59 protein-coding genes and 1 tRNA gene (1 of these 60 cut by a window edge) are annotated in these 57,671 nt (G+C 40.9%); 35 read left to right on the top strand and 25 right to left on the bottom strand.

The window, feature by feature from the left end:
- Positions 1–225, top strand: partial view of a head GIN domain-containing protein gene (locus CKV81_RS06020; protein WP_095071455.1) — the 3' portion only. Its footprint begins 585 nt before the window's first position; the window shows 225 of its 810 coding nt (coding positions 586–810); the start codon falls outside the window, past its left edge; its stop codon occupies positions 223–225.
- On the opposite strand, the gene CKV81_RS06015 is transcribed toward CKV81_RS06020, so the two are convergent.
- The 5 genes from CKV81_RS06015 to CKV81_RS05995 all read right to left on the bottom strand — a co-directional run bounded on the left by CKV81_RS06015 (position 222) and on the right by CKV81_RS05995 (position 4,590).
- Positions 222–2,093: a monovalent cation:proton antiporter-2 (CPA2) family protein gene (locus CKV81_RS06015; protein WP_095071453.1), complete on the bottom strand. Its 1,872-nt coding sequence runs from the start codon at positions 2,091–2,093 to the stop codon at positions 222–224. The two genes, CKV81_RS06020 and CKV81_RS06015, sit on opposite strands and share 4 nt — an antisense overlap.
- Position 2,094: 1 nt before the next feature.
- Positions 2,095–2,616 carry an NAD(P)H-dependent oxidoreductase gene (locus CKV81_RS06010; protein WP_095074303.1) on the bottom strand — a complete coding sequence of 174 codons (522 nt, stop codon included), beginning with the start codon at positions 2,614–2,616 and terminating at the stop codon, positions 2,095–2,097.
- Positions 2,617–2,760: 144 nt separating this feature from the next.
- Entirely contained in the window at positions 2,761–3,573 is an 813-nt protein-coding gene (locus CKV81_RS06005; RefSeq protein WP_095071451.1) for a TPM domain-containing protein, read from the bottom strand.
- Positions 3,554–3,982, bottom strand: a complete 429-nt coding sequence (locus tag CKV81_RS06000; protein ID WP_095071449.1) for a TPM domain-containing protein — start codon at positions 3,980–3,982, stop codon at positions 3,554–3,556. Before CKV81_RS06000 ends, CKV81_RS06005 begins: the two co-directional genes overlap by 20 nt.
- Positions 3,982–4,590 carry a LemA family protein gene (locus CKV81_RS05995; protein ID WP_095071447.1) on the bottom strand — a complete coding sequence of 203 codons (609 nt, stop codon included), beginning with the start codon at positions 4,588–4,590 and terminating at the stop codon, positions 3,982–3,984. Before CKV81_RS05995 ends, CKV81_RS06000 begins: the two co-directional genes overlap by 1 nt.
- 89 nt (positions 4,591–4,679) lie before the next feature.
- Between CKV81_RS05995 and CKV81_RS05990 the strand changes: the two genes are divergently transcribed.
- Together CKV81_RS05990 and CKV81_RS05985 are read left to right on the top strand one after the other, a co-directional pair.
- Positions 4,680–5,168 carry a dihydrofolate reductase gene (locus CKV81_RS05990; protein WP_095071444.1) on the top strand — a complete coding sequence of 163 codons (489 nt, stop codon included), beginning with the start codon at positions 4,680–4,682 and terminating at the stop codon, positions 5,166–5,168.
- 87 nt (positions 5,169–5,255) lie between these two features.
- Positions 5,256–5,825 carry a hypothetical protein gene (locus CKV81_RS05985; protein WP_095071442.1) on the top strand — a complete coding sequence of 190 codons (570 nt, stop codon included), beginning with the start codon at positions 5,256–5,258 and terminating at the stop codon, positions 5,823–5,825.
- A 29-nt stretch (positions 5,826–5,854) separates the two neighbouring features.
- Here CKV81_RS05985 and CKV81_RS13345 read toward each other — a convergent pair whose 3' ends face one another.
- The 4 genes from CKV81_RS13345 to CKV81_RS05965 form a co-directional block, all read right to left on the bottom strand.
- Positions 5,855–6,082, bottom strand: a complete 228-nt coding sequence (locus CKV81_RS13345; RefSeq protein ID WP_157727379.1) for an SdpI family protein — start codon at positions 6,080–6,082, stop codon at positions 5,855–5,857.
- Between the two features lie 131 nt (positions 6,083–6,213).
- Entirely contained in the window at positions 6,214–6,846 is a 633-nt protein-coding gene (locus CKV81_RS05975; protein ID WP_095074301.1) for a trimeric intracellular cation channel family protein, read from the bottom strand.
- Between the two features lie 24 nt (positions 6,847–6,870).
- On the bottom strand, positions 6,871–7,332 hold the full coding sequence (gene coaD / locus CKV81_RS05970) for a pantetheine-phosphate adenylyltransferase (RefSeq protein ID WP_095071438.1): 462 nt from the start codon (positions 7,330–7,332) through the stop codon (positions 6,871–6,873).
- Between the two features lies 1 nt (position 7,333).
- Complete coding sequence (locus tag CKV81_RS05965) at positions 7,334–8,323, bottom strand: D-alanine--D-alanine ligase (RefSeq protein WP_095071436.1); 990 nt, start codon at positions 8,321–8,323, stop codon at positions 7,334–7,336.
- A gap of 153 nt (positions 8,324–8,476) precedes the next feature.
- On the opposite strand from CKV81_RS05965, the gene CKV81_RS05960 reads away from it, so the two are divergent.
- The 5 genes from CKV81_RS05960 to murI are packed head-to-tail and all read left to right on the top strand — an operon-like array spanning position 8,477 to position 13,636.
- Positions 8,477–9,517, top strand: a complete 1,041-nt coding sequence (locus CKV81_RS05960) for a PASTA domain-containing protein (RefSeq protein ID WP_095071434.1) — start codon at positions 8,477–8,479, stop codon at positions 9,515–9,517.
- Between the two features lie 60 nt (positions 9,518–9,577).
- Positions 9,578–10,642 (top strand): RluA family pseudouridine synthase, encoded by a 1,065-nt coding sequence (locus tag CKV81_RS05955; RefSeq protein ID WP_095071431.1) that lies wholly within the window; start codon positions 9,578–9,580, stop codon positions 10,640–10,642.
- Between the two features lie 34 nt (positions 10,643–10,676).
- Positions 10,677–11,618, top strand: coding sequence for a PorP/SprF family type IX secretion system membrane protein (locus CKV81_RS05950; protein ID WP_095071428.1), 942 nt, complete (start codon positions 10,677–10,679; stop codon positions 11,616–11,618).
- 13 nt (positions 11,619–11,631) lie between these two features.
- Complete coding sequence (gene hemW / locus CKV81_RS05945) at positions 11,632–12,756, top strand: radical SAM family heme chaperone HemW (protein WP_095071426.1); 1,125 nt, start codon at positions 11,632–11,634, stop codon at positions 12,754–12,756.
- A 49-nt stretch (positions 12,757–12,805) separates the two neighbouring features.
- On the top strand, positions 12,806–13,636 hold the full coding sequence (murI, locus tag CKV81_RS05940; RefSeq protein WP_095071424.1) for a glutamate racemase: 831 nt from the start codon (positions 12,806–12,808) through the stop codon (positions 13,634–13,636).
- Between the two features lie 3 nt (positions 13,637–13,639).
- On the opposite strand, the gene CKV81_RS05935 is transcribed toward murI, so the two are convergent.
- Positions 13,640–14,209, bottom strand: coding sequence for an RsmD family RNA methyltransferase (locus CKV81_RS05935; protein ID WP_095071421.1), 570 nt, complete (start codon positions 14,207–14,209; stop codon positions 13,640–13,642).
- Positions 14,210–14,271: 62 nt separating this feature from the next.
- The gene (locus CKV81_RS05930) at positions 14,272–14,988 is read right to left on the bottom strand and encodes a DUF3822 family protein (RefSeq protein WP_095071416.1); all 717 of its coding nucleotides are present in this window, start codon (positions 14,986–14,988) and stop codon (positions 14,272–14,274) included.
- 115 nt (positions 14,989–15,103) lie between these two features.
- Here CKV81_RS05930 and CKV81_RS05925 point away from each other — a divergent pair, with 115 nt between their 5' ends.
- Positions 15,104–15,418: a DUF6370 family protein gene (locus tag CKV81_RS05925; RefSeq protein WP_239285790.1), complete on the top strand. Its 315-nt coding sequence runs from the start codon at positions 15,104–15,106 to the stop codon at positions 15,416–15,418.
- On the opposite strand, the gene CKV81_RS05920 is transcribed toward CKV81_RS05925, so the two are convergent.
- Positions 15,415–15,909: a Smr/MutS family protein gene (locus CKV81_RS05920; protein ID WP_095071414.1), complete on the bottom strand. Its 495-nt coding sequence runs from the start codon at positions 15,907–15,909 to the stop codon at positions 15,415–15,417. The genes CKV81_RS05925 and CKV81_RS05920 overlap by 4 nt on opposite strands.
- Positions 15,910–15,947: 38 nt before the next feature.
- A complete protein-coding gene (locus CKV81_RS05915; RefSeq protein WP_095071412.1) occupies positions 15,948–16,442 on the bottom strand; it encodes a metallophosphoesterase family protein in 495 nt (164 codons plus the stop codon).
- Between the two features lie 85 nt (positions 16,443–16,527).
- Here CKV81_RS05915 and truA point away from each other — a divergent pair, with 85 nt between their 5' ends.
- The 3 genes from truA to CKV81_RS05900 all read left to right on the top strand — a co-directional run bounded on the left by truA (position 16,528) and on the right by CKV81_RS05900 (position 19,350).
- Positions 16,528–17,262 carry a tRNA pseudouridine(38-40) synthase TruA gene (gene truA, locus CKV81_RS05910; protein WP_095071410.1) on the top strand — a complete coding sequence of 245 codons (735 nt, stop codon included), beginning with the start codon at positions 16,528–16,530 and terminating at the stop codon, positions 17,260–17,262.
- Positions 17,263–17,375: 113 nt separating this feature from the next.
- A complete protein-coding gene (locus tag CKV81_RS05905; protein ID WP_095071408.1) occupies positions 17,376–19,133 on the top strand; it encodes an ABC transporter ATP-binding protein in 1,758 nt (585 codons plus the stop codon).
- A gap of 1 nt (position 19,134) precedes the next feature.
- Complete coding sequence (locus CKV81_RS05900; RefSeq protein WP_095074297.1) at positions 19,135–19,350, top strand: hypothetical protein; 216 nt, start codon at positions 19,135–19,137, stop codon at positions 19,348–19,350.
- 53 nt (positions 19,351–19,403) lie between these two features.
- Here CKV81_RS05900 and CKV81_RS05895 read toward each other — a convergent pair whose 3' ends face one another.
- Positions 19,404–19,766, bottom strand: coding sequence for an FEKKY domain-containing protein (locus CKV81_RS05895; protein ID WP_157727378.1), 363 nt, complete (start codon positions 19,764–19,766; stop codon positions 19,404–19,406).
- Between the two features lie 267 nt (positions 19,767–20,033).
- On the opposite strand from CKV81_RS05895, the gene CKV81_RS05890 reads away from it, so the two are divergent.
- Entirely contained in the window at positions 20,034–21,185 is a 1,152-nt protein-coding gene (locus CKV81_RS05890) for a hypothetical protein (protein WP_095071403.1), read from the top strand.
- 172 nt (positions 21,186–21,357) lie between these two features.
- On the opposite strand, the gene groL is transcribed toward CKV81_RS05890, so the two are convergent.
- From groL to CKV81_RS05870, 4 genes are all read right to left on the bottom strand, one after another.
- Positions 21,358–22,983, bottom strand: a complete 1,626-nt coding sequence (gene groL, locus CKV81_RS05885) for a chaperonin GroEL (RefSeq protein ID WP_095071401.1) — start codon at positions 22,981–22,983, stop codon at positions 21,358–21,360.
- A 123-nt stretch (positions 22,984–23,106) separates the two neighbouring features.
- Positions 23,107–23,385 (bottom strand): co-chaperone GroES, encoded by a 279-nt coding sequence (locus CKV81_RS05880; RefSeq protein WP_095071399.1) that lies wholly within the window; start codon positions 23,383–23,385, stop codon positions 23,107–23,109.
- A gap of 170 nt (positions 23,386–23,555) precedes the next feature.
- Positions 23,556–25,928 carry a M1 family metallopeptidase gene (locus CKV81_RS05875; protein ID WP_095071397.1) on the bottom strand — a complete coding sequence of 791 codons (2,373 nt, stop codon included), beginning with the start codon at positions 25,926–25,928 and terminating at the stop codon, positions 23,556–23,558.
- Positions 25,929–26,125: 197 nt separating this feature from the next.
- On the bottom strand, positions 26,126–26,704 hold the full coding sequence (locus CKV81_RS05870) for a HupE/UreJ family protein (RefSeq protein ID WP_095074295.1): 579 nt from the start codon (positions 26,702–26,704) through the stop codon (positions 26,126–26,128).
- 93 nt (positions 26,705–26,797) lie between these two features.
- Here CKV81_RS05870 and CKV81_RS05865 point away from each other — a divergent pair, with 93 nt between their 5' ends.
- Positions 26,798–27,301: a DUF6702 family protein gene (locus CKV81_RS05865; protein WP_185116917.1), complete on the top strand. Its 504-nt coding sequence runs from the start codon at positions 26,798–26,800 to the stop codon at positions 27,299–27,301.
- On the opposite strand, the gene CKV81_RS05860 is transcribed toward CKV81_RS05865, so the two are convergent.
- The 3 genes from CKV81_RS05860 to radA are packed head-to-tail and all read right to left on the bottom strand — an operon-like array spanning position 27,284 to position 29,579.
- Positions 27,284–27,874 carry an acyl carrier protein phosphodiesterase gene (locus CKV81_RS05860; RefSeq protein ID WP_095071396.1) on the bottom strand — a complete coding sequence of 197 codons (591 nt, stop codon included), beginning with the start codon at positions 27,872–27,874 and terminating at the stop codon, positions 27,284–27,286. The genes CKV81_RS05865 and CKV81_RS05860 overlap by 18 nt on opposite strands.
- A 44-nt stretch (positions 27,875–27,918) precedes the next feature.
- A complete protein-coding gene (locus CKV81_RS13340; RefSeq protein WP_157727377.1) occupies positions 27,919–28,176 on the bottom strand; it encodes a hypothetical protein in 258 nt (85 codons plus the stop codon).
- 56 nt (positions 28,177–28,232) lie between these two features.
- Positions 28,233–29,579 (bottom strand): DNA repair protein RadA, encoded by a 1,347-nt coding sequence (gene radA / locus CKV81_RS05855; protein ID WP_095071394.1) that lies wholly within the window; start codon positions 29,577–29,579, stop codon positions 28,233–28,235.
- A 436-nt stretch (positions 29,580–30,015) separates the two neighbouring features.
- Here radA and CKV81_RS05845 point away from each other — a divergent pair, with 436 nt between their 5' ends.
- Both CKV81_RS05845 and yidC read left to right on the top strand, forming a co-directional pair.
- Positions 30,016–31,623 carry a CTP synthase gene (locus CKV81_RS05845; protein ID WP_095071390.1) on the top strand — a complete coding sequence of 536 codons (1,608 nt, stop codon included), beginning with the start codon at positions 30,016–30,018 and terminating at the stop codon, positions 31,621–31,623.
- Positions 31,624–31,820: 197 nt separating this feature from the next.
- A complete protein-coding gene (gene yidC, locus CKV81_RS05840; protein ID WP_095071388.1) occupies positions 31,821–33,632 on the top strand; it encodes a membrane protein insertase YidC in 1,812 nt (603 codons plus the stop codon).
- Between the two features lie 227 nt (positions 33,633–33,859).
- Here yidC and CKV81_RS05835 read toward each other — a convergent pair whose 3' ends face one another.
- Positions 33,860–34,468: a ribonuclease HII gene (locus tag CKV81_RS05835; protein WP_095071386.1), complete on the bottom strand. Its 609-nt coding sequence runs from the start codon at positions 34,466–34,468 to the stop codon at positions 33,860–33,862.
- Positions 34,469–34,602: 134 nt separating this feature from the next.
- Here CKV81_RS05835 and CKV81_RS05830 point away from each other — a divergent pair, with 134 nt between their 5' ends.
- From CKV81_RS05830 to CKV81_RS13335, 11 genes are all read left to right on the top strand, one after another.
- The gene (locus tag CKV81_RS05830) at positions 34,603–37,662 is read left to right on the top strand and encodes a SusC/RagA family TonB-linked outer membrane protein (protein ID WP_095071384.1); all 3,060 of its coding nucleotides are present in this window, start codon (positions 34,603–34,605) and stop codon (positions 37,660–37,662) included.
- A 144-nt stretch (positions 37,663–37,806) separates the two neighbouring features.
- On the top strand, positions 37,807–39,177 hold the full coding sequence (locus tag CKV81_RS05825; RefSeq protein WP_164466683.1) for a SusD/RagB family nutrient-binding outer membrane lipoprotein: 1,371 nt from the start codon (positions 37,807–37,809) through the stop codon (positions 39,175–39,177).
- 84 nt (positions 39,178–39,261) lie between these two features.
- Positions 39,262–41,025 carry an arginine--tRNA ligase gene (gene argS / locus CKV81_RS05820; protein WP_095071381.1) on the top strand — a complete coding sequence of 588 codons (1,764 nt, stop codon included), beginning with the start codon at positions 39,262–39,264 and terminating at the stop codon, positions 41,023–41,025.
- A gap of 305 nt (positions 41,026–41,330) precedes the next feature.
- Positions 41,331–42,677 (top strand): site-specific integrase, encoded by a 1,347-nt coding sequence (locus CKV81_RS05815; protein WP_095071380.1) that lies wholly within the window; start codon positions 41,331–41,333, stop codon positions 42,675–42,677.
- A 74-nt stretch (positions 42,678–42,751) separates the two neighbouring features.
- A complete protein-coding gene (locus tag CKV81_RS05810; protein WP_095071379.1) occupies positions 42,752–43,780 on the top strand; it encodes a hypothetical protein in 1,029 nt (342 codons plus the stop codon).
- Between the two features lie 97 nt (positions 43,781–43,877).
- A complete protein-coding gene (locus CKV81_RS05805) occupies positions 43,878–44,150 on the top strand; it encodes a helix-turn-helix domain-containing protein (RefSeq protein ID WP_095071377.1) in 273 nt (90 codons plus the stop codon).
- 11 nt (positions 44,151–44,161) lie between these two features.
- Positions 44,162–44,563 carry a hypothetical protein gene (locus CKV81_RS05800; protein WP_095071376.1) on the top strand — a complete coding sequence of 134 codons (402 nt, stop codon included), beginning with the start codon at positions 44,162–44,164 and terminating at the stop codon, positions 44,561–44,563.
- Positions 44,564–44,565: 2 nt separating this feature from the next.
- The gene (locus CKV81_RS05795; protein ID WP_095071374.1) at positions 44,566–44,766 is read left to right on the top strand and encodes a hypothetical protein; all 201 of its coding nucleotides are present in this window, start codon (positions 44,566–44,568) and stop codon (positions 44,764–44,766) included.
- Between the two features lie 102 nt (positions 44,767–44,868).
- The gene (locus CKV81_RS05790) at positions 44,869–46,011 is read left to right on the top strand and encodes an AAA family ATPase (protein WP_095071372.1); all 1,143 of its coding nucleotides are present in this window, start codon (positions 44,869–44,871) and stop codon (positions 46,009–46,011) included.
- Positions 46,012–46,159: 148 nt separating this feature from the next.
- Entirely contained in the window at positions 46,160–47,080 is a 921-nt protein-coding gene (locus tag CKV81_RS05785) for a bifunctional DNA primase/polymerase (protein ID WP_095071370.1), read from the top strand.
- A 216-nt stretch (positions 47,081–47,296) separates the two neighbouring features.
- A complete protein-coding gene (locus CKV81_RS13335; protein WP_157727376.1) occupies positions 47,297–47,911 on the top strand; it encodes a hypothetical protein in 615 nt (204 codons plus the stop codon).
- 80 nt (positions 47,912–47,991) lie between these two features.
- Here CKV81_RS13335 and CKV81_RS05775 read toward each other — a convergent pair.
- Positions 47,992–48,062 (bottom strand) — tRNA-Gln (locus CKV81_RS05775).
- A gap of 98 nt (positions 48,063–48,160) precedes the next feature.
- On the opposite strand from CKV81_RS05775, the gene CKV81_RS05770 reads away from it, so the two are divergent.
- The 7 genes from CKV81_RS05770 (at position 48,161) to CKV81_RS05740 (ending at position 52,689) form a co-directional block, all read left to right on the top strand.
- Complete coding sequence (locus tag CKV81_RS05770) at positions 48,161–49,192, top strand: AMP-binding protein (RefSeq protein ID WP_095071355.1); 1,032 nt, start codon at positions 48,161–48,163, stop codon at positions 49,190–49,192.
- 15 nt (positions 49,193–49,207) lie between these two features.
- On the top strand, positions 49,208–49,600 hold the full coding sequence (gene arfB / locus CKV81_RS05765; protein WP_095071353.1) for an alternative ribosome rescue aminoacyl-tRNA hydrolase ArfB: 393 nt from the start codon (positions 49,208–49,210) through the stop codon (positions 49,598–49,600).
- 298 nt (positions 49,601–49,898) lie between these two features.
- Positions 49,899–50,279, top strand: coding sequence for a GreA/GreB family elongation factor (locus CKV81_RS05760; RefSeq protein ID WP_095071349.1), 381 nt, complete (start codon positions 49,899–49,901; stop codon positions 50,277–50,279).
- Positions 50,280–50,410: 131 nt separating this feature from the next.
- Positions 50,411–51,052 (top strand): hypothetical protein, encoded by a 642-nt coding sequence (locus CKV81_RS05755; protein WP_095071345.1) that lies wholly within the window; start codon positions 50,411–50,413, stop codon positions 51,050–51,052.
- A gap of 60 nt (positions 51,053–51,112) precedes the next feature.
- Positions 51,113–52,087, top strand: coding sequence for a deoxyhypusine synthase family protein (locus CKV81_RS05750; protein WP_095071343.1), 975 nt, complete (start codon positions 51,113–51,115; stop codon positions 52,085–52,087).
- A 39-nt stretch (positions 52,088–52,126) separates the two neighbouring features.
- Positions 52,127–52,363 (top strand): hypothetical protein, encoded by a 237-nt coding sequence (locus CKV81_RS05745; RefSeq protein ID WP_157727375.1) that lies wholly within the window; start codon positions 52,127–52,129, stop codon positions 52,361–52,363.
- Positions 52,364–52,383: 20 nt separating this feature from the next.
- Positions 52,384–52,689: an MGMT family protein gene (locus tag CKV81_RS05740; RefSeq protein ID WP_095071339.1), complete on the top strand. Its 306-nt coding sequence runs from the start codon at positions 52,384–52,386 to the stop codon at positions 52,687–52,689.
- Between the two features lie 89 nt (positions 52,690–52,778).
- Here CKV81_RS05740 and htpG read toward each other — a convergent pair whose 3' ends face one another.
- Together htpG and recA are read right to left on the bottom strand one after the other, a co-directional pair.
- Positions 52,779–54,671, bottom strand: a complete 1,893-nt coding sequence (htpG, locus tag CKV81_RS05735) for a molecular chaperone HtpG (protein WP_095071337.1) — start codon at positions 54,669–54,671, stop codon at positions 52,779–52,781.
- 146 nt (positions 54,672–54,817) lie between these two features.
- A complete protein-coding gene (recA, locus tag CKV81_RS05730; RefSeq protein WP_095071335.1) occupies positions 54,818–55,816 on the bottom strand; it encodes a recombinase RecA in 999 nt (332 codons plus the stop codon).
- Between the two features lie 303 nt (positions 55,817–56,119).
- Here recA and CKV81_RS05720 point away from each other — a divergent pair, with 303 nt between their 5' ends.
- Positions 56,120–57,643 carry a P-loop ATPase, Sll1717 family gene (locus tag CKV81_RS05720; RefSeq protein WP_095071331.1) on the top strand — a complete coding sequence of 508 codons (1,524 nt, stop codon included), beginning with the start codon at positions 56,120–56,122 and terminating at the stop codon, positions 57,641–57,643.
- The last annotated feature ends 28 nt before the right edge of the window (positions 57,644–57,671 follow it).

Below are 57,671 nucleotides of genomic sequence, written 5' to 3'. Positions count from 1 at the left end.
AAACACGCGGTAATGCAGGTTTCATCTTCCGGTGAGATCAATGCGAGCGAATTGGTTGCTGAAACGGCAACTCTGCAGGCATCGAGTTCCGGCAGCGTTGATTTGGCGGTTTCACGGCAGTTGATGGCTTCAGCAAGTTCCAGCGGCGATGTTACGGTTTACAGAAAAGGGGAGATTTCGGTAACGAAAAATGAAAGCAGCAGCGGCAGCGTAAACCTTCGCTAGTTTTTTTGCTCACTATCTTCGTTGTCATCATCGTCAAACCAGTCGTGCGTGCTGAAATTCATATTATCAAATTCCAGAAGTGCTTCCTCGCGGCGAAGTGTCTCGTGTAGTGTAAAAAAGGACGCATCGCCGTCTTCGTAACTTTTTGCAAGCTTGCGGACAGATGCTCTGTCAATATTCATAAACCTCTTGCCCAGGCGCCTCGCAGCATATTTGCGGATTCCGCTTTCATTCAGCACATCTACGGCCATATCTACTGCGGTGCCCAGCGTTTCGCGGTAAATATTTTCAATGCCGTGATTGACGTAGTAGTAAGCATCGATACGGTTTTTAGCCCTTACAAAAATCTTGATGTGCGGGAAGTGCTCGCGTACCAGTTCCACAATGTATTTGTTGTCTTCTACATCGTCCAGGCACAGAACAAGAACTTCAGCTTCTGCAATTCCGGCCGCCCGCAGAATCTGGATTCTGGTAGCATCACCGTAATAAACTTTAAAGCCGTAGCTTCTTAAAAGTTTTACTCTTTCCGCATCGTGATCCAGAATGGTGGCTGAAATTTTACTCGCTTTCAGCAGCCTGCCTACAACGCTTCCGAAGTGCCCAAAACCAACAATGATGATTTTTTTTTGAATGACGTTTCCATCGGTTATGCTGAACTGGCTTTCGCTGTTGCTTTTATCCATTCTGGGGATGATCACTTTGTCGTATAGAATTAATAATAGCGGAGTGGTGAGCATGGTTATCGCCGTAATTGCCATGAGCTGCGAATTGAATACCGGACTGAAAAGGTATAGTTTGCTCGAAAAATTAATCAGGACAAAGGCAAATTCACCAACTTGAGAAAGTGCCAGTGCATAAAAAATGTTCGGTAAAGATGCTATCTTAAAAACTCTTCCTACACCGTACAATACCACAAATTTTACGATCAGAACTACAATCACAGTCGAAAAGATAAAGACCGGATCACTCTTAATTGTATGAAAGTTGATGGTAGCGCCCACGCTGACAAAAAATACAGCGAGCAGCAGACCTTTAAAAGGGTCAACCTGAGCTTCCAGCTCGTGCCGGAACTCGCTGTTGGCAAGCATCACACCCGCAAGGAAGGCACCAAGCGCTGGGGAAAGTCCTATTACAATCATCAGCTCAGAAACGCCGATCACAAGGAACAGCGACGAAGCGGTTAAAAGCTCGCTCATCCCGGATTTGGAAACAAATCTTAGAAACGGAACGAAAACAAATTTCCCCAATAATATAAGAACTGCGACACCAAAGAATACGGTTCCCGCCTGCAGCCATTCGGGAAGGTTCTGTATTAAAATCTTAATTTCGGTTTCCTCTTCCTTAGGATGATAATTGGCGATAATCGGCAGAATTGCCAGGATCGGAATCACCGCAATATCCTGAAATAAAAGCGTGGTAAAAGAAGCCTCGCCACCTGAAGTACGGAACAGATTGCGTTCCTGCAGCATTTGCAGCACGATCGCCGTGGACGAAAGTGAAAAACAGATGGCCACCGCCACAGCCTGATCTGGACGCCAGCCTGCAAAATAAAAAATTGCAAAAAGCAGAGCAATCGTCATCAGAACCTGTGATAATCCTAAACCCAAAATCCGCTTTCGCATTGCCCAGAATTTTCGTGGTTCAAGCTCCAGACCTACAATGAACAGCAGCATTACCACACCAAATTCAGTGGCGTGCATGATGTCTTCTGTGTCGCTGCCGGTTAGTTTCAAAACAAATGGGCCAATGATAATTCCCCCAAGAATATAGCCGATAACCGAACTCAGCCCAAACTGTTTCACCAGCGGCACCATGATGATGGCAGCGCCCAGAAAGATCAGCAGATTCATTGATATCGTAGACTCCATATTATTTTCCTAAAAATTCGGTGAATTTCTGTTTGTACAGAATGATGTCTTTTTTGGTGAGTTTTTCTGCTTCGTAAACGATGAATGGCTTCTTTACATCTGCCTTGAAACATTTTAAAGTGACGATCAAACCACTGATGAGTTCCTCAATCGTAAAGTGATGTTTTCCTTCCCTACCAAAGGATCTTTCCTTGCTTCTTGTGGTGACCAGCATATAAACTTCCTTGCCTTCAATGGGGTTTTCTTCACCTTCTGAGACCCAGTTTCCGTCAAATACTTCATCAATCCAAAGCCGTAAAAGCGGTGGCATACCAAACCAAATGAGGGGAAAATGAAAAATGATTCGCTCATAATTGAGCAGCCTTTTTCTTTCCCTAAAAGCCGCAATGTGAAAATCGGGATATTCCTCATACAAATCCCTGAAATCATAATGCTGGTGCCGCTCATAGAAATTGATAAGCTCCCGGTTTGAATAAGAATACTCCAGAAATGGATGCGCAAAGAGAACGAGAGTTTTCTTCAATGTTTCACTTTTCTCAAAAATAGTAAATTCTACAAAAAAATCAGCCAAAACTGACTGATTTTTTATTTTGTTTGATGCGTTTAAAGCTATTCGAATTGTATAAAATGCTTAATTTTAAATGCACTCATCCACAATATTTTCACATTACCAACCTCCTGATGCGCCGCCGCCGCCGAAGCTTCCACCGCCACCGAAACCGCCGAAACCACCGCCTCCGCCTCCAAAGCTGCCGCCTCCGAAACCGCCACCCATTGGTGGGAACGGGAAGAAACCTCCCGGATATGTTCTGCGGCCTCGTCTGGAAATGATCACATCATCGTCGTCATCATTGTAATTTCCTCTTCCGCCCCCACGGTTTCTGAACAGGAAGCTCAGCAGAAGAAAAATAACGAATGCAATAAAGAGTATCTGCAAGAGGCTGATGTCTCCTTCGCCACTGGTATCTTTTACAATCGGTTTGAATTTTCCCTGCACCGTTTCCATCAGCGCAGTCGTTCCTCGGTTGATGCCTTCGTAATAAAGCCCCTGCTTAAAATTTGGCGCAACGATATAATCGATGATCTGTCCGGCAACAGATGCTGTGAGATATTGCTCAACCGCACGCCCCTGCTGAATTGACATTTTGCGGTCTTCGGTTGCAATGAGGAATACAATTCCGTTGTCAACATCTTTTTTTCCGATTTTCCATTTCTCACCAAACTGCCACGCAACGAAATTTACGTCTTCCCCGTTGGTTGTAGGTATAATGATCACCTCAATTTCGGTGGAAGTGGAATCCGCAAATTTTATAAGTTTTTGGTTTAGCGCATCTTTCTCGGTTTGATTCAGCAATCCCACCTCATCATAAACCGGATACAGAACCGAAGGTTTCTGCGGTACGACAAACTGTGCTGAAGCGAATCCGAAACAGCTTAATAAAAAAAATGTACAGAAAATCTTAAGAGAACGTAATCTCATCTGAAAGTTCGTTAGGGTTCTCACCGGTAATCGGGAAATGCTTTTTAAGTTCAATTCCGGTTTGCAGGATTGCGCTTTTCAGGGCTTCGCAATATTTACCTTTTGCAAATTCTGTGGTGATGTAATCGTGCATTACGTCCCAAAACCGCTGGTGAACTTTTTTGTGGATGCCTTCATCGCCAATGATGGTCAAGTATTTCTTTTCGAAATTGACGTGGAAGAGCACAGCATTCTTTTCAGCAGTTTTGTCTTTGCACAGGGTTTTGAAAACTTCAAATGCCATTTCAGCATTGTTGTCCTCTGTGTTTGAGTCGATATGGACCCTGATCTCCCCCGTGCTGCAATTTTCTGCTGTTTGAATGGCTTCCACCAGGGAAGCCATTTCTTGATTTGTGAGGTAGTTACTCATTAGTTCGTGAAAACTTCAGGAGCTCTTTCTGCTCCGGCAGCAGCCTTAAAGTATGGTTTTTCCTTAAAGTTGGTGAAGTTTGCCAAAATATTGTTGGGGAATGTCTTGATGGTTGTGTTGTAATCCTGAGCCGCCTCATTATAGTTTACGGTTTCAGCTCTTATGCTGTTTTCGATCGCGGTGTACTCTCTCTGGAAGTTGATGTACTGCTGATCGGCTTTCAGGTTAGGATATTGTTCTACCACTGCCATCAATCTGCTTAGTGCTCCTGACAACTCTCCCTGTGCAGCCTGGAATTTTGCCATATCTGCTTCGGTCATATTGGTAGGGTCAATGTTAACGGAAGTCGCTTTGGACCGTGCTTCAATGACTTTTGTTAAAGTCTCCTGCTCGAATTTTGAGTAAGATTTTACCGTTCTTTCCAGGTTCGGAATCAGGTTCGCACGTTTTTGGTAAACCGTTTCCACGTTTGACCATTTGGTGTTCACAGTCTGCTCTTTTCCAACAAAATTGTTGTAGCCGTTCTTTCCCCAAAAGAATAAAATAGCCCCAATTACCAGAAGTGCAATGCCGATCGTTCCGGCGCTCATACAACCTCTATTTCTCATAGTTTAAATTTTTTGATGTGTTTTAAAGTGTTTTAATCGTTTTACCAAATATACAAATTATATGCTATTTTTGTGCAAAAGGAAAAAAAATGACAACAATTGTGGTGGCAATGGGTTTGAAGAATGAAATAGGCAGTGATAATCAGCTGCTTTGGCACTTGCCCAGGGACCTGAAACATTTTAAAGAAATCACGTCCGGGCATCCGGTCATCATGGGCAGGAAAACTTTTGAAAGTATCGGCAGACCTTTGCCAAACCGCACCAATATTGTGATCAGCCGTAAAACAGACTGGTTTCAGGAAGGTGTTTTAATTGTCGGAAACATTAAGGAAGCCATAAAATTTGCAAAGAAAATCGATGAAAACATTTTCATCATCGGTGGCGGAAATATCTACGAACAAACGATGGATTTGACGGATAAAATTGAAGTAACTCTGGTAAAAGCCAATCTGGAAGCAGACACTTTCTTTCCAAAAATTGATGAGAAAATCTGGCAAAAGACTGCGGAAACCTGCTTCGAAAAAGATGAAAAAAATGAATACGATATGTGTTTCCAGACTTTTGAAAGGAAGATTTAATTATAATTATAACAGAGCTACATAGAATATCTTGCTCCTTGTGGTGCAGCACACAAAAACTTATCTTTGCATTTCTAAAATTAAATAATGAACAAAAACATAAAACTTGCAGTAGCAGCTTTGCTGATAGGTTTGGGAATTTATATGATGTTTTTCACCCGAGAAACCGGTTGGGGCGTGGTTGTGTTCCTGCTTTCTGCGCTGCCGATTTTCCTTTATTTTAAAAATGAGAACATCTTGTTGGCATTCTGGCAAATGAGAAAACAGCGCATGGAAACAGCAGCTGATTATCTTAAAAACATTACCAATTACAGAACTCAGCTTCACAAAACTCAGTATGGCTACTACCATTACCTTACGGGATTAACGCTGGCTCAGGACAGTCCTGCGAAAGTGGAGCCCCTAATGAAAAAAGCTCTTGAATACGGCTTGAATATGAAGCACGACCGCGCAATGGCAACACTGAATTTAGCCGCAGTTGCCATCTCAAAAGGAAGAAGACAGGAAGGGCAAAAACTGCTGGAAGAAGCCAAAAGGCTCGATACGGCAGGGATGATGACCGACCAGATCAAGATGATGAAAGACCAGCTGAAAATGCCGAGTATGCAGAAGCATATGCACAATCCGCATATGAGGCAGAGAGGAAAGTTTTTCTAAGTCCAATGGCAAAAAATAAATCCCGGAAGTTAGATTTCGGGATTTTTTGTTTCAAATTTTTTTACGGCTCGATCGGTGCGCCAGGAGAAATAAAATAGGATAATGCTTATGAAGATCAGCGCAATCACCATCCAGTAAACTTCTGTCGAAGTAATCACTAATCCGAAAAAAGAAAATAATATCATTAGCACACCTGCTTTAATCAGTTCCGAAGCAAAATGCTTTTGGGCATAATCCCAGTTTCTCTGATTTTTCATAGAAGTTCGCGTGCGGTGTCCGTAAAAGATATTTATTTTTTTCGGTGGAAAAATCTTTGTAAAAATTCCAGTTAAAATTACTGCTGTACCACACACTGCTAACGTTACGAAAAGGGGATTGTCAGTATTCATTACATTTCAGAATTTTCTTCCACACCATAAAATTTTGGCATCTGCCAATGGTACTTTACTGCTAACGTACGGATTGCGACGATCAGCAGAATCGTGGAAACCTGCACAAAAACATAAGACAGGTGTGTGTAGTTGACCATTAGTAAAAATAAGCTTCCGCCAACGATACAGGCTGTTGCGTAGATTTCTTTCCTTAAAATCAAAGGAATCCTGTTGAGCAATATATCCCGTAAAATCCCACCAACGCAACCGGTAATTGTGCCCAAAGTAAGGCAGATAATGGGATGAAGTTCGGCATTCAGTCCTTTTTGAATTCCGATTATGGTAAAAAGCCCCAACCCGAAACTGTCGAAAATAAACAGTGTCACCCGAAATTTCCGCTCAACAGATTTGAAGATCATGGCTACGATCGCAGTGATGAAAATTACGCTGCACATTACCAGATCGTGCATCCAGAAAACAGGAACATCCAGCAGTAAATCGCGAACCGTACCACCGCCGACGGAAGTCACAAAGGCGATCATCAAAACACCAAACGGGTCAAAACGCCGTTGCATCGCAGCAAACGCGCCCGACATCGCAAACGAGATCGTCCCGAGAATTTCTATGGCGAAATTGAAATTTTGATGAATATCCATACATTTTTTATGAATGACCTATACTCTTACCGCATCAGGAACCATAAGCTCGTAATTCCCTTTGAAGTTGATGATTTCCCTCACGATGCTGCTGCTGATAAATGATTTGCCGGCAGAAGTAAGAAGGAAGATCGTTTCAATTTTATTGTCATGGGTCAGTGTTCTGTTGGTCTGCGCAATGGCTTTCTCAAATTCAAAGTCGGCCGGGTTCCGGAGTCCGCGAAGAATGAAGTTAACGTTCTTGCTTCGGCAGTAATCAATGGTGAGTCCTTCGAAACTGTCTACCTCTACATTGGGGAAATCTTTAAAAGTCTGTTTGATGAATTCCTTCCGTTGCTCCAGCGAAAACATATAATTCTTCTGGGAATTTTGCCCTATTGCGATAATGATTTTATCAAAAAGCGGATAAGCCCGCTCCACAATATCGTAATGTCCTAAAGTTATCGGGTCGAAAGATCCGGGAAATACTGCGATTCTCATATTATTTTTTATTTTTTGCTAAAGCCTTCTCCACCTCGTTGCCACAAAGGTCTTTGATCGAAATTCCGTAAATTTTTGCCTGCTGCGGAAGAATGGAAGCCGGTGAAAACCCGGGATTGGTATTCATTTCGAGCATATACGGCGTTCCGTTCATGATGATGTATTCACTTCTGGAGAAGCCGCTCATTCCCAGTGAATTGTATGCGCGTTTGGCGATTTCCTCCACGCGGTGTTTCGTTTCATCGTCGATTCTTGCGGGAGTAATTTCTTCGGAAGCACCTTCATATTTGGCTTCATAATCAAAAAATTCTTTGGTGGGTACAATTTCGGTAATTCCCAGAACAATCGTTTCGCCTTCGAAATCAACCACGCCTACGGAAACCTCCATTCCGTCGAGGAAACTTTCAATCAAAATTTCATCGTCCTCTGAAAAGGCCATTTCGAAAGCATGGTCAAGATCAGAGATATCTTTCACTTTGGAAATTCCGAGAGAGGAGCCGCTCTGGTTTGGTTTCACGAAACATGGCAGTCCCAGTTCATCAACAATTTTTTGCTTGTCGATGGTTTCGCCTTTCCTTATATAAATGCTTTTCGCAGACGGGATTCCATATTTTGAAAGTACCGCTAAAGTGTCTTTTTTATTAAAGGTCAAGGCACTTTGGTAAAAATCGCAACCGGTATATTTTTGCCCGATTGTGTCCCAGTAGGCCTGCAGTTCGCCATTTTCACCCGGTTTCCCGTGGATGATATTGAAACAGACATCAAAATTTAATTTTTCACCATTCGGTTCAACAGAAAAATCAGCTTTATTGATTGGGAATTTTTCATTATTTTCTGATTGAAAATACCATTCATCCTTTAAAATAATAACTTTGTAAACATTGTATTTTTCACGGTCAAGAGATTCGTAAATCAGCTGTCCGCTTTTTAATGAAACCACATATTCATCAGAATAGCCGCCCATAACTACGGCTACGTTTTTTTTGCCCATAATTTTTTCGTCAATAAGCGCAAATTTAATGATTTTGTTAATTGTGGCAGACGAAAAATAAATTAACGGTAAAAGCGTTACGGATATAATTCGAATTCACGTTCTGAAATTATTATTTATATTTGCCTATTATTTTATACCGAAGAAAAACCTATGTTAAAATCTCTTTTTCACTGGAAGGTTTTATTGAATATACTTCTTGCTGCAGCCGTTTTCACGGGACTGGTTTGGCTTACGTTTCGCTGGCTGGAGCTGCATACCAACCACGGTAAAGAAATTCCGGTGCCAAATGTGATGAATATGTCGGTGCACAAAGCTGTGGAAATTCTGGATGATGCCGGTTTGGAATATGAAGTGGACAGTTTTAAATATGATCCCAAATTCAAGCCCTTCCAGGTTTTGCAGATATACCCAAATCCGGGAGCACGCGTAAAAGGAGGCAGGGCAATTCTTTTAAAAGTAAATCCAAGAACTTGGGCGCCGGTGCAGGTCCCTGATGTTTTGGATCGTTATAAGGGCTTGGCATTCCGGCAGCTGGAAGCTGTTGGTCTAAAGGTTGGTGATACGATTTATGAACCGAACATTCAGCGGGATGCGGTGATCCGTATGCAGATGAACGGCAGCATGCTGAAGCCGGGTGCAAAAGTACCGAGATTTTCTGTGATTGATTTGGTCATCGGTACCGGTCCTAAACGTAATGTAACGGTTCCTAACTTGGTTGGTTTAACCGTACAGGAGGCGAAAGCAATTATCACGAATAATCTTTTTGAAGTAGGACTGGTTGAACATGAAGATGGCGGTCAGGATGAATCGGATATCATTTACTATCAAGATCCTGAGGGCGGCGCCGTCCGCGACCAGGGAATGCAGATTGACCTGTGGGCGAGCAAGAAAACGCCGGGCCAGATGCAGGGCAAGATCCAACAGCTGAATTCTATGTACCGAATGAGAATTGATACGTCTCTGCCACCTATAAGATATGAGGAAGTCCCCGTATACAACGATCCCACACCGATTCCTGATCCTGAGCCTGTAAAAACGCAGCCAAGGCCGGAAGCACCAAAGCAGGCGGAACAACCGAAACCAAAACCGACGACACCAAAACCGGCAAACACCAATACGACAACGACAAAACCTGCCGATCAGCCGAAACCTGCTGAAAAACCAAAAGAGAAAAAGGTAATTGTAGAATAAGTTTATCATTAATAAAAAAAATGAAGGGCTTCAACTTTGTTGAGGCTCTTTTCAGCTAAAATGGAAGATTACAACGAAGAATTGAATGAGGATGAATTGCTGGAGCAGGAAAGCTCCGGTGAAGACGAAGGTGACGGCCTTTACGAACACCTCAACATCACTGTTGATAAAAAACAGGAGCCCCTTCGCATTGATAAATTCCTTCTTATTTTCAGACAAAATTCTTCGCGGAACAAAATTTCACAAACCTGCCGCGCCGGAAACGTCATCGTAAACGGAACTCCGGTAAAGCAGAATTACCGTGTGAAACCTGGTGATGAAATCTCAGTGCTTCTTACCCGCCCACCGAGGGAGAATGTCATTATTCCGCAGGACATTCCGATAAATATTGTGTATGAGGATGAGGATGTTCTGGTCGTAGACAAAGAGGCCGGAATGGTCGTTCATCCAGGGTTTGGAAACTGGGACGGCACACTGGTGAATGCGCTCGCTTTTCATTTTGAAAAAAACGGATTAAAAACGGATCTCGACAGGGTAGGTTTGGTTCACAGAATCGATAAGGATACCTCGGGCCTCATCGTCATTGCCAAAAATGAATATGCGCTCAGCCATTTGGCAAAGCAGTTTTTCGACAGGAAAACAAAACGCCTGTACTGGGCATTTGTGTGGGGGAATATTGAGCAAGACGAAGGAACCATCCGCGGACATATCGGAAGGCACCTTAAAAACCGTATGCAGATGGCCGTTTTCGAAGACGGGAGCCATGGTAAGCATGCCGTGACACACTTCAGAGTGCTTGAACGTTTCCGATATATGACTTGGGTAGAATGCAAGTTGGAGACCGGCCGTACTCACCAGATCCGGGCGCATTTTAAACATATTGGGCATACGCTTTTTAACGATGAAAGGTATGAAGGCCACATCCCATTGCGCGGACAGAACCTTCCAAAATATAAACAGTTCATCCAGAATGTTTTTGATGTTCTTCCAAGGCACGCGCTTCATGCACACACGCTTGGATTCGTACATCCTGTAACCAAAAAAGAAATGTACTTCGAGAGCCCGATGCCTGAGGATATGCAGCGCGCTGTTGAAAAGTGGCGTAATTATTTAAGCAGCAACTAATGCATATTTAATATTTTATTCAAAAATTACTTTAGTGAGAAGATATATATTATTGATAGCCTTAAGCACTGGATTCTTGGCTTTCTCGCAGGAGTCACTGCCGGTGTACCAGCAATATCTTCTTGGCGGTAAATTTCTCATCAATCCCGCCCATTATGGTGAGACGGATGATGTTGTACTCCACGGTACTTACCAGAAACAGTTTTCAAAATTTGAGCAGTCGCCGAATGTGCAGAGCATCGGTATTCATGCCAATGTTTTTGACCGGGTAGGAGCGGGGCTGTCATTTTTTCGTGATCAAAACGGGCCCATTTCTGCCAACGGTATTACAGCGGGAGCGTCTTATTTTATTCCTTTGAGTGATGATGAGCGGAAGGACCAGTTCTCCTTCGGGACCGGTGTTAATTTTTATAATATGAATATCGATTTGGCCATGCTCAATCCCAAAGATCAGGGAGATCCGCTTTTGCAGGAAGGAGCCAACGATATTTTTATGGTTTACGGTAATTTGGGCATGCAGGCTACCTTAAAGAATTTCTCAGCAGGGATTTCAGTTTCAGATATTCCGCTTTCTGATCATGTTTCGGTGATCAATGGGATTGAGCCTTCGCCGACGAAATATATTTTAACGGCTGGCTACGGCTGGCAAATTTCTGATGGGCTTTCGGTAGAGCCGTCTGTTTTAATGAATTTAAATAGCAATTCGTCCAGAACTTTTGACCTCAATCTTTTGGGAAAAGTATATGATGACACCAATCTTTTTGAAGCCGGAGTAAGCTTCCGCACTGCCAAAGACCGCGTCGGAAGCCAGCAGCTGAGCCTTTCGCCTGTTATTAAGGGAAAGATAAACCGTTTTACATTCGGTGCTGTTTACAATCTTGGATTGTCGGATGTTCAGACATATGGGGGAGACAGTTTTATGCTTAGTTTAGGCTATAATTTCGAGAACTTTATCAATACACGAGGTTTCCACTAAAGCATTAAGGCTGATGATCTATATACACATCCCCTTCTGCAAGCAAAAATGCAGCTACTGCAATTTCCATTTTTCAACTTCTTTCAGCTTGAAGGATGAAATGCTCGATGCCATCAAAAAAGAAATTGTTCTGCGTAAAAACGAACTTGCGAACAGAACCATCAGGTCTCTTTATTTCGGCGGTGGTACGCCCTCGGTTTTATCCGCTGATGAAATAAAATCTTTGATTTATGAGGTTTTGAAGCAATTTGATTTTAGCAGCGATATCGAAATTACCCTGGAAGCAAATCCGGATGATTTGGATCAAAAATTTTTAAAAGAACTCGCACAAACTGAAATCAATCGGCTTTCTGTTGGAACTCAAAGTTTTTTTGATGAAGATTTAAAGATGATGAACCGAGCACATAACGCTTCGCAAGCTGAAAGTTCCATAAAGCGTTCGCAGGATTTTGGCTTTGAAAATATCAGCATCGATTTGATTTATGGCTCACCGACATCGGATTTCGAGATTTGGAAGCAAAATTTAAACAAAACCATTGATCTGCAGGTACCGCATATTTCATCTTATGCGCTAACCGTCGAACCAAAAACTGCGCTGAACGACTGGGTCAAAAAGAAAAAGATCACTCCGCCGAAAGAGGCCGAGCAAAACCGCGAGTTCTATTATATGTCTGATTTTCTGAAAGATAAGGGATTTCTTCATTATGAAATTTCAAATTTTGCAAAACCGGGTTTTGAATCAAAACATAATTCTGCTTACTGGAAATACTGCGAATATTTGGGAATTGGCCCATCTGCACATTCGTACAACGGCAGGGAAAAACGCAGCTGGAATGTCCCCAATAATGTGGTCTATATTAAATCTCTGGCAGAAAATAAGTTGCCGGCAGAAACTGAAATCCTTTCAGAAAGAGATCGGTTCAACGAAATGATGATGATTGGGCTTCGCACCACTTGGGGTGTGGATTTGATGAAACTTCAGGAAATTTTTTCTGATGAAATTTTTTTGCATTATCAAAAGGAAACAGCTCCCAAGCTAGAAGAAGGCCTATTGATTATTGAGAACAACCACGTTAAAATTCCTGAGAAGCACTGGTTTCTCGCAGATGGCATCGCGTCCGACCTTTTCATCGTCTAGAAAGTTTTATCTTGAATTTTAAGTATTTTTGCATTAAAATATTTTCAAATTGAAAAAGAAAAGACCGGATTATTCGCACCTGCAGCCAGACCAGCCGATTGGTATTTTTGATTCCGGCGTTGGCGGACTCACAGTTGCAAAAGAGATCAAGCGCCTTCTTCCGCATGAGAACCTCATTTATTACGGTGATACCAAACACCTGCCATACGGCGAAAAATCACAGGAAGCCATCATCGGTTACGTCACCAAAATCACTGAATTTCTGTTAGAAAAAAACTGCAAAGCGATCGTCATTGCCTGTAACTCCGCAACGGCGAACGCGCTGAAAGAAGTCCTTGAAACGGTTGATAACCGGGTTCCGGTCATAGATGTGATCAATCCAGTTGCCGAAAAAGTGGCTTACGAAATCCACAACAACGTTGGCGTCATTGCAACCAAAGCTACGGTAAACTCGGGGCTTTACAAAAAAAGTATCCGCAAACACAATAAGTTTATCAAGGTGGATGAGCTTGCAACACCACTTTTGGTGCCGGCGATAGAGGAGGGATTTAAGAATCACCCGATCACGCATGCGATCATTTACAATTATCTCAGCAACAGCAAGCTTAAAAATATTGAAACCTTAATTCTTGGCTGTACCCATTACCCGCTGTTGATGGATGAAATCCGTCAATATTATGGAAACCGCGTTCGTGTAATTGATTCTCCGAGCATCGTTGCCAACCAGCTGAGAATGATTTTGGAGCAGCACAACCTCCTGAATGGGAGCTCTCATAAGGGCGTATATGAATTTTTTGTGTCGGATCTGACTAAAAATTTCGAAAAAATTTCAAAGAAAATCTTCGGAAAATCCATAGAACTGGAGCTAAAGCCGCTCTAATTTTTAAGCGTCCCCGTTTGGTTTGAAGAAGGAGAATGTCAGGTTGCCATACTTTCTGCTTTCCATTAAATTCGGGTGGTCTATTTTCAACCGGCTTTGGTGTTCTAAAATAAATATTCCGTTGCTTTTTAAATAATTATTGTTAAGAACCAGCGCGATCAGCTCCTGATATTTTTTCTCGTCTGTATTTTCGAAGGGCGCATCAGCAAAAACAATTTCGTACTGTTTTTTGCTGCGGTTTTTCTTGAGCCAGTCATAAGCATCCGCGCGTTGTACGTTTATTTGCAATGCCATATCCAAATCCGCAGCTGTAGAACTGATGAAACTGCAGTGTCTGGTGTTCATTTCCACAGCGGTGATGTCAGGGCATTCCCTGGAGGCAAATTCCAATGAAATTGAGCCAATTCCCGCAAACAGGTCCAATACAGAACAGGCGGAAAACTCAAAATCGTAACGGTTTTCCAGAATGCTGAATAATGCTTCTTTCGCAAAGTCGGTCGTTGGCCTTACATCAAAATTTTTGGGTGCGGAAATTCGTTTGGCTTTCCACTTGCCGCTGATAATACGGTACATTGTTGTTCTTTCTAGACCACAAATGTAGCGAAAGATTATTTTAATTGAAGATCAAAGTAAATTTACGAGGTCAGGATGAAATTTCGGTTCGGGATATTGTCGAAAACAATTTTCAGGTTCTTTACAAATTTTCTCAGTTCAGATATAAACGTTTCATTTTCAGAAGTTTCACCGTAAACAAAGAAGCTGGTTTCATTGATCCCAAAACCAATTTTGCTTAAAGTGAACATCACGAAATACAGAAAATCCACTTCCGAATTTACGTCCAGGTTATTGTAGAGGATGACTTTTTTGTTTTCCAAAGCAAAAAACTCGCACTGATGGTGGTAAAGATTGATGTGAATTTCCTTTCCGGCTTTCGAAGAAATGGAATTCAGGAATTTTTCACCCGAAAAGTTGAATTTCGCCGGCACATTTATACTTTTGATTTTCTGATAAAATTCTTTAGGAAAAGTGTAATAAAACTGTACCCCGAATTTTTTGTTTACCGAAAGCATCAGTTCTTCCGAATCCTTCTCAACAGGTGAGTTGTAAGCGATGAGATCGTACCCCAAATCATGATGGCTGAAACCTTCCGGCATCAGTGTAAAATGGCTCAATGCCGAATATACAGCGATTTCGCGGCATTTCTTTTCCAGAACCTGATCCAGTTTTGCTGAAATAAAATCAGCAGGCGTTTCTTCATTTACAAAAAATGAATTTTCCTCCAGAATATTGCGGTTTCTGGTAAGCTGATACTGCAAGCCGTCTTTGGTGAAAAGTAAACTGAGTTTTTCCATCGTAGAAGTGAGCAAATTTAAAGAATTATGTTGGAATGCCGAAGTTTCTTTTGAGGCAAGTCATAACCGGCAATTGATTTTAATTCATATCTTTAAAACCTAGAAATAATTTAAAATGAAAAATATATTTTTTGTTTTGATGCTGATGTTCTCAGCTACGGTTTTCGCCCAGAAAAAAATAATAAATCAAACAGTAGACGCTGCTTGCGGAATGTGCCAGTTTAAACAAAAAAACGACAAAGATTGTGCAATGGCCGTAAAAATCGACGGGAAACTTTATTATGTGGAAGGCGTTGACGAAAATGCATTCGGCGATGCTCACGCACACGACGGCTACTGCAACCAAATAAAAAAAGCGGTAGTGAGTGGCGAAATCAGGAAAGGGAAGTTCTACGCAACCCGCTTCAAATACGTTCCCAAGAAGAACTAAACAAAATTTACCATAACCGAACCGGACTCATGATGAAGTATTTCTTTATTGTGAAAATCGAGTCCGGTTTGGCTTTCTAAAACGTCGTGAACCATTTTCTGAAGGGTTCCGTTGCCCAGTCCGTGAATGATTTCCAGTTTTTTGAGATTGTTTTTGCGGCAGAACTCGATGATTTCCAGCAATTTTTCTTTTTGTATGAAAAGCCTTTCAAAACTTTCGTAACCTAACGGATTTTCAACCAGTTTTTCAAAATGCAGATCGATCACGAGATGATTTCGGTTATGCTTCTTGGAAATTTTTTTATGGTACTCAAATTTCTTTTCAATACGGATATCTTCATAAAGCGCCTCATTTTTCTGCACCAGTTTTTCTGAAGGATATTTGTGTGTAAATCCATGGGCATCGGCAAAGACCACGGTATTTCCGTGAACGGAAGTAATGGTTCCGCCCAAATCTTCATCGATTACAGAAACTTTATCGCCGATTTTCATTTTTTTATTTCAGGTTTCAGATTGCAGTTTTTTTAGAATTATCTTGGTCCTAATTCAATGACTTCCAGGTTTTTGATTTCCTGCCCCTCAATTTCAAAACGGAGCATGGTCCGCATTTTATGCCAGCCGCTTTTTCCGCAAGCACCGGGATTAAGATGAAGCAGATAGTTTCTCTTATCGAACATCACTTTCAGAATATGCGAATGTCCTGCAATAAAGATTTTCGGAGCTTTATCTGCTAGTTCTTTTTTGGCTAAAGGCGAATATTTCCCCGGATATCCGCCGATATGAATCATCAGAACTTCAACTTTTTCACACGTGAAACGGTTCACTTCGGGAAAAATTAATCTGATCTTGTCGTTGTCGATATTTCCGTAGACACCTTTTAAAGGCTTTATTTTTTCGAGTTCCCCGATAACCTCAAGACTGCCGAAATCTCCACAGTGCCAAACTTCATCAGCGTTCCGGGCGTATTCCAGAATACGGTCGTCGATATAGGAGTGGGAGTCGGAGAGGAGGAGTATCTTTGTCATCGCTGCAAATTTAGCCAAAATTTTCCCGGACTTTTATTTAAAACAGATTTCCCGGAAACCATTATTTTTGCAGAAATATCTACACTTGCGCTATTTTATTGAGTTTTCGTACAACGGACAAAATTATTTCGGTTACCAGATTCAGCCGAAACAAATTTCTGTGCAGCAGGAGCTTGAAACAGCGCTTTCCACAATTCTTCGCGAAGACATAAAAACCACAGGGGCGGGCAGAACGGATACCGGCGTACACGCCAAAAAAATGTTTGCGCATTTCGACACTCATCAGGAAATTTCGGGTAAACTGCCGCACCAGCTCAACAGTTTTCTGCCGCCGGATATTTCTGTGAAAAGAATTTTTGGGGTTAAAGATGATTTTCATGCCCGGTTTGATGCGACTTTCCGTACTTATGAGTATTATATTTCTCTGGAAAAAAATCCTTTTACACAGAACTCTGCCTGGCAGCACTGGAAGCGCACTCTGGATATTGGTAAAATGAATGAAGCCTGCAAAATCCTTTTTGAATATGACGATTTTGAAAGTTTTGCTAAAATCGGGGGCGATAACAAAACCAATCTCTGTAAAATTTATAAAGCAGAATGGGAACAGTGTGGCACCGAACTGAAATTTACGGTTTCAGCTAACCGGTTTCTGAGAAATATGGTGCGCGCCATCGTGGGCACAATGGTCGAAATCGGCACCGGGAAAATTCAGCCCGAAGATTTAAGGAATATCATCGAAGCCAAAAACCGCAATTCAGCCGGAACTTCAGCTCCGGCTCACGGTCTTTTTCTGGTGGATGTGGGTTATGATTTTGATTAAAAATTATTTCCAAAAAATTACTTCTCCTTCCTGTCAGCAAATCCATTATGTTTGAATCTTAAAATGTCGTTCTTGGTCTTTCATCCAGATTCCCGTATTTTTGCAGCTGAGTTATGAATAAACCCTCCACCTGGCAAATCATCAGAAGGCTGTTCACGATTGGGATGAAGTTCCGGTCGTGGTTCATCATCGCACTCGTGATTTCGATTCTGCTGTCGGTGGTTTCCACGTACAGGCCGTATCTCACGATGCAGATTGTGGATAATGACATCATCAGGCTGAAAGATCAGGGCCTGATGAGAAAGCACATCTACTGGCTGGTGGGTCTGGTGCTGCTGGAGACTTTTCTGAACTTTTTCCTGGTCTGGTTTTCCAATTATATTTCGCAAAACGTCATTCGTGATATCCGGGAAAGGCTCTACAACAAGCTCATTTATTTCAAGACTTCATTTTTTGATAGAACGCCAATTGGCCAGCTGGTTACGCGTGCAGTAGGAGATGTGGAAACCATTGCCACCGTGTACACCGACGGTTTTCTGATGGTTTTCGGCGATATCCTCAGAATTATTTTTGTGCTGGTAATGATGTATCAGACGGATGCGAACCTCACTTATATTTCTTTGGTTATTCTTCCTCTGATGGTGATCATCACCAGATTTTTCCAAAAAAGGCTAAAAAAAGCTTTCGGTGATGAGCGGACATGGACTGCCAATCAAAACTCTTTCGTGCAGGAGCGTTTGGCAGGAATGCAGCTGATTCAGGTATTCAACCGCGAAGAACAGGAATTTAAAAAATTTGATGACATCAATATCACCCTGAAAGCTGCGCTGCTGCGTACGGTGTTCATTTTCTCTCTTTTCTTTCCGGTGGTGGAGCTGATCTCCTCTGTGTTTATTGGCTTTATTCTGTTTTATGGCGGCTATGTCACGATTACTGCCGGCGTGGTGATTGCCTTTATCCAGTATATCTCTATGCTGATTCGTCCGTTGAGGCAGATTGCTGACCGTTTCAATAATATACAGCGAGGAATTGTTGGCGCCGAACGTGTTCTTGGTTTGATGGATGAAGATTTGGCGATGCAGAACACCGGAACCGTACAGAAAAATGAATTTGACGGTAAAATTGAATTCCAGAATGTGAGATTTTCTTACGATGAAAAGCAGGAAGTTTTAAAGGGCATCAGCTTCACTGTGAACCCGGGCGAAAATGTTGCGATCGTGGGTGCAACCGGCGCCGGGAAATCAACGATTATCAGTTTAATTACCAGGCTTTACGATATAAATTCGGGAAAAATACTTATTGACGGAATTGATTTAAAAGATTACGAACTTTACAGCCTTCGGAGCCATATCGGTGTGGTGCTGCAGGATGTTTTCCTGTTCCACGGAAGTATTTTTGAAAACCTGGCGTTTGGCGATCAAACAATTACATTAGATAAAATAAAAAAAGCGGCGCAAGATATCGAAGTGGATGATTTTATTAAACAGCTGCCCGGTGAATACGATTATGTGGTAAGCGAAAGAGGTTCTTCTATTTCATTAGGACAAAGGCAGCTGCTTTCGTTCTTGCGTGCCTATCTTTCGGATCCCAAAATTTTAATTCTGGATGAAGCCACATCTTCCATTGACCATGAAAGTGAAAAACTCATCCAGAGAGCTACAGAGAAAATTACCAAAAACCGGACTTCAATTATTATTGCTCACAGACTTTCCACCATAGAAAAAGCTGATAAAATCATCGTGATGGATGGCGGAAAAATTGTGGAAGAAGGCAGTCATCTGGAGCTTCTCGGCAAGAACGGCTATTATGCCACGCTTTACAGAGCCCAGCTCAACCATGAAGTCGCGGATAACGGAATACATGAAATATAATATGGAAACACAAATTAATGACGAGTTTCGCGACCTGAAGGACGAACTCAAGAAACTGAACATCGAAGTTTTAAAAATCGAAAAAATAGGAAACGGTAATATGGATTTCCATGAAGTTTTCTACAAATCGCCGCGCTTCGAGGAAGTGAAAAGTGTATATGTACACCTTGAAAAGATCGATGAACTGATCGAGAGGTTTAAAGAAGCTTATCAGTAAATGAATTAATTAAAAAAAAGCAATTTCAGGTTGATGAGATTGCTTTTTTAATTTTATAATCCGACCGGCATTATTGGAATTTCCACTTTCCAACCCTCACCGAATTTTTTAGTCAGAAACTTTGCGATTGTTCTGTTATTCAATGCATCATCATTAAAATATGTTCCGACACAATTGGAAAAAATCACCCTCACGCCATATTTTTCCTCAAAATCCTTAGTGTCAAATCCATTGTGAAAAGCCCGGACTACGAACGCGGCTTTCTTTTGATGCAGCACTGAGCTGAGGTTTTGTTCCGTTACAGCAACGGGAAAATTGTATTCGGTCTTATTGCCTTTTTCTTTGATGGTCATTTTTTGACCTGAAAGCGGCAATGATACAAACAGAGTGAAAAGAATGATTAATGGAGTTTTCATAGAATTAATTTTCAGTTTTCTTTTACCTTCTATAATAGAGATGACAGAAATAAAAAATGGTTAAAAGATTGTTTAAGAAAAATTTCAGGGAACTGATTTATAAACTGATTAATTCACTTTAAATATTTAAGGTTTACTGTTATGTTAAATGAAAGTTGGATAAAGCAGTAAATAAAGTGTATTTTTTAGACGGTTAAATTTCATACGTAATTTTTTGCATAGTTCAGTAATTTTTACTAATTTAATTGTGTTTTAATTGAATAATCGATGAATATTGATGCTGTAAACAAATTTCTTCTCAGAAATGCAGTGGTAAAAGAATTCGGCAAAAACGTCAGTACGGTTTCAGCTTGCGTCCAGCTTTCTGCAAAGTTGGAAGAACAGGGCATTTATCTAAACCCGCAGACGTTGAGGAGGTTTTTTGGCATCATTAGTTACAGTGGCGGATATTCTGAGTACACTCTCGATGCTCTTGCGCGATTTTCCGGCTACAGGAATTACTTTGATTTCAGTAATAGAATTGCTGAAAACAATTTAAGTGACATTTTTGAGGAAGCATCTAATGCTAATGATCTCGAAAGTTACTGGCGGTTGTGTGAGAATCTTTGCAGGAAACTGAAGGAATCTCCGGAGCTGCTTCCAACCGTTCATTGTAAGCTGATGAAGTACCCTTTGGCGAGGGTTTTTTTCATGGAGCACCATCCGATCAGGGATTTAATTTGCACAGTTTACGCGCAGTATTTTAGTGAGTATCTTAAATTCAGCCCTGCCAATCAGGCGAAATTTTTTGCTTATGGATTTTTGTTTATGGGTGCTTTTCTGTCTGAAAATGAAGAACTGATTGATCTTTATTTTCAGAAGATTAATCAGATCAATCTCACCGAAGATGTCAATCTTTTGTCTGCCGGACGTAAATATGGCGTTGCAATGATGTATGCAGCGCACACAAAGAATGACAGCTTGTTTGCCGAAACGTTTTCTGAAATGTTGAAAGCCAGGGAAAACTACCGCAGTGCTTCGGAAAATTCAGTCTGCAGTTTTGAATATTCTGTTTTGGAACATCTGATTTTCACGGACAGATTTGACGAAATGAAGTTTTTGATTGAAAATAATACCACTCGAAAATTTAATGTTAAAGAATTTGTTCCGCAGGACCGAAAAGAAAATCACGACACAGTTTGGGATATCATGTGCGGTTACGCATTTTCGAAAATGGCCGATGCGGAGCAGGCTGCTTCTTATTTAAACAAAGTGAATCTGGACAGGCTTTCGATAGGCTGGGAACGGTATTACACCATCATTTACCATTTGGCAAAACTCAACATTGCGGCTGATCAGGAAAAAGATGAATTGATTTCAGAGATTAAAAAATTGGTTTATAAAACGCATTTTACTTATTATCTGCCCCTCCTGAAATAAAAAAATCTGCACTTTGCAGTACAGATTAAAAAAATTCCTAAACTTTTTTTCATTGTTTGTGTACTGCAAAATTACGCAAAAGATGGCTGCAGTTTGCTGTACAATTTTGTACAAAAAATCCGCCCAGAAAATTCTGACGGATTTTTATATTTATAACGAAAGGAATCGTTCCTTACATCATTCCCGGCATTCCGCCACCCATTGGAGGCATTGCAGGCTCAGGTTTTGCAATTTCTGTTACCACACATTCCGTTGTCAGCAACATTCCGGCTACGGATGCAGCGTTTTCAAGGGCTACACGAACTACTTTTGTAGGGTCTATAATTCCGGCTTCATACATATTGACATACTCGTCGTTTTTCGCGTTGTAACCGAAATCACCGTTTCCGTCTGCAACTTTTGCCACGATAACCGAACCTTCCCCGCCTGCGTTGGCTACGATTTGACGGAGTGGCTCTTCAATCGCTCTTTTTACGATTTTGATACCGGTAGTTTCATCCTGGTTTGTTCCGTCGATATTCAAAGCAGAAATACTTCTTACCAGCGCAACACCACCTCCAGGAACGATGCCTTCTTCTACAGCGGCTCTGGTTGCGTGAAGCGCATCATCCACACGGTCTTTTTTCTCTTTCATTTCCACTTCGGAAGCGGCACCCACGTAAAGTACTGCAACACCACCGGCCAGTTTCGCCAGTCTTTCCTGAAGTTTTTCACGGTCGTAATCGGAAGTTGTGGTTTCCATTTGCGCCTTGATCTGGTTTACACGGCCTTTGATCTGCGCTTCGTCGCCACCACCGTTCACGATCGTTGTATTGTCTTTGTCGATCGAAACTTTTTCAGCAGTACCCAACATTTCAAGGGTAGCATTCTCCATCGTGAAACCTCTTTCCTCAGAAATTACCTGTCCGCCGGTTAAGATGGCGATGTCCTCCAGCATTGCTTTTCTTCTGTCACCAAAACCAGGTGCTTTTACCGCAGCGATTTTCAGAGAACCTCTCAATTTGTTCACCACTAAAGTTGCCAAAGCCTCGCCTTCAACTTCCTCAGAAATAATTAAAAGGGATTTTCCTGCCTGTGCCACCGGCTCCAGAACTGGAAGCAATTCCTTCATAGATGAGATTTTTTTCTCAACCAAAAGGATATAAGGATTGTCAAGTTCCGCAACCATTTTCTCGGGATTGGTCACGAAATATGGCGACTGATACCCTCTGTCGAACTGCATACCTTCAACCACGTCAACCGTAGTATCAGTACCTTTTGCTTCTTCAACGGTAATTACGCCTTCTTTCCCAACTTTACCGAACGCTTCAGCGATCAGTGAACCAATCGTATCGTCATTGTTTGCAGAAATTGAAGCGACCTGCTTGATTTTTTCAGCATTTTCCCCAACCGTTTGAGACTGAGATTTCAGGTTTTCAACCACCGCTGAAACGGCTTTGTCGATTCCTCTTTTCAGATCCATTGGGTTGGCGCCTGCAGCAACGTTTTTAAGGCCTTCGCGAACGATAGCCTGTGCCAAAACAGTTGCAGTAGTAGTACCGTCACCCGCAATGTCATTGGTTTTGGAAGCCACTTCCTTCACCATCTGGGCGCCCATATTTTCTACCTTGTCTTCAAGTTCGATTTCCTTTGCTACAGAAACCCCGTCCTTGGTTACGTGCGGTGCACCGAACGATTTCTCGATTACCACGTTACGGCCTTTAGGGCCTAAAGTTACTTTCACTGCGTTTGCAAGAGCATCAACACCTCTTTTCAGTGCGTCTCTCGACTCGATATCGAATTTTATTTCTTTTGCCATATTTAATGTATTGATGTACGATGTACAATGTACAAAGTACTTTAGTGTGTTATTTTATTTAATTTTTTCCCAGTATTTTTTTTGCACTGTACATTTTACTTTTTGCATTGTACAGATGAAATCTTACCCCAGAATTCCCAATAAATCTCCTTCTCTTACAATCAGATAATCTTTTCCGTCGAGTTTCAGTTCAGAACCGGAGTATTTTCCGTAAAGCACTTTGTCGCCCACTTTCACGGTGGTTGGTTCATCCTTTTTACCTGGCCCTACTGCCACAACGGTACCTTCCTGTGGTTTTTCTTTAGCAGTGTCGGGAATGATGATTCCTGAGGCGGTCGTAGTTTCTGCCGCATTAGGCTCTATCAGAACCCTGTCTGATAATGGTTTGAAATTTACTGACATAAATATTTATTTTTTAAAAGTTAAATTCTGTTCTCGAAGTGTACAATATTGTGCCAACCAATGAACCTTGAAAATCTGGCACGAACTTTAACAGAAAAGTGAAATTTTGGCAGAAAAAAGGCCACTTCAACAAATTGAAATGACCCATTACATAATATTAAATTTGGAAGTTATTTTTTCTTTCCTGCCGCCTGCATTGGGTTCAATGTTCCTCTGCCAGCACCTCTTGCACTTGGACCCTGTTTCTGCTTGAAGACCTGAAATTTAGAAGTTGGCGCCGGTACTTCGCCCCAGAAATTATTGGTTGTGTCGATGTCCGCCGTCTCTTTCATGGGATCCAGCTGAACAGATTTCAGTTTTTTATCAAAGAAATAGGTTAGCGAAACATTTTTCTCGTTGTGTCTCCAAACCTGCGCCGCACGCTTATCGCGGAGTTTGCTGCCGTCCTCAAAAGTGAATTCCAGAATGATTGGCATTACCAATCCGCCTTTGTTGGTGAAATCGATCTGGTAGGCTTTCATGTTCTGAAGTTTTGCCTTATCAGCTGCACTCACATTTTCAAAAACATCTGCTTTAAAAGTATATTCTTTTTTGGTGTCCACTTCTTCCTGTCCGCGAGCGTAGCGGTAGTAGAAATCCTGCAGTGATTTGTCTTTGTCCACCTCGAACTGAATTTTCTCTGCTCTGTTCCTGATTTTTGAAATGTCCTCAAAAGCGTTTACTTCAGGCTCATCCACGGTATATTTTCTTTCGAAAGGCTTTGCTGGTGCGTCAAAATCGGGTGTGGCCACCGTTACTTTATCAATCGAGATGTCAACCGGGTCAACACCGTAGAACCAACCTCTCCAGAACCAGTCCAGGTCCTCGCCGCTGGCATCTTCCATAGTTCTGAACAGATCGGCAGGTTCCGGGTGACGGAATGCCCATCTTTTAGAATAGGTTTTAAATGCTTTATCGAAAAGCTCGCGTCCCATCACCGTTTCACGCAGGATATTCAGTGCAGTTGCCGGCTTGGAATAAGCGTTCGGGCCGAAACGGATAATGTTTTCTGAATTGGTCATGATGGGCTCAAGTTCATCTTTCGGAAGTTTCATATAATCGACGATGGTATGCGCGGGGCCTCTTCGCGATGGGAATTTATTGTCCCACTTCTCTTCTGTCAGGTATTCCACAAAGGTATTTAATCCTTCATCCATCCAGGACCATTGTCTTTCATCTGAATTAATGATCATTGGGAAGAAATTGTGTCCCACTTCATGGATGATGACGCCGATCATACCATTTTTGGTTCCTTCCGAATAAGTTCCGTCTTTTTCAGTCCTGCCAAAATTGAAGCAGATCATCGGATATTCCATACCGTTGGAAGCTTCTATCGATTGGGCCACAGGATACGGATACGGAATGGTAAATTCTGAATAAGTTTTTATGGTGTGAGCAACGGCTTTAGTCGAGAATTTTCTGTACAGTCCGTACGCTTCTTTCGGATAAAGGCTCATCGCCATTACCTGATTGTTGTTTTCTGGAATGGTCACCCGCATGGCGTCCCAAACAAATTTTCTGGAAGATGTCCATGCAAAATCCCGGACATCCGTGGCCTCGAAATGCCATATTTTTCTTGCTTTGGATTTGGATTTTTCCGCTTTTTTGGCCTCTTCTAAAGTGACAACTTCCATAGGTTCACTCGCATTCTGCGCCTGCTGCCATCTTTCAAACTGGGCAGACGTGAGTACATCTTTATAGTTCTTACCTTCACCGGTTGCTGCCACGATGTGGTCTGCCGGTACATTCATTGAGACTTTATAGTTTCCGAAAACCAAAGCAAATTCTCCGCGTCCTGTAAACTGATGGTTTTGCCAACCCTGGAAATCGGAATAAACGCACATTCTGGGGAACCACTGGGTCATAGTGAAGACATCGTTGCCGTCCTCAGGGAAATGTTCGTAACCGCCTCGGCCTCCGTACTTCATGCGGTCGGAAATGTTGTAGTTCCAGTCAATTTTAAAAGTGTATTTTTCGCCTTTTTTTAGAACTTTTGGCAAATCGATACGCATCATCGTTTTATTCACCACATATTTCAGGGGATTTCCCTCGGCGTCAGTCACTTTTTCAAGATTGACACCCAGTCCGTTATCTGCGGCAGGTAATTCTGAGCTTTTCAGATTTTCTGAATTCATGTGCTTTGGAAGTTTTGAGGAAGCGCTGTATCCCGAGTTATTAATGGATGAATGCTCATTTTCATCAAGCTGAAGCCAAAGATAATCCAGCTGATCCGGTGAATTATTGTAATAGGTAACCGTCTCAGAGCCTTTTAATTTACGGTTGTCTTCATCTAAATATGCGGTAATGTCGTAATCAGCACGGTTTTGCCAATAGCCTTGCCCCGGCGCTCCGGATGCAGTTCTGTAAATATTTGGCGTGGGCAGGATGGTTCCAAGCTGCTCAAACTTATTGCCGTGGTTGCTGCCAGGATTGTTCTGGTGGTTTTGAGCGTAAACTGTTGATGCGCAAGCAGTAACACCGAGTATAAAGCTCTTTAATTTCATTGTAATTATAAGAATTTAGACAAAATTAAAAATATTTGTCAATAAAACGTTGTGTTTGTTACAGTTTACGCTGAACTTAAAAAATATTATTACAATAATTGAAATTTCAAGTATAAAAAATGAAAGCTTTTTCCGTAAAAAGCAACCGGGAAAATTTATGTGTAAAGAGCTATTTTATTTAATTACAATGAGCTGTTTTATCCGGGAATCCGTTCCAGAGCCATTTTCAGGGCCAGTGCGAAAACACCTGACGAGATAAACATAATCCAGTCTTTTCTCGGTACCCGAAAAAGGGTGACAACAATGTATGCCAAAATCATCAGGGCTAAAACTACAACGATTTGCCCCAGTTCCAAACCCACATTAAACCCTAAAAGCGGAACCGCAATATTCTGTTCCTTGGCCATCGACATTCTGGCAATATTGGCAAATCCCAAACCGTGGATGAGACCAAATCCCAAAGCCAGGAAATAATTGACCTGCATCAGGTTTTTTATTTTACCTTTTAAAACAATATTGTCCAACGCAGTAATCACAATGGTTAGGGGAATTAGAAATTCTACCCAGTCTGAAGGAAGCCTGTATAAATCTAAAACACTTAAAGCCAGCGTGATGGAATGTCCCACTGTAAACGCAGTAATAAGAATCAGAAGTTTTTTGAAATCATTGAATGTGTAGGCTACAATCAGTACGAGTACAAACAGCTGATGATCCAGCGCATCCCAGGAGATAATGTGTTCCCAACCCAGTTTCAGGTAGAATAAGAAATCGCTCATTTTAAGTTTTACAGGTTTTTTTTTCGGGGAACGATAATACGAAAATAATTTAACTTTGCGGCTCACAGCTCATCAAAGAGCCCACATACTGCTATGAAATATCTGCTTTCCATATTCTTTTTTCTCACACTTTGCTTTTCCGCTTCAGCTAAGGATGCTCATCCATATCATGTTGGTTCTGTTGAATTTAACTATAATTCAAACACCAGGACTTTTGAAATTACAGGAAAATTTTTTCTGGATGATCTGGAAAATGCTGTGAATAAAAAGTATAAAACAGCGCTCCATTTTCAGGATGAGAAATTCAGGGATAGGATGAATGAAGCTCTGAAAGCTTATTTTTTGGACTATATTAAACTGAAAGTCAATAATAAAATGCTGGCAATAAATTATTTAGGCTATGAAGAGGACAGCGAGGCCGTAAATGTCTACATAGAATCTGAACCTGTAAAATCACCCAAAAAGGTAGAAGCAGCCGTAAGCGCTTTATACAATCTTTTTGATGATCAGATGAATATTATCCACATCATCCTGAATGGGCAAAGGAAAAGTCAGAAACTTTCTTACCCCGACCGTTATCTATTCCAGCAGTTCTAAATTTTCGACGAAATTTCTGCTATACGCCTCAAGTTCGGGAAAGAAATTGTTGAAGTGGGTCTTTATCTGGCTCTTGTGTTTCAAAAACTCTTCAAAAACCGGAATTTCTTCATCGAGATATTTCGCTTTCCGTTTCACATTCCTCATGCTATAACCGATTCCCCAATCATTTTGGTAATTGAAAAGCCAGTTGTCTTTTTCCATTGGAACCAACATTTTGCGGAAATTTTCTGGTAAAAAAGATTCGTTAATCCAAAGTTTTTGATAAACTTTCTCAGTGAATTTTTTAAAATCTTCCTGGTTTTCCGCCAGTTGATTCGCCAAGAAAAAATCGAAACTCACATCCACAAAGGCTCCCGCATACAATCTCACGAGCGGACTGAAAATCTTCTTCGCCTCATGAATTTCGGGATGTCCATCCGTAAAAGTGTCAATAGCCCGGTGAAGCGCAATGCCTTTCTGGATTTCTCCCGGATATAGAAAACGCTCCCTGTTGCGGATGAAATCTGCAATCATATTGCCGACAAGCTGTCCGTCGGAATAGGAAAGGTAGGCGTGGGCGAGGTAGTTCATTGTTCTTGGTAAGGGTGGTAAGGGCTGCGGGCCCCAGAACGCTTTTATACGCTGAAATTATATTGGTGCAATAAATATTCAAAATGCTTCGGACCATCAAATAATTCAGGAATTTCACTGCTTTTTGGACAAGTTAGATGACCAATTTTTTTGGCAGACCAAGAGGAATATTCTAATAAATCTTTAGTAATTCCATGTTTTGCCGGATTTGAATTGAGAAAGAACAACTGCCCTCCACTTGTTCCACAATGATAAACGTGGTAAAATCGGTCACATTTGAGATGGCAAATGTTTTTCTTCATAAGTTATCTTTTTAATATTGGTTTAGCGCTGTTAGGTCTCTAAGCCCTGACACGCTTTAAAACAACCGCTCATGAAAATCCTCAATCTTGCTTACTTCTTCAATCTTGATTGCGAATTTGCGCTTCGGGATTTTATTCAGGTTCGAAATGAAAATTTTATCATAACCCAACTTCTCGGCTTCCGAAATTCTGGCTTCGATTTGCGGCACCGGCCGGATTTCTCCGCTCAGACCGATTTCTCCGGCAAAACAGAATTTTTCAGGAACTGCCATATCTTCATTTGACGACAGAATAGATGCAATAACCGCCAAATCCAGTGCCGGATCGTCGGTCTTTATTCCGCCGGTAATGTTCAGGAAAACGTCTTTTGCGCCCAGCTGGAAACCGGCGCGTTTTTCAAGGACTGCGAGAAGCATGTTCAGCCTTCTGGAATCGAAACCGGTACAACTTCTTTGCGGCGTGCCGTACACAGCAGTAGAGACCAAAGCCTGGATCTCCAGAAGCATCGGACGGTTTCCTTCCAAAGTGACGGCGATGGCATTGCCGGAAAGTTCTTCAAATTTTTTCGTGATCAGGATTTCGGACGGATTTTTTATTTCTTTCAGACCTTGGGCAATCATTTCATAGATCCCAATTTCGGACGTGGAGCCGAAACGGTTTTTGTTGGCCCGAAGAAGCCGGAACAGATGATTCCGGTCGCCGTCAAAATTCAGAACCACATCCACCATATGTTCCAGAACTTTTGGCCCTGCGATTTGTCCGTCTTTCGTGATGTGGCCCACCAAAATAATTGGGGTGTTGGTTTCCTTGGCAAATTTGATGAGTTCGTTGGAGCATTCCCGGATTTGGGAAACGGTTCCGGGCGAACTTTCCAGAAGCTGGGAATGAAGCGTTTGAATTGAATCTACAATCATCAGGTCCGGCTGCATTTTTTTGGCTTCGTGAATGATTTTTTCTACAGAAACTTCAGTAAAAAGAAAACAGTTCGGATTCTGAACATCAGTCAGCCGGTCGGCGCGCATTTTTATCTGGGAGGCACTCTCCTCTCCGGAAACGTACAGTATTTTCTTCTTCATCTTCAAAGCCAACTGAAGCAGAAGGGTAGATTTCCCAATCCCAGGTTCGCCACCGATCAAAATCACGGAACCCAAAACAATTCCGCCTCCCAACACGCGGTTCAGCTCTTCGGAAATGGTCTTTATGCGCGGTTCTTCATTGGTTTCCACCTCGATGATGTTGATGATGTGATTTTTCTTCTTATCCGGAGAAGTTTTTGCAGAAGCCTTTTCCAAGATTTCTTCGGCAAGGGTATTCCAGGCGCCGCAGTTTTTGCACTGGCCGTGCCACTGGGAATATTGGGTGCCGCAATTTTGGCAGTAATAGGCGGTTCTGAGTTTTGCCACGGGAGATTAAAATTTATTGTTTAAAGTTCAGGACAGTACTTTTTTAATTTTAGGGTCCGTAAACCAATTGTATGTCGCGAACCCGCAATTTACAAATTTGAAATTCTCTGAAAAAGAAACCACCGGAAAACCGGTGGCAAAAAAAGAAGGGAAATATATAGACAGCAACACGGGGTTGCAGAATTGCTGTGCTTTGTTGGTTTGATTATGAATGTGATGTTAAGTTAAATTTTCACCGGAAAAATTTTCTGTGAAGGGCAAATTTCTAGCCCTGATTGAAATGAAAATCCCGCAGCAGGCTTCGACAGGCTCTGCCTGACAGTGGTGGCGCGAGGAATTGTAATGGAAAGCAGGTTCCCGGCTCCTGAAAATTAAAGGATAAATTCTCCTTGTTTCGCCTTTCTAAATCCTTTAACTTTGCCCAAACCTAAATCTAATGAGTAAAAAGCAAACGAAATACATCTTCGTGACCGGGGGTGTGACATCATCTTTAGGAAAAGGAATTGTCTCTGCATCTTTGGGGCTCCTGCTAAAATCTAGAGGTTTCAGCGTTACCATACAAAAGCTTGACCCCTATATCAATATCGATCCCGGAACTCTGAATCCCTATGAACATGGCGAATGTTATGTGACCGAAGACGGCGCTGAAACCGATCTGGACCTGGGACACTACGAGAGGTTCCTGGATTCCCCAACTTCCCAAAATAATAATGTAACGACCGGAAGAATCTACCAAACCGTAATCGAAAAAGAAAGAAAAGGTGATTTTCTTGGGAAAACGGTGCAGGTCATTCCGCATATCACAAACGAAATCAAACGCAGGATCAAAATCCTCGCTAAACAGAATTACGACATTATCATTACTGAAATCGGCGGTACGGTGGGCGATATAGAATCGCTTCCTTATATCGAATCGGTGCGCCAGTTGAGATGGGAACTTGGTGAGAATAACTCAATGGTCATTCACCTCACATTGCTTCCGTACTTGGCGGCAAGCGGTGAACTGAAGACAAAACCTTCGCAGCATTCCGTACGCCAGCTGATGGAGAGCGGCATTCAGGCTGATGTTTTGGTTTGCCGTACGGAGCATAAAATCCCTAAAGAACAGCGGGCGAAACTGGCTCAGTTTTGTAATGTTCCACTGGAGAACGTGATTGAATGTAAGGATTTGGATACGATCTATGAGGTTCCTTTATATCTTCAGAAACAGAATTTTGATGATGTGATTTTGAAGGAGCTCGGACTGAAATCTGATAAGGAAGCTGACCTGAAAGAATGGAAAAAATTCCTGAAACGTTACCAGAATCCAAAAAAAACTGTAGAAATTGCTTTGGTTGGTAAATATGTTTCTTTGCAGGATTCCTACAAATCTATTGCTGAAGCTTTTATTCATGCCGGTGCTGAGCTGGAAACAGAAGTGAAGGTACGTTGGGTTTACAGCGGCGACATTACCAAGGATAATCTGGAAGAAACTTTTGCCGGAATTGATGGGATGCTGATTGCGCCTGGTTTTGGCGACCGCGGCATCGAAGGAAAAGTGCTTTCTGCCAAATATGCCAGAGAAAATCAAATTCCTTTGCTGGGTATTTGCCTCGGTATGCAGATCATGACGATTGAATTTGCAAGAAATGTTCTTGGCTTAGAAAAATCGAATTCAATGGAGTTTGATACTTCGACGCCTGATCCGGTGATTTCCCTGATGGCAGACCAAAAAAACGTAGTGGATAAAGGTGGTACCATGCGTCTCGGAGCGTGGAAATGCAGTTTGAAACCTGGTTCCAAACTTTCTGAAATCTACGGGTCAAAAACTATTTCTGAAAGACACCGCCACAGATATGAATTCAATTCTGAATATCAGGAAGAATTTGAAAAAAGCGGCATGATGCCAACTGGCCTCAATCCTGAAACCAAATTGGTAGAGACTCTTGAACTTCAGAATCATCCGTTCTATGTAGGCGTTCAGTACCACCCGGAATATAAAAGTACGGTGGAGACGCCGCATCCCCTTTTCATCGCTTTTGTAAAGGCGTGCAGCAAAAAATAGCATAAAAAGGACACAAAAGAATAATTGGTTTATCAGCAGTGCCGTTGCAAAATGATAAACTGGATTTTCCTTGGTGTCTTTTCCTTTTTTTAAATAAAATAGATTTTCAGAAAAAAACAGTAATTTTGTCACCTTAAATTTTCAGGATGTTGGTATAACATTTATGAGAGATTTCAGACTAATTAATAAAATTCACAATGCAACAAAATAACGGATTAGACAAAAATCAGTTAATCAGTTTTATGCTGTTCTCGCTGATCATGCTTGGGGCGATGTTTTATTTCCAGAACAAACAGGCAAAAGAAGAGCAGCGGAAAAATGCGCAAAATCCAAAAACAGAACAGGTAAACAGCGCCGCCAAACCTTCGGTTGCCGCAAATCTGAATACCAATGTTACGCCATCATCCATACAAACCGTAAATCTTGCGAATGAGGAGCTGAAACTTGAGTTTTCAAGTTTAGGCGGGCAGCTGTCCAAGGTGGAGCTAAATAAATACAAAGCTTACGACCAGAAGACCGATAAGGCGGATCTGCCTTTATATCTTATTAATAAGAATAATTCCTCGTACGGTTTTCTGTTTAAGGACCGGACCGGAAAGGTGATCAACACCAAAGATCTGGTTTTTACGCCTTCGGTAAATGGCAATACAGCGACTTTAACCAGCAATATTAACGGAGCGACAGTACAGTTTATCTACACTTTGATGCCCAAATATACGGTGGATTTTAAAGTAAGGACGCAGGGGCTTTCTCAGCTGGTGACGGATGGTAAAGCGAATTTTGTCTGGGATTATCAGGTTAAAAATCTGGAAAAAGGTAGAGCGCAGGAACAGACGCACTCTGAATTTTCCTATGCTTTTGATAACTATGGTTCTTATGATTATGACGGAAGAACCACTCTTGATGAAACTGGCGAAACCCTGAACTGGCTTGGCGTAAAACAGCAGTTTTTCTCTTCGGTTATTGAAGCTAAGAATGGGTTCACGCAATCTACCGGAAGTCAGGAACCGATTGCGGAAGGTGAGTATCTGAAAAAATTCAGTTATAACGGGCAGGTGCAAATGGCGGGTAATGAGCTTAATCAGGATTTCACCTGGTACTTCCTTCCGTTGGATTTGCCGTTACTGAAATCCTATGACAAAAATTTTGACGAAATTCTTCCTTTGGGGTGGTCATTCATCGGAACACTGAACAGGTGGTTCTTTATTCCGGTATACAATTTCATTGCGTCGTTTGGTATGACGGCCGGTTGGGCTATTTTCTGGCTTACGATTTTGGTAAAGCTGATTCTTTCACCAATCATGTTCAAGCAGCACAAGCTGAGTGCGATGATGAGGGTCATCCGCCCTGAAATTGATGAAGTGAACGAAAAATACAAAGATGCTGACCCAATGAAGCGCCAGCAGGCAACCATGGAAGTGTACAGAAAAGCCGGTGTCAATCAGATGGCAGGCTGTCTGCCTGCATTATTGCAGATTCCGATTTTCTATGCCCTGTTCCGTTTCTTCCCGAATTTTATTGATTTGCGGGGTAAAAGTTTTTGGTTTGCAAAAGACCTTACAGCGTATGATGATGTGATTAAACTACCGTTCAGCATACCGTTTTTAGGAGATCATTTAAGTATTTTCGCGATTGCATGTACGGCAGTGATCCTAATTTACACAATGCTGACCGCCGGTAATATGCAGCAGCCCACAGCACCGGGAATGCCGAATATGAAAGTGCTGATGTATATCTTCCCGATTACCTTCCTGTTCTTCCTTAACACTTCGGCTTCAGGTTTATCATGGTATTATTTCGTGTCGAATGCGATTAACATTGTCATTATTCTCGTCATCAAGTACTGGATTTTGGATGAGGATAAAATTCACGCCCAGATCCAGGCCAATAAGGCACAGCCAAAAAAAGAAGGCAAATTCCAGAAAAGAATGCGCGAAATGATGGAGCAGGCCCAAGCTCAGCAGCAGGCACAGGAGCAGGCGAGAAAGCAGGCAGCAAAAAAGAAGTAGATTTTTACATAAATGTATTTATAAAGCGAAACTGAACTAGGTTTCGCTTTTATTATTGGATTGCGTCGAAGGGATCATTTACTGTTCTTAATAGGTGAAATACGGTTTACGCCGTTCGGCAGTCCGGGTGCTTCACCGCTTTCTATGATTTCTTCGGCTTACCTCTGGGGCGGCAAAATAACCGTTAACGGTTTTTTGATAAATTATGGGATTCGCCGATTTTGACCTTAACCTCCTGCTTCATCAAATAATTCTTCGTAATTGAGGCGAAACGACCGCCGGTGATGTATGGTTGGTCCGAATTTGTTAAGCGCCCGCTGGTGCTCGCGGGTGGCGTAGCCCATATTGGTATTCCAGCCGTATTGCGGAAATTCCTCGTGGAGCTTCATCATAAGTCTGTCCCGGTGGTTTTTGGCCAGGATTGATGCCGCAGCAATCGATAAAATCTTGGAATCTCCCTGCACGATGCACTGGTGCGGAATAAAATTATAAGGATGGAACCGGTTACCGTCCACCAAAATGAGTTCGGGTGGTGTGGTGAGCTGATCCAAAGCCATATGCATCGCGTGAATGCTGGCATTCAGGATGTTGTGCTGATCAATGAATGCCGGGGAAATTTCTGCTACGGCATATTCTCTCACGTTGTCCTTTATACAACTTTCCAGATCGAGTCGTGTCTTTAATGTTAATTTTTTAGAATCATTAACCATTTCGTGGTGAAAATTGTCACCCAATAGTACCGCCGCCGCCACTACCGGGCCACACAGGCAGCCCCTTCCAGCTTCATCACAACCAGCTTCAAGATATTGATTGCTCCAACTTTTTATCAAATTCATAAAATTTGCAGAAAATTTAACCGCAAAATTACAAATCTTTTAATATTACAAAATTATTAAGGTTTTTTTAACTTTTTGTTTGGTCATTTTAATGATCTTTCTCATATTTGTTTCATTGAAAAATTTAATTTGATATGAAGAAATTAACAACAAGCGTTTTAGCTGTGGTGTTATCTTCGTCTTTTGTATTGGTGGATGCACAGACAAGAAAAGATACTGCAACTAAAACAACAGATATCGAAGGTGTGGTTGTTACTGCATTAGGTATCAAAAGAGAGGAAAAATCACTTCCTTATGCAACTCAACAAGTAAAAGCAGAAGAACTTAACGTAACAAATAATGTTGACGTAAAGAATGCTATTGTGGGTAAGGTAGCCGGTGTTCAGCTTAACGGGCAGGCTGGATCCAAATTGGGGGAAACAGGAAAGCTTCGTTTAAGAGGTGCTGTTTCAATGTTATCAGATGCTGATCCAATTTACGTTTTAGATGGTGTTATCGTTGATCCTAACACGATTGATATGGATAACCTGGAGTCGGTAAACGTTCTTAAGGGTCCTAATGCTACTGCACTTTACGGCCAAAGAGCTCAGTATGGTGTTGTTGTTATGACACTTAAAAAAGGTGCGAGAAACAGACTGAATGTTGAATTGAATTCTACTACAAACGTTGATTATGTAGCGAGAACAATGAGATATCAGAATGAATATGGCCAAGGTTATGACGGAGAAGATTCTTTTGGTACCTTCAAATTCAATCCTGTGAGACATCCGGCAGAATGGGCAGCATTGGAAGGAATGACATATAAAAGAGGTCAAAATTACCTTGCTGACGAATCTTGGGGTGCTAAATTTGACGGCAGGGATTATCTGCCTTGGTATGCTTTCTGGAAAGACAGTCCATATTTTGGTAAAACTGCTAAATGGGAAGCGCAGCCTAATAACGTAAAAGATTTTTACGATAATGCATTTACCTTTAAAAATACCATTTCAGTTTCAGGTGGTACAAGTGATTTCACAGGGAGGGTTTCGTTTACCAACTTGCTTCAAAACGGTATTACACCATATACTGAACTTAGAAGAAATTACTTCAACACAAACGCTAACTACAAATTCAGCGAAAAGCTTAATGTAGAAGCTATCATGAACTTCTCTCAGGGAAGGACAACTGGTGATTTTGATGATGGTTATTCTAATCAAACATCAGGTACATTCAACCAATGGTTTGGTAGAGATCTGGATATCACAAAAATGAAGGAGCTGAAAGATCTTGAAACTCCTAGAGGTTACCATGCTTCATGGAACTGGTGGGGTCCTGACTATTACAGAATCGATGGTCCAAGTGCGTACAGAACGAAACCCGCATTCTGGTATAACCCATATACCTATATGGAAAGATACAGGCCTTATAGGGATAGAAAAACTCTTATGTTCTCTGTAGCCCCGTCATATAAGATAACAGATGACTTAACTGCAAGGGTTTCTTATTCAAGAGTTAACAATATTACTAACAGCCGTTATTACATGCCTTATTCACTTACCAAGAGTGCCAGTGGTACAGAAGGTGGATACATGGATTTCCTTAACGGTTTTGGGTTGACCGACTCTGATTATACTGAAGATCAATATGAAGGTAGATTGAGCTATAGCAATAAGTTCGGAAATATTGACTTAAATACTTTCGTTGGTGGTAACCTTACCAACCAACGTTGGACTGGCGTATCGCAAGAAATGGATGTATTCGGTAAACTACAGTATTTATTGACGCCGGATGTATGGGATTTTAAAAATGCTAATATTGCACCGGTTCCAGATCCATGGGATTACGGTAAAAGGTATAAGTCTTTATTTGGTAACGTTTCCGTGGGTTATAATGATACATTCTATGTAGATGCATCTGCGAGAAATGATATTAACTCTGCATATCTAAACGGCAATAACTCTTTCTTCACATATTCATTAGGAGCCAGTATCTTGCTTCATAATTTATGGGCTAAAAATGATGTGTTGAATTATTTCAAATTAAGAGCAGGTATTGCGCAAATTGCGTCAGATATCAATGCCAGACAGACCAATCCGGAATTCTCCTTTTATGACAAGCCGCTAACTTTGGGTACAAAATCATATCAAATGGCCCTTCAGCCAACCAGATATATTGATCCTAACTTAGAGCCTGCGATCAACTCAAACTTTGAGGTAGGTGCAGATTTGAAGTTCCTCAAAAACAGGTTGACATTATCGGGTACTTACTATGATGAAAAGAGAAATGATGAACCGCTTCCTGTAACATTGCCATCATCTTCAGGTGCTTTAAGTATCTTTCTTAATTCAGGGGACGCCAGAAGAAGAGGGGTTGAATTATCTCTTTCCGGTGACGTGTTGAGAAGCAGTACTGGTCTGAACTGGACAACATCTGCTAACTTCGCAATGAACAAATCAACCATTGAAAATGTTGCTGAAGGCTTAGACAATATCAACTATGGCTTCCAACCTGCCTTTGGTTATGTTTCAGTACTTCAAATGAAAGGTCAAGAATGGGGCCAGCTAGTAGGAAACGGATTTGCGAGGGACGCTAATGGAAATAAGATTCTGAACAGTGATGGTTTATATGTAATAGAAGGTAATAAGAACTTCGGAAGTATCCTGCCTAAATTCACCGGTGGTTGGTATAACTCTCTTGAATACAAAGGTTTAACTCTTGCAGCAAGTGTTGATTTCCAAAAAGGAGGTAAATTCTTCTCGCTGTCTGAACAATGGGGTAACTCAGGAGGTCTTTTAGAGCCGACAGCTGCAATGAACGACAGAGGTCACAATGTTAGAGATGCTGTAGCAGACGGCGGAGGGGTAAGAGTAACCGGAGTTGACGAAAACGGCGCGCCTGTTGACACATATGTAGAAGCTTACGACTACTTTACTCAGTTCCACGGTAACAGATTGGCGGAGCAATATATACACGATGCTAGTTATATTAAACTAAGAGAGGTAGCTTTATCTTATACTTTGCCAAAAGCTTTATTCACAAATACAACAGTTCAGGGAATCACAGTTGGATTGACAGCAAGAAACCCTTGGTTAATCGCAGTATCAAAAGATAACTACCACAGACAGGATCCGTCGGAAATGTCCCAATCTTACGGCGAGGATGGACAGCTACCGTCTACAAAAGGATATGGTCTGAATGTTAAAATTAACTTTTAATAATTATTTTAAGACATGAAAAAATTAAAAATAGTAGTATTGTCCCTTTTCGTTTTAGGCTCATTAGGGTCTTGTAGAGATGAAAACTTTGGGGATTTAAATAAAGATAAGTACGGTGCATATGACGCAAGTTACTCTGCACTTATGTCTGGATCAATGATGAGTTTTGCGCAAAACGGTGGAAATGCTTATCTGATGAATCCACAGCTTTACGTGCAGTATCAGGCACAGTCTGTATATACAACTCAGCAGATCTATGGTTTTGAAAGAGGTGCTTGGGGCAGATATTATGCTAACCAAATCGTAAACTTGGATAAAATCATCAACGATTACTCTAATAATCCTACAGCGGAGATGCAGGTGCAGGGTAGTGCAGAGAATATGATTGGTGTTGCAAAAATATTCAAGTCGATCATCTACAAAAGAATTACGGATACCTATGGAGATGCTCCGTATAGTGAAGCGGCCAAAATTGGCCAGGATATCAGAACTCCAAAGTATGACACCCAGGAGACGATCTACAAAGGAATTATCAAAGACCTTCAGGAGGGAAGAAATATGCTGAATGCCGCAAAAACTGCGCCTCAGGGAGATATCCTTTACCAAGGAAACATAGGTAACTGGAAAAGATTAGCAAACTCTGTCTTAATGCAGGCTGCTCTTCAGTTGAGCAAAAAATATCCTGGTGCTACCGGATTTGCTGCTCAAACTTTCAAGGAAGCCTTGGCTAACAGTGGTGGGGTTATTGAAACAACTGCGCAAGAAGCTTACTGGAGTTTCTCTTCTGCAAGTTTAGTTGCTAACCCCCTTAACAGTTTTAGAGCTGCTGACTATTATCTTTCAAGAGAATTCACGGAATCTCTTAAGGGAGCCGCCAATACATTTAACAGGACTTCAAACCATACTCCTGATACACGTTTAAGTGTATTCAGCACAGGTGGGATGACAGGAACAGGATTGGCTTATGGTTATACAGTGGATAACCTTTCGGCAGCTGGTCTTGATAACACAGCTAACGCTGCCCAAATGTCTACTAAATTCAAAGGCGCTGATGCTCCAATGGCATTATTCACTGCCGGATATACTTATCTTAACAGAGCTGAGGCGGCATTACTCGGATGGACTTCTGAGAGTCCTGCTGCAATGTTAACTTTAGGGATCACAAGAAGTTATGAGACACTTGATGCCAGATATGGTTCCGCAATAAAAGCTGACGCGGTTGCATATGCTGCTGCCAGAGTAGCTGATATGGCAGCAAATCCAGCGAAAGTAATTGCTGAGGAAAAGTGGGTTGCATTGTTTAATCAAGGATTTGATGCTTGGTCAGAGTGGAGAAGAACTAATTTTCCAACTTTAGTACCTGCAAAAAATGCTATTAATGGTGGAAAGATTCCAACAAGAATTCCTTACCCTCTAGAAGAAGCTAATTATAATACTACAAATTATAACGAAGCTGTAACCAGACTGTCACCAGCAGAAGATAAAAACACTTCTAAATTCTGGTGGGAACTGTAAAATGCAGTTTCTGCAATAAATAAAAACCGCTCCACCGAGCGGTTTTTTATTTCCTTATATTTGTAACCTCAATTTTTTTTGAAGATGAATATTAAAGATACCATACAGCAGAAGATTTCTGAAATCATACAGTCAACCTACCAGATTAACGGCGTTAGCCTTGAGGTTCAGGAAAATAAATCAGGATTTGAAGGCGACTTTACCGTTGTGATTTTCCCGCTGGTGAAACTGTTGAAGAAAAGCCCTGATACGATCGGGATGGAACTGGGCGGCGCTCTTGCAGCTCAAACCAGCCTTGTTGAAAGCTTCAATGTGGTAAAAGGTTTCCTGAACCTGACGGTCAATAATAACTTTTTCCTCGAAAATTTAAAAAGTATTACTGAGAACTTCGGTAAAAAGGTAGCTAAAAACCAGACGGTAATGGTGGAATATTCTTCACCAAACACGAATAAACCGCTCCATCTGGGTCATATCAGGAATAATCTTTTAGGTTTTTCGGTTGCAAAAATTTTAGAAGAAGCCGGTTATAATGTCATTAAAACCCAAATTATCAACGACCGCGGAATCCATATTTGCAAATCCATGCTTGCCTGGGAAAAATCCGGAAAGCAGGAAAATCCACAATCCACCGGACTGAAAGGCGACAAACTGGTGGGTAATTACTATGTGGAATTTGATAAAAATTATAAGAAAGAAATTGCTGATTTGGTTGCTGAAGGTTTTGATGAAGACGTGGCCAAAAAACAGGCACCTTCCATTAAAGAAGCCCAGCAAATGTTGCTGGATTGGGAAAAGGGTGATGATAAAGTGAGAAACCTGTGGAACGAAATGAACTCCTGGGTTTATGCCGGATTCAATGAGACTTATAAACGTCTGGGTGTAAATTTCGACCAGGTTCAGTATGAAAGCAAAACTTATCTTTTAGGTAAAGACTTGATTCAGGAAGGCTTGAACAGCGGGGTTTTTTACAGAAAAGATGACGGTTCGGTCTGGGTCAATCTGGAGGATGAAGGCCTCGACCAGAAACTGTTGCTGCGTTCCGACGGTACTTCAGTCTATATGACTCAGGATTTGGGAACCGCAGTGGAGCGTTTCAAGGATAACGATATCCAAAAGCTGATTTATACCGTAGGGAACGAGCAGGATTACCACTTCCAGGTGCTTTTCAAGATTCTTAAGAAACTGGGATATCAGTGGGCGGATCAGCTTTATCATTTGTCTTATGGTATGGTTGAGCTTCCGGAAGGCAAGATGAAATCACGTGAAGGAACCGTGGTTGATGCTGATGATCTGATGGAAGAAATGTATCAGACCGCCAAAGAAAAAGCTCAGGAACTCGGCAAACTGGAAAATCTTGATGATGAAGAGAAAGAGCGGTCTTATGAAACCGTAGGTCTGGGAGCCCTGAAATATTTCATGCTGAAGGTGGATCCGAAGAAAAAAATGCTTTTCAATCCTGCAGAAAGTATCGATTTCAACGGCAATACTGGGCCTTTTATCCAATACACTTATGCGAGGATCCAGTCGCTTCTGGGTAAAGCCAATTATACTTTCCGGGAAACTGAAGGTGATATTCAGCTGAATGAATATGAGAAAGACCTGATTATGCAGCTGGCCAATTATAAAGATATTGTGGAAAAGGCTGCGGAAACATTAAGCCCTGCGCATGTTGCGAATTATGTTTATGACTTGGTGAAAACTTACAATTCGTTTTACCAAAATAACCAGATTTTGAGTCAGGAAAATCCTGAAACAGTTCAGTTCAGATTAAATCTTTCTGACATCACGAGTAAAACCGTCAAAAAATCTTTGGAGTTGCTCGGAATCGGAACTGTAAACAGAATGTAAAAATAAAAGGCTTTCAAAACTACTGAAAGCCTTTATAATAAAAAAACCTCCTGAAAATCAGAAGGTTTAGATGGTAGACCCACAGGGAGAATAAACCTATATTTTGTTTAAATTATACCGACTATTTAGAAATATTCTAAAAAACCCAAAACACCGATTAATAAAGGGATTACAATATGTTTATAATGTTCGTTTGTGGTTTTTGATTAAAATGCGTTTAAGATAAAATACAGTTTGGTTCCCCAACGGTTCCCCAAAATTAAAATAAATGCTATCTTTGTAATGTTCAAATAAACCTTACAATTATGGCAAAAATTTTCTATTTCATTAGGACGACCACACCCAACGCGACTATTTACGTTAATTTCTCCGCAGACCGGAATACTAAATTCAAACGAAAAACACGCGAAACCGTAAACCCCGAACACTGGAACGGACAACCGGATGCAAAAGGTTTTCCCAAAAACATAAAATCGGGAACCGCTGATTTTCTGCAGCAGCACAACGAATTAAAAACCCGCCTTTCCGGTTTGGAAAACTTTATTCTGCAGGAATACCAAAAAAGGGGGGATAACGAACTGATAACAGGGGACTGGTTAGATGAGGTTATTGCAGGGTTTTATAATGACGGTAAACGCGTAGTCGAACTGGACTACATAGACAACTATTTAGAGCATTACCGCGCCCAAATTCTACCATTCCGCAAATACAAGGGGCAGCCAATTTCTTACCGCACGCAGCAGAAACACGAAACCATAATTTCAAAGTTTTTAGAATTTCTGCAGACCGAAAAAAAACGCCTGAAAGTTTCCGATTATAATATTTCCGTAGGCAACCGGTTTGTTACCTTTTTACGCGGGCAGAACCTCAGCGACAATACTGTAGGGAAATATCTAAAATACACCAAAACAATTTTTAAAGATGCCAAACTGGAGGGCGTAGCCGTTCACGATCAACTAACAGAAATTAAAGGTTTTACCACAGACACCCCAACGCACTACCTCACAGAAACCGAACTTGCCAAAATACAGGATTTAATATTAATCGGAAATGAAAAACTGGAAATAACGCGGGACTGGCTAATTATCGGATGCTACACTGGACAAAGGGCGTCCGATCTGTTCGGGATGACCAAAAAGAAAATCGTAAACATTAACGGCAAAGACTTTATAAACGTAGCGCAGCGCAAAACAAAAACGCCCGTAGTGGTTCCCATACACCCCGAAGTAAAAAAGATACTGGACAAAAGGAACGGCAATTTTCCGCCCGTTTACAGCAGCAATATAGACAGCTGCAAAACGATTTTTAACACACACTTGGAAACCGTCGCCCGACTGGCAGAAATAGACCGTTTGGATTACGGCAGGGTGTACGATCCGGTTAAAAAATGTTATGTTTTCGGAAACTATCCGTTTTATAAAGTGATTTCCTCGCACGTCTGCAGGCGCACGTTTGCAACAATGCATTACAGTAAAATTCCCACAGCCGTAATAATGGCAGTAACCGGACACAAAACCGAACGGGAGTTTCTCGGCTACATAGGAATAGATAATTCCACCCTATCCGAACAGATGTATCACTACTGGGAAATAATGGAAAATAGCCCCGTTTCCGGCACTGTAGAGCCTGAAAAAACTAAAACAGCAAACTAATTTTAATCTTAATAATAGCGGGGATGGAAACCGCCCTTTTTTAACGTGTTCAAAACCTTACAAAACTTAACATTATGGAATTACCTTTTTACTATTCTTTTACTGAATTTAAGAATAACTATAATAAGGATTTTGAGGACTGGAAAAAACAACTTCCCGACGGTTCCGAAAAAATATATCTTAAAAAGTTATTATCTACTTACGGAGCCGAAATAGACCCTTTGTATTTAGAAACAAAAGATATTGAAATTGAGGTTTCGTATTATGATGAAGTTTTAAAACGGTATTTAAAAACAACTAAAACTGTTCAAAATATTTCTAATGAATTGGATGTTAGACTGTTTAATTATTTTGCTGATGACCCTGACCGTTTGAATGATTTTTATTTTGAATTGGCAATAGAAAAGAAAAGTCATTTTCATTTTTTTGCTGAAAATAAAATATTAGATACGGTAGTGCATTATTTGGATGATCCTGACGACCCCGGTTCTTATTTAGATATTGTAGGATATGAGGAAAAGAAAAGTCCTTATAATAATTCTGATTTTCTTTATTCAGGAAAAGACTTTCAAACGTTTGAAAAATTTGTTCAGTTTTCAACAATAACAAACGACGAATTACAGGAATATATCAATGAAAATGAATATTCTATTGGGCAGTTTTTGTATTTCGATTCTGCAAAATATGAGAATTACAAAATTTCAGTAATACGCATTTATGATTGGATTAATGATAGGATAAACGCCCCGGAACCTCAACAAATTGCACCAACGCCCGAACCGGAGACACCCGAATTTGATTTTTCAGATACCGAACCAAAGGCGCGCGTTATTATGCTGGAAAAATTGGGGATAATAGATTTTGTAAAATCTTTGCAGCAAAAACCCGACACAATACAGCACACAGCGCAAATTTTATCCGCGATAACTGGCATTAATTCAAAAGCTTTGTATTCCTATCTGTTACCGATGTTGCAACCTATACGGGACGACGGAAACAAAAACAGTCCCTATAAAAACCCTGAAAATCTGCAGCAGGCTAATAAACAATTGCTGAAAATGAAGTTAAAACCCGAAATAACAAATACAAACGCTGGCAAATAGTTAGCGTTTTTTTATTTAGTTAAGAAAAAGTAATTCCGCACATTACTTACTAATTACTTACATAATATTTGCATTGATCAATTAAAAATATACGACGATGCAAACTTTAAACATTACCGTTCCGCAGGAAAACATTAACCAAATAGCGGAAAACGTCGAAACCCGCCTTTTCGACCGCCTTACCAAATTCCTAACCGATAACGCCCCGAAACGCTACCTTTCCGCAGATGAGGTGTGCGACCGGTTCGGCATAACCAAACCAACGCTGCACGACTGGCGACGTCGCGGAATATTACGTTCCTACAAATTAGGTTCCCGCGTATACTACCGGTTTGATGAGATTGAAAACGCAATGATCATTAACGACTAAAATTTATTGCGATGTTCAAACCGGACCACTACAAACTGGAGTATCATTTTGATACTGAAAAAAAGACGTTCCAACAGTTTAAACTGCATTCTACAGAAATTCCCGACCTATTGCCCGACCTTATCAGGCTGGAGGTAAACAACGGCTATAATTCCATACAGGGCGCAAATAATTTATTACGGATACGCGACACCACCAACTGGAGCAGATGCAGTTTAGCCGGATTACGCCCGACCGGAACCCCTAATTTCTACTATTCAGATTTGCCCGTAAACGGTGTAAAATCTTTTATAATAGTATACCTACCGCCCGACCGCCAAAACGTCATTATACGCGTCTGCAGGGCATTCTATCCAAAGGGGAACCCCGATTTCAGGGAGAAATTAACAAACGAAATAATTAAAAACTTTTGACAATGGAATTACGAAAATTAGCCGTCGCACTGGATAACGCCAAAGACGAATTAAAAAACGGAGTTACCGCAGGATTTGAAATGGAAATTCTATTTCAGTGTTTCAAAGAATTTGCAGAGCTGCATTACATATTAACAGGGGATGAATTAGATATTTCCGACCTCGCGGACTATTTAGAGCGCGCTCAGGAAGATAGCGAATAATAGAGAACAAAAAAGGGAAAACGGATTTCCGCATTCCCTTTAGGTTTGTTCAAGACCTTACAAAATGGATAACCAAATTGATAACGCAAAGATAACCAAATAATGACAAACGAAATAAATATTCCTTTGGCATTTGCAAAGAAACCGCAAAAACCTGAAACCTCAGCGGAGGAATTACTGGAGGAATTAGAGCAACACCGCATTTTAGTAACGGACGAAATACCGGAGCCTGAAATAGCTATAAAAATGTTTATTGATGAAAATCCGGACGATCACGCCATTATTGGAACACTCGGAAATTTTAGCGTATTAACGGGAAAGGCTAAAAGTAAAAAGACTTTTGCAATAGGTATATTAACCGCGTCCCTTTTCTCGGAAAAACCTATAATGCGAACCTTTCAGGGATGTTTACCGACCGACCAAAACAAAGTAATCTATTTTGATACAGAGCAAGGAAAATGGCACGTTCAGCGCAGTTTAAAACGTATCTGCAGGCTGGCAGGTATTACCGACGATAACCGATTTTCCGTTTACGGATTGCGGAGCGAACCCACAGACCGCAGACTGGCATTAATAGAGGCTAAAATTTACAATACTGAAAACTTGGGGTTCGTAGTAATTGACGGGGTCAGGGATATAACTTTTGATATTAACGATCCTAAAGAGGCGTCCGATATTGCAGGGAGGTTTCTAAAATGGACAGAGGAACGAAATATTCATATCATTACGATACTGCACCAAAATAAGGGCGACAGTAACGCGCGGGGGCATTTGGGAACAGAACTAATAAATAAGGCAGAAACAGTTTTGGCAGTGGAGCGCGCTAATAATTCCGATGTTTCAGTAGTAACCCCAACACAAACCCGAAATAAGGAGCCGGAACCGTTCGCCTTTGAAATAGACCAACACGGATTACCATTTAAGGCGCGCGTTCCTGAAAATGACAGGGAGAGCAAACAAAAGTTTACCCCCGATATGGTAACGGAGGAACAGCTGGAAAAATTGTTTTTTGAAGTGTTCAATCAGGAACAGTTTAAACCGTTGGGATATGATCAAACTTTACGACAGTTAGCGGTTTTACATTTAGGCATAATTGCCCGGAAAGTGGGAGAAAACTTTTTAAAAAACCTGATCACTCGCGCCCGAAACGAACAGATAATTCTGCAGCCGGACGAACTGCAAAAGGGAAAATCTAAACCTAACATTCTTAACCCCGATATAAGAGAAAAATTTGAAAAGGTTTAAGGGTTTCCTAACAGTTTAAGTTTAGGCGTTATATATACGCCTTAAACTGTTAAACCGTAAACCGTTGGCGCAACAGTTTAAAGTTTAAGAATACAGTTTAAACTGTTAAACCGTTACTTAAAATACTAATGTTCAATAACTTACAAAAATGGATAGCAGCAAAATAAAATCAGCAACAGCACTAACAAAAGATTTTTCCATAATTCCGGTAAATTCCGCCAAAATTCCGACCGTCAAAACGTGGAAACCGTATCAATCTACACCGATGACTGGGGAACAATTAAAAGATATTTCCGTAACGACAGGCGCGACAGATTTTGCAATTATTACGGGCTACAATAATCTGCAGTGCATAGACGTAGACACTAAAATTTTAGATGATGAGCAGGAACGCGTTTTTTTTGAAAGTAATTTTTTTGCACTGTTGCGCGACCATATACCCGACTTTGATAATAAAATAGCATTATACCGAACCCGCAGCGGAGGGTTTCATTTACTTTTCAGATGTAGAGAGATAGAGGGAAACAAAAAGATAGCACGGATCAGAGGTAAACAGGAGGCACTAATTGAAACGCGCGGAAAATACGGTTATGTAGTCGCCTATTTTGAGAATAAAGTTAGCGAACTGGACTATTCTCAAATCAAAGAAATTACACCGGAGGAACGGGAAGTTATTTTGTTTGTTTGCCGGATGTTTGATGAGGTTCCCGAACCACAGGAACCGCCTAAAAAAAAGAAAACAATTAGTACCACCGCTACATTATCCGCGTGGGACGATTTTAACCAAAATACAGACGTTTGGGATTTAATCAGGGATGAGTTTACTATTGTTGGAAAACGTGGTAAATACACGGCTATAAAACGGCACGGGGCGAAGTCTGCATATTCCGGTTATATTTTCGATAATGGAATTTATTTGTTTAGTACAGGTACACGATACCCCGCGCAAAAATTATTAACACCCTATCATATTTTAGCATATCAATATAACGGAGGGGATATAATAAAAACCGCTCAGGAACTTTATAAAATCGGTTACGGAGAACGTCGCGGGAAGATTAAAACCTGATATTCCTTAATAATTTAGGTTATTTTTGTAGCTGGGTGGAATAGATCGTAAAAGTACAGAAGTTTAGTTTTATGGCTAAACAATTAGAATTTGCGGACAATTACGCGCGCGCGAGGGGCAACGCTCAAAATATTTTAGTTTTCGGAAACCATAAAAAAAGATTTTTCTAAAGTCATTACGCGCGTATCAGATAGGGAGTTATTTAAAATTTAAAATATGGGACGCTGGGCAACATATCCAACCACTACCGACAGTTTACGCAGAATTGAAATATCATTTCTCAAAAAACACAATTACCTAAACCCCGACAGCACAAAATCAGGACAGATAATTTGGACGTCGCGCAATGGGGACAAAAATACGATCGGCATAATCGTAACGATGTTATCAGATCGAGGGAGCGCACGTCTGTACTACACCCACAACGAGGATAATAAAATAGATTACACCGTTCAACTGGTAACGCGCCCGTCCAATTTGGGGAAGGGCGTTATTTGGTTTTTTGTATGCCCCAAAACTGGGAAACTTTGCAGGAACCTATATTTGCATAGTGGTTATTTTCTGCACCGTTCCGCGTTCGGGTTAATGTATGAATGCCAAATAGAGAACAAAAGGATGAGGGTTTGCAGTAAATTAGGGAAATACTACCGCGATGATCCGTATCAGGAAATTTTCAGCAAACATTTTAAAAGATATTACAACGGCAAACCAACAAAAAGATATTCCCGCCTTAATAAATTGATAAATCAGGCAGGCGATCAGGAAATTTTAATGGCTGCAATGTTAGAAAGAATGGAACGCAGAGCGTTTAAAAAAACAGCTAAAAAATGACTAAAAACCAAACTGGTTCCCCAACGGTTCCCCTAGAAATAAAAAACGCCCTGATAATCAGAGCGTTAAAAGTAAATAAGTAGACCCACAGGGATTCGAACCCCAGATGACTGAACCAAAATCAGTAGTGTTACCGCTACACCATAGGTCTGTCCGTTTTAGTGGTGCAAATTTAATAATTTTTTCCAATTTAAAAAAAGTTTTCAGCCTAAAAAGTTAATTTTACGGTGAAATCATTGCTGTGTAATTATGATTATTGATTTTAAAGATCTGGATGTTAATAAGTTGAAGCCTGAAAACGATTTTGAAAAAAAGGTTATAAATTTTATCGAAGAATGGTTTTCCGATTCGGAAACGGTTTTGGTACAAACTTCGGGCTCTACAGGAACTGCAAAAATATTTGAAGCAGAAAAATCAAGAATGATCAATTCTGCGGTAAGTACCTGCAACTTTTTAGAATTAAAAGAAAATGATACGGCGCTGCTTTGCCTTCCGGTTGAATATATTTCAGGGAAGATGATGGTGGTGCGGTCTGTTGTGAGGAATTTAAAATTAAAGGTTAGTCACCCGTCCCTTAATCCGCTTATTGACTTACACGGGTATTCTGATTTCTGCGCAATGACGCCTTTACAGGTTGAAAATTCATTAGACAAACTGCATCTCCTCAAAAAAATCATCATCGGCGGGGCAGCGGTTTCTGAAAATTTGAAGCAGAAAATCTATGAAAGACTGGATTCCTCGCACAGTGAAACTAAAATTTATGAAACCTACGGCATGTCGGAAACGCTTTCGCATATTGCCCTGAAGGAGATTTTTCCCACAGAAGAAAAATTTTTTACGGCATTTGAAAATATTGAGATTTCACAGGATGAACGGGCCTGTTTAAAAATTTACGCACCGCAGCTGAATCCCGCCCTTTTACAGACCAATGATGTTGTGGAACTGATTAATGAAAAACAGTTCAGGTTTTTGGGAAGGGCGGACAATATCATCAATTCGGGTGGCGCAAAGATTTTTCCGGAGGAACTGGAAAAAACTGTAAAGCAGCATATTGCGAATGAAGCAGTATTCCTCGGAATTCCGGATGAAACTTTAGGACAGAAACTGGTTCTGGCTGTTGAAGGTAAAGAGGATGAAAAAATAAAATCAGTGGTTTCTAATATTAAGTTTGAAAAATCCTTTCACAAACCGAAAGGAATTATATTTGTAAATGAAATTCCCAGAACGCCCAACGGTAAGGTTAACCGACGGGAGCTTTTTGAGATTATAAAATCACATTAAACCGGTTACATCATCATGAAAGATTTCATCACAGAACTGACCTTTAAGACCTCCCGCAGCAGTGGTGCAGGCGGCCAGAATGTGAACAAGGTGGAAACTGCAGTGACCGTTATGTGGAATGTTGATGCCAGCACTTACTTTAGCGATGACGAAAAATTATTAATTCAGCAAAAACTAAAAAACAGAATCAACCAGGAAGGAATTTTGCAGCTGACCGTTACCGAATCGCGCACCCAACTTCAAAACCGAAAGATTGCCACCGAAAAAATCCTGGAACTGGTAAATAAAGCTTTAATCATCCCCAAGAAAAGGCTCAAAACAAAACCTGCGAAATCCCAGATCGAGAAGAGACTCAATACCAAAAAGAAACTGTCAGAAAAGAAAGAAAACCGCCGTTTCCGCCTGTAATATTGATTTTGAAAAGAAAAATCCGTATCTTTGACCAATTACTAAATTACTGTAAATAAAATGGTTGCGCACGTTTTTTGACGGTTTATAAAGATTCGGCAAAACTCTTGTCGGCGCTGCTTTATTTGCATACGGATGCTTTCCTGAAAAACTTCAAAGAGTTCGTGAGCTAAACCCTGTCTGATTCACGGCAGGGAACTACCGCAATTTTCAAATTTTTAATGATGCCTTACAATGGAGAAACCATCTTTCTCCGGGTGAATTATTGCAGGCATGCCCTAAATTTAAACCTAAAAAAATGACAGAACAGATTATATTAACGACAGGAATTTATGATGCGATAAAAGAACAATTAAGAAGAAAAAAGGTAAGTGCCGAAGAGGAAACCCGGCTTGCAGCGGAACTTAGAGGTGCGAAACAGGTTCTGAGAAGGGATTTGCCGGAGGATGTGGTAACCGTTGACCGCGTCGTGACGGTTAAGGACCATACCGCAAATGAAGAGCAGGAGTACATCTTCGTAGCATCAAACAAAGCGAAACCCAAGAAAAACAAACATTCCATTCTTTCGGATATTGCGCTTGCAACAGTGGGTTACAAGGTGGGTGATATCATCAACTGGCCTTTCAGAGACGGAGAACGCAAAATCGAAATCCTGAAAGTAGAAAACTGGGAAAACTAAATCCTCAGTTCAGATCAATGAAAAGTACAGCCAGCCCTGCCGGTTGTACTTTTTTATTGATATTTGGTAGATTTTTTGTCCGGATGTTAGGCAAGCATCTTATATTTGGTGGAATTTAATTTTAAATAAATATGAAGAAAAAACTACTGATACTGTCGGTTCTGGCAGGTACGGCAATGACATTTGCCCAACAAAAAATCACAATCATTCCGTCGGTTGGTTATGCATGGCGCGTGGCTAAAACAGCGGACAATATGGATGCTTCGCAAAAAGAATATGTGAAAGGCCTGAAATCGGGTTTCAATTTTGACATTGGTGCATACTATCGCGTCAATACATTAACTGGCCTTGGTATCAAATATAACCTTTATACTGCCTCGCATACCGGTGATTTCAATGTGGCTAATGAAAACATAATTTTAAATGATTTCAAAACAGACGACCGAATTTCATTCGTAGGCCCGGGATTCATTTACAGCAATTTCGAGGAGGATGTGAAGCATAGACTGTATTATGATATGGCAATTGGTTTGATCAGCTATGTTTCTAAAAATCAGTTTGTGGAAACAAAAGGCTCCAATCTCGGTCTTGCAGCGACCATTGGTTATATGTATGGAATTTCACCGGCAGTTATGATTGGTCCGCAATTTTCCTACACTGGTGGTGTCCTGAAAAAATATAAAATCAACGGCACGGAATATAAACCGAATGAAGGTGAATATGAAGGCCTCCACAGGGTGGCTGCAAGTTTGGGAGCAACATTCAGGTTTTAAAATTCTGCGGTTTCCAACTTCGGCATCAAAATCTTATCTTTGTTAAAATTTAAAAACAAAATGAGTTACACAGTTACAGAATTTCTCGAAAAATATTACCTGCACTTCAACGCTGCAGCGTTGGTAGATGCATCTAAAGGTTATGTAGCCCACCTGAAAGACGGCGGCAAAATGATGATCACCCTTGCCGGCGCAATGTCAACCGCCGAACTTGGGAAAATTCTTGCTGAGATGATCCGCCAGGACAAAGTGCATATCATCTCCTGTACTGGGGCCAATCTGGAAGAGGATCTGATGAATCTTGTGGCGCATTCACATTACAAGAGGGTGCCGAATTACAGAGACCTTACGCCTCAGGAAGAATGGGATCTTCTGGAAAAAGGGCTTAACCGTGTAACTGATACCTGTATCCCTGAAGAAGAAGCTTTCAGAAGGCTGCAGAAACACATCGTAGAAATCTGGAAAGACGCCGAAGCGAAGGGTGAAAGGTATTTCCCGCATGAATATATGTATAAAATGCTGCTTTCAGGCGTGTTGGAACAGTATTATGAAATCCCGAAAGAAAACTCCTGGATGCTGGCTGCGGCAGAGAAAAACCTTCCCATCGTGGTTCCGGGCTGGGAAGATTCCACGATGGGCAATATCTTCACGAGCTACTGTATTAAGGGCGAACTGAAGCCTTCTACCGTGAAGTCCGGTATTGAATATATGATGTTCCTGTCCGACTGGTATCCGAAGAATTCCGGTGGCAAGGGCGTTGGTTTCTTCCAGATTGGTGGTGGTATCGCCGGAGATTTCCCGATTTGCGTGGTGCCGATGCTTTACCAGGACCTTGAAATGACGGATATTCCGTTCTGGTCGTATTTCTGCCAGATTTCAGACTCCACGACCTCTTACGGGTCCTATTCAGGAGCAGTTCCAAACGAGAAGATCACCTGGGGCAAACTCGATATCACTACACCGAAATACATCGTTGAAAGTGATGCAACCATCTGTGCTCCGCTGATGTTCCAGTATATTCTGGAAAATTCTTAAAACGAAGAATTTAGTTTATAAATAAGGCACTCAAAATTTTTGGGTGCTTTTTTTTATGTGGAGCAGGATGTATTCAGCATCATTGAACTTCCGGGCCGGCTTTCCGCTGCAATCTTTTTGTTTTCTGGAAAAAACAAAAAGGATTTTCGCTGCAATCCGGGCTATGATGGCCGTTTCGGTGTTTCAGATGCCGTCCTATCGCTACAGTTTAACTTTTTTGGCGCTCGCTTCGCTCGCGCCATCCAACATCAAAAACTCCAGTCACCTCTCAAGTAAAAAAATCCTAAATTTGAAAGATGAACAGTCTTTTCAAACAGCAGGTATTTGAAATAATCCGCTTAATACCCGAAGGGAGAGTGACCACTTACGGAGCCATTGCAAAAGCGGTTGGTTATCCCAAGCATGCACGCCATGTCGGCAATGCACTTCGGAGTTATGATGAAGATTTTCCGGCACACCGGGTTTGTAATTCATCAGGTAGAATCACGGCCAGCTGTCTCGCCGGGTTCACCGAAAAATTAAACAGAGAAGGTGTAGCAGTGAGAGGCGATAAAATTCAGAATTTTAAGGTTATTTTTTGGAATCCGATGGAGGAACTTTGAATCCAGCAGGGATGTCAAATCCTTGAAGGATTGATACGGATAAAATCGGCGCGGGCTTTGCCCGCGCCGCAACTTTATTATAGAGCAGTCTATTTGCTCAACTGCTGATAGCTTCTCGCAATAAAATCTGAAAGTTCTTTTCCCTTCAAAAGATTTTGAGAAAGTTTCGCCAAATCCAGGGCATGTTTAATTTTCATTTCTTTAGCATCTTCATCGGTACTGTTCAGGATATCGGAAGCCAAATCACTGTTGGTATTCACGATCAGATTATACATCTCCGGAAAGCCGTTCATTCCGAACATTCCACCTCCGCCTGTCGCCTGCATATCTTTCATCCTTCTCATAAATTCGGGCTGGGTAATCAGGAATAAGGCTTCAGAGCTGTCTAAATCTTCCATCTGAACGGTGAATTTTTTATCGTTTACCGTTTCCTCGATGCTTTTCTTTAGGGTTTCCTTTTCCTCGTCTTTGAGTTTGGAAATGGCGGTATCCTCTTTTTTGATCAGATTGTTGATGTGATCCGCATCTACTCTTGCAAAAGAAATTTTCTCTTTCGCCGATTCCAGTTTCTGGATCAGGTGCGGCACAATTGGCGAATCAAGAAGCAGTACTTCGTAACCTCTTTCCTTCGCTGTTTCAATGTAAGAATGCTGTGCATCCGCGTTGGTCGCATACAAGATGACTAAGTTTCCGTCCTTATCGGTCTGTGCAGTTTTGATTTTTTCTTCCAGCTCATTCCAGAGATAGTATGTTCCCTCGGTGTTTGGGTAGAGAGCAAATTTATCAGATTTTTCAAAGAATTTCTCTTCGCTGATCATTCCGTATTCAATCACAATTTTAATGTCGTTCCATTTTTGCTCGTAATCTTCACGGTTTTCGTTGATGAGCGATACCATTTTGTCGGCTACTTTTTTCGTGATGTACGATGATATTTTTTTCACTGCACCGTCTGCCTGAAGGTAAGATCTGGATACATTCAGCGGAATATCAGGAGAATCAATCACACCTCTCAACAGCATTAAAAAATCCGGAACAATACCGTTGACTTCATCGGTGACAAATACCTGATTCTGATATAGCTGAATTTTGTCTTTTTCGATATTCAGGTTGTTACTCAATTTAGGGAAGAAGAGAATACCGGTAAGGTTGAACGGATAATCCACATTGAGGTGGATGTTGAAAAGCGGTTCTTCAAACTGCATCGGATACAGTTCGTGATAGAACTTTGCATAGTCTTCACGGTTGAGTTCCGCAGGGGGTTTCGTCCAGGCGGGATTGGGGTTGTTTACGATCCGGTCAACTTCTACAGTTTCGGGTTTTGCATCATCAGGCGCGCCTTCAGGTAATGGAAGGGTTTGTGTGGTACTTCCAAATTTAATCGGCACCGGCATGAATTTGTTGTACTTGGTCAGGAGTCCAAGTATGCGCTGTTCATCTAAAAACTCGGTGGAATCTTCCGCAATGTGCAGAATAATTTCCGTGCCCCGCTCCTGTTTTGCATCGGTTTCTTCGAGTGTAAATTGTGGACTGCCATCGCAGATCCACAAAACCGCCGGTTCGTCTTTATACGATTTGGTAAGGATTTCTACTTTGTCGGCCACCATAAATGCGGAGTAGAACCCTAACCCGAAATGCCCGATTATTCCCGAGTCTTTTGCAGAATCTTTATATTTTTCGAGAAATTCTTCAGCGCCGGAAAATGCAACCTGATTGATGTATTTTTCTACCTCATCAGCCGTCATTCCAATTCCTTGGTCGATGATGTGCAATGTTTTGTTTTCTTTATCAATTTTTACTTCAATCTGTGGATTGCCATACTCCACTTGGGCTTCGCCAATGGAGGTCAGATGCTTAAGTTTAAGTGTTGCATCGGTGGCATTGGAGATCAGTTCGCGAAGAAAAATTTCGTGATCACTGTAGAGAAATTTCTTAATCAGTGGAAAAATATTCTCTACCGAAACATTAATATTTCCTTTTGTCATGATAATAATTTTTGATTGATTACCGGGGTAGACTCAAAAAAAAGACCATCAGGAGAAGTGTGACAAAGTGGCATTGAATGGTGGAAATACAAAAAAAAACAGCACCAAAGAGATGCTGTTTTCTGCTTATTTTAATCTTAGATTATTTATTTTTTTATAGCTTCTTTTACTTTGTTTTCAAGTTCTTCAGCCAGTTCCGGGTTGTCGCGCAGAACGTCTTTCACGGCGTCACGTCCCTGTCCCAGTTTGGTGTCTTCGTAGCTGAACCATGAACCGCTTTTCTTCACGATGCCCATTTCAACAGCTGTATCCAGAATTTCTCCGCTTTTGGAAACACCTTCGCCATACATAATATCAAATTCAGCCATTTTGAAAGGTGGCGCTACTTTGTTTTTCACGATTTTTACTTTTACGCGGCTGCCCACAGCTTCGTCGCCCTGTTTAATCGGAGCGCTCGCTTTGCGAATGTCAATTCTTACAGATGCATAGAACTTCAGTGCGTTACCGCCGGTTGTAGTTTCCGGGTTGCCAAACATTACGCCTATTTTTTCCCTCAACTGGTTGATGAAGATTACTGTACATTTCGTTCTGGAAATGGTTGCCGTAAGTTTTCTCAGCGCCTGCGACATCAGTCTTGCATGCAGTCCCATTTTAGAATCGCCCATTTCTCCTTCGATTTCCGCTTTCGGCGTCAGGGCTGCTACCGAGTCGATAACCACGATATCAACAGCTCCCGAACGGATCAGGTTGTCTGCAATTTCCAACGCCTGTTCACCATTATCAGGCTGGGAAATGATCAGATCATCAAGGTCGATTCCCAGTTTTGCTGCGTAATGCCTGTCGAAAGCGTGTTCCGCATCAATAAACGCTGCGATGCCGCCCTGTTTTTGTGCTTCTGCAATGGCGTGAAGTGTCAGGGTTGTTTTACCGGAAGATTCGGGACCATAAATTTCGATGATCCTTCCTTTCGGATATCCGCCAACACCAAGGGCGATATCCAAACCGAGCGAACCGGAAGGAATAACTTCAATGGAAGTGTCCACAGAATCGTCACCCAAAGTCATTACGGTGCCTTTTCCGTAGGTTTTATCCAGTTTTTCAAGCACCAGTGCCAGTGCTTTCTTTTTATCGTCTGCTGTACTCATTTAAAAGGTATATTTGAACAAAAATAAGGAATTAATATTTGATGAACTCCGTAATGTGGATAAATTTTGTAGCAATATAATTTCCCTAAGTTTCATTAGGTTTAATAATCTGGATTACCATCAGAAACAGTCTGTGTTTTAAGGTAAAATTTATCCGCCGCTGCTTTTTTATTCCACAAAAAAGAGTAATTTAGTGTAAGAAAAAAGCATCGGCTTCGTTTGGTCGAAATTGAACATTCAGTTCCATTTAGCCCGCACTTCGCAAATGCTTTTTCCGTTAGGCGTAATTTTACAAGATAAAACATGACAAAAAAGGAATATATTGAATTTTTAGGATTTAATGAAAATCCATTCCAATATACTAATGCAGATAATGAATCAAATTTATTAGATAAATATTTTATTGCTCCAGATTATTTTGAGGATGTTTGGGGTGATCCAGATTCTCCAGCATCAAACATAATTTATGCTCCAAGAGGAGGGGGTAAAACCGCGCAAAGATTAATGATTGAAAAACGTGCAAAGGAATTTGATAATATTCTGACTATCACTTATACAGATCATGATTTGACAAACTTTAGGACTGCAGATGAAATTACTTTATCATATCATTTAGAATATTTAAACAGGTTGATGTTACTTGCTTTTTTCAATAGGCTTGGAGAATTGGAAGAATATCAATTTATGTATAAGTTTAAATTTGAGGAACGCCAGTTCCTATATAAATTATGTCGAATTTATTTATTTGATACTCCTGCTTCTTTTCCGAAACAAGCAATCAATTCTTTAAAAAGATATGAAGATTATGCACTCGATATTTGGAAAAAATTTAAAGAACCAATTGCTGAAATTGTAAAGTCAGTTTCAAAGGCTAAAGGTGTCGAAATTGATATATCAAAAATTGAAATTGATAAAAAGTTGCAAATGTCGCATAAAGATAACTTTTTAAATATCAAAGAATTATTACAGAAATTAGGAGTTTCGACAATTTATATTTTAGTTGACAAAGTAGATGAACAAAATTTAACAGGTAATGATCCTAAAGCTAGTTATCAATTTATTTCAGAATTGATTAGAGATTTAGAACTTTTAGAAACTAGTGGCGTTGCCTTTAAGTTTTTCTTATGGGATGCTTTAAAACCATATTGTGTCAAGGACGCAAGACCTGACAGATTATTTTCATATTCTTTAGAGTGGGATTATCCACAAATAAGAAATATGCTAAACAAAAGATTAGCTGCATATAGCTCAAGTAGAATTACTGATGCAGCAACTTTATTTGATGAAACTAAAGGCTTAGGAAGAACCATATTATTTTCAGAGTTTTCTCCCAGAGATTGTATAAGAATCTGTAATCGAATTCTATCTGAACAATTTAAGTCGGATAAAACATCAAAAGTTTTTCGGATTCCCGTCATAAATAATTCAATTGACATGTTCTGCAAAGAAAAAATTGATGAATTTTTGCAAAATGATAATAACAAGAGATACCTTGCTAAAACGAATTGTGCATCATTCACAATTGAGGATTTGGTTTCAAAAAAAGTTGCAGCAGATTCACCAGCAATTCGCAACATCATTAATCCATGGACGGCTTCAAATCTCGTAAAAAAAATTGGTTTAGTAACTAGATCAAATAAGAAAGCTGTCAATGAGTATGCTTTTACTGATATTAGAATGGCTAGGTTTGCATGTAATTCTTTGAATATGGAAGAATTTATTTTGACAAAAGTTAAGAGATGTCATACAGATATTTGCAAAAAATTTGCGTATAGAGATTTTGAACGAAAAAAATATTCTTGCTTGGACTGTGGAACGGAATTATAAAAAAAACTACGCCTAATAACTAAGCTTT

It is taken from the genome of Chryseobacterium taklimakanense (assembly GCF_900187185.1).
Classification (GTDB): Bacteria; Bacteroidota; Bacteroidia; order Flavobacteriales; family Weeksellaceae; genus Planobacterium; species Planobacterium taklimakanense.
The sequence above is the reverse complement of the archived record's forward strand: the minus strand, read 5'-3'. Positions and strand labels throughout refer to the sequence as shown.

Bases quoted from the DNA above. Each gene is read 5' to 3' on its own strand.
- hemW (WP_095071426.1), top strand. From the start codon at position 11,632: ATGATCTATATACACATCCCCTTCTGCAAGCAAAAATGCAGCTACTGC.
- CKV81_RS06000 (WP_095071449.1), bottom strand. From the start codon at position 3,982: ATGAGTAACTACCTCACAAATCAAGAAATGGCTTCCCTGGTGGAAGCC.
- argS (WP_095071381.1), top strand. From the start codon at position 39,262: ATGAATATTAAAGATACCATACAGCAGAAGATTTCTGAAATCATACAG.
- CKV81_RS05965 (WP_095071436.1), bottom strand. From the start codon at position 8,323: ATGGGCAAAAAAAACGTAGCCGTAGTTATGGGCGGCTATTCTGATGAA.
- CKV81_RS05990 (WP_095071444.1), top strand. From the start codon at position 4,680: ATGACAACAATTGTGGTGGCAATGGGTTTGAAGAATGAAATAGGCAGT.
- CKV81_RS05865 (WP_185116917.1), top strand. From the start codon at position 26,798: ATGAAATATCTGCTTTCCATATTCTTTTTTCTCACACTTTGCTTTTCC.
- CKV81_RS05750 (WP_095071343.1), top strand. From the start codon at position 51,113: ATGAGTTACACAGTTACAGAATTTCTCGAAAAATATTACCTGCACTTC.
- CKV81_RS05955 (WP_095071431.1), top strand. From the start codon at position 9,578: ATGGAAGATTACAACGAAGAATTGAATGAGGATGAATTGCTGGAGCAG.
- CKV81_RS05795 (WP_095071374.1), top strand. From the start codon at position 44,566: ATGGAATTACGAAAATTAGCCGTCGCACTGGATAACGCCAAAGACGAA.
- recA (WP_095071335.1), bottom strand. From the start codon at position 55,816: ATGAGTACAGCAGACGATAAAAAGAAAGCACTGGCACTGGTGCTTGAA.
- CKV81_RS05960 (WP_095071434.1), top strand. From the start codon at position 8,477: ATGTTAAAATCTCTTTTTCACTGGAAGGTTTTATTGAATATACTTCTT.
- CKV81_RS05880 (WP_095071399.1), bottom strand. From the start codon at position 23,385: ATGTCAGTAAATTTCAAACCATTATCAGACAGGGTTCTGATAGAGCCT.
- CKV81_RS05915 (WP_095071412.1), bottom strand. From the start codon at position 16,442: ATGACAAAGATACTCCTCCTCTCCGACTCCCACTCCTATATCGACGAC.
- CKV81_RS05760 (WP_095071349.1), top strand. From the start codon at position 49,899: ATGACAGAACAGATTATATTAACGACAGGAATTTATGATGCGATAAAA.
- CKV81_RS05770 (WP_095071355.1), top strand. From the start codon at position 48,161: ATGATTATTGATTTTAAAGATCTGGATGTTAATAAGTTGAAGCCTGAA.
- CKV81_RS05805 (WP_095071377.1), top strand. From the start codon at position 43,878: ATGCAAACTTTAAACATTACCGTTCCGCAGGAAAACATTAACCAAATA.
- CKV81_RS13340 (WP_157727377.1), bottom strand. From the start codon at position 28,176: ATGAAGAAAAACATTTGCCATCTCAAATGTGACCGATTTTACCACGTT.
- CKV81_RS05845 (WP_095071390.1), top strand. From the start codon at position 30,016: ATGAGTAAAAAGCAAACGAAATACATCTTCGTGACCGGGGGTGTGACA.
- CKV81_RS05835 (WP_095071386.1), bottom strand. From the start codon at position 34,468: ATGAATTTGATAAAAAGTTGGAGCAATCAATATCTTGAAGCTGGTTGT.
- CKV81_RS05930 (WP_095071416.1), bottom strand. From the start codon at position 14,988: ATGGAAAAACTCAGTTTACTTTTCACCAAAGACGGCTTGCAGTATCAG.
- CKV81_RS05870 (WP_095074295.1), bottom strand. From the start codon at position 26,704: ATGAGCGATTTCTTATTCTACCTGAAACTGGGTTGGGAACACATTATC.
- CKV81_RS05830 (WP_095071384.1), top strand. From the start codon at position 34,603: ATGAAGAAATTAACAACAAGCGTTTTAGCTGTGGTGTTATCTTCGTCT.
- arfB (WP_095071353.1), top strand. From the start codon at position 49,208: ATGAAAGATTTCATCACAGAACTGACCTTTAAGACCTCCCGCAGCAGT.
- CKV81_RS05920 (WP_095071414.1), bottom strand. From the start codon at position 15,909: ATGAAAATCGGCGATAAAGTTTCTGTAATCGATGAAGATTTGGGCGGA.
- CKV81_RS05720 (WP_095071331.1), top strand. From the start codon at position 56,120: ATGACAAAAAAGGAATATATTGAATTTTTAGGATTTAATGAAAATCCA.
- CKV81_RS05900 (WP_095074297.1), top strand. From the start codon at position 19,135: ATGGAAACACAAATTAATGACGAGTTTCGCGACCTGAAGGACGAACTC.
- CKV81_RS05935 (WP_095071421.1), bottom strand. From the start codon at position 14,209: ATGTACCGTATTATCAGCGGCAAGTGGAAAGCCAAACGAATTTCCGCA.
- CKV81_RS05740 (WP_095071339.1), top strand. From the start codon at position 52,384: ATGAACAGTCTTTTCAAACAGCAGGTATTTGAAATAATCCGCTTAATA.
- CKV81_RS05925 (WP_239285790.1), top strand. From the start codon at position 15,104: ATGAAAAATATATTTTTTGTTTTGATGCTGATGTTCTCAGCTACGGTT.
- CKV81_RS13335 (WP_157727376.1), top strand. From the start codon at position 47,297: ATGGGACGCTGGGCAACATATCCAACCACTACCGACAGTTTACGCAGA.
- yidC (WP_095071388.1), top strand. From the start codon at position 31,821: ATGCAACAAAATAACGGATTAGACAAAAATCAGTTAATCAGTTTTATG.
- CKV81_RS05790 (WP_095071372.1), top strand. From the start codon at position 44,869: ATGACAAACGAAATAAATATTCCTTTGGCATTTGCAAAGAAACCGCAA.
- CKV81_RS05860 (WP_095071396.1), bottom strand. From the start codon at position 27,874: ATGAACTACCTCGCCCACGCCTACCTTTCCTATTCCGACGGACAGCTT.
- CKV81_RS05815 (WP_095071380.1), top strand. From the start codon at position 41,331: ATGGCAAAAATTTTCTATTTCATTAGGACGACCACACCCAACGCGACT.
- CKV81_RS13345 (WP_157727379.1), bottom strand. From the start codon at position 6,082: ATGAAAAATCAGAGAAACTGGGATTATGCCCAAAAGCATTTTGCTTCG.
- CKV81_RS05895 (WP_157727378.1), bottom strand. From the start codon at position 19,766: ATGAAAACTCCATTAATCATTCTTTTCACTCTGTTTGTATCATTGCCG.
- CKV81_RS05905 (WP_095071408.1), top strand. From the start codon at position 17,376: ATGAATAAACCCTCCACCTGGCAAATCATCAGAAGGCTGTTCACGATT.
- CKV81_RS05810 (WP_095071379.1), top strand. From the start codon at position 42,752: ATGGAATTACCTTTTTACTATTCTTTTACTGAATTTAAGAATAACTAT.
- coaD (WP_095071438.1), bottom strand. From the start codon at position 7,332: ATGAGAATCGCAGTATTTCCCGGATCTTTCGACCCGATAACTTTAGGA.
- CKV81_RS05995 (WP_095071447.1), bottom strand. From the start codon at position 4,590: ATGAGAAATAGAGGTTGTATGAGCGCCGGAACGATCGGCATTGCACTT.
- CKV81_RS05825 (WP_164466683.1), top strand. From the start codon at position 37,807: ATGTCTGGATCAATGATGAGTTTTGCGCAAAACGGTGGAAATGCTTAT.
- CKV81_RS05785 (WP_095071370.1), top strand. From the start codon at position 46,160: ATGGATAGCAGCAAAATAAAATCAGCAACAGCACTAACAAAAGATTTT.
- htpG (WP_095071337.1), bottom strand. From the start codon at position 54,671: ATGACAAAAGGAAATATTAATGTTTCGGTAGAGAATATTTTTCCACTG.
- CKV81_RS05800 (WP_095071376.1), top strand. From the start codon at position 44,162: ATGTTCAAACCGGACCACTACAAACTGGAGTATCATTTTGATACTGAA.
- CKV81_RS05875 (WP_095071397.1), bottom strand. From the start codon at position 25,928: ATGAAATTAAAGAGCTTTATACTCGGTGTTACTGCTTGCGCATCAACA.
- CKV81_RS05985 (WP_095071442.1), top strand. From the start codon at position 5,256: ATGAACAAAAACATAAAACTTGCAGTAGCAGCTTTGCTGATAGGTTTG.
- CKV81_RS05755 (WP_095071345.1), top strand. From the start codon at position 50,411: ATGAAGAAAAAACTACTGATACTGTCGGTTCTGGCAGGTACGGCAATG.
- CKV81_RS06015 (WP_095071453.1), bottom strand. From the start codon at position 2,093: ATGGAGTCTACGATATCAATGAATCTGCTGATCTTTCTGGGCGCTGCC.
- CKV81_RS05890 (WP_095071403.1), top strand. From the start codon at position 20,034: ATGAATATTGATGCTGTAAACAAATTTCTTCTCAGAAATGCAGTGGTA.
- groL (WP_095071401.1), bottom strand. From the start codon at position 22,983: ATGGCAAAAGAAATAAAATTCGATATCGAGTCGAGAGACGCACTGAAA.
- CKV81_RS06005 (WP_095071451.1), bottom strand. From the start codon at position 3,573: ATGAGATTACGTTCTCTTAAGATTTTCTGTACATTTTTTTTATTAAGC.